This is a genomic window from Geodermatophilus amargosae, from assembly GCF_900116515.1.
Taxonomy (GTDB): domain Bacteria; phylum Actinomycetota; class Actinomycetes; order Mycobacteriales; family Geodermatophilaceae; genus Geodermatophilus; species Geodermatophilus amargosae.
Window position 1 is genome coordinate 113653 of sequence record NZ_FPBA01000008.1, and the last position, 56821, is coordinate 170473.

The window sequence follows — 56821 nt, forward strand, 5'->3', positions numbered from 1 at the left end:
CCGCCTGGCCGCTCATCTGCTCCCGCAGGACGTAGACGCCGGGCTGGATGCCGGTGGCGGCGGGTTCGGCCTCGGCGGCGTCGACGAACGGCTCGGAGGAGGCGATGACGCCGGAGTCGACGAGGGTGCCGGCGATGTCGCTGAGGGTGTCGCCCTCGCCGACGCGCACCTCCACGGTGCCGGTGCCCGCCCCGGCGTAGTCCTGGGCCTCGGGGTTGACCAGGCCGATGAGCGCGCGCCCGCCGAAGACGATGCCGGCGATCACCGCGGCGAGGACGAGCAGCGCGAGCACGTTGGTCAGCGGGCTGCGGCGACGGCGGCCGCTGCCCGTGCGGTGCGACCCGTGGTGGACGTCGTCGTGGTGCTCGTCGTAGTGCTCGTCGTCGTGCTCGTCGGCGAAGAGGCCGGGCGCCTCGAGGGTGGCGGGCTCGTCGGCGGCCCGGCGCCGGGCCCGGCGGCCGCGGCGGCGGCCGGGGTCGGAGCCACCGGCGTCGAGGACCTCGAGGCCACCGGTGGCGTCCTCGTCGTCGTGGTGCTCGTCGTGGTGCTCGTCGTGGAGGTGGACGTCGAGGTGGTGCCCGCCGGCGTGCGGGCCGACGGCGGGCGCGGCCACGGTCGGTGCGTCGTCGGTGTCGCCGGGGGTCGTGGTGGTGCGGCGGGCGAGCTTCGACCACGGGCCGGAGGGCCGCGGCGGGAGGCCGGCGGGCGGCGGGACGGGCTGGCCCTCACCGCGCAGGGGGCCGGTGCGGTCGTCCTGCGGGGCACCGTCCCGGGGTGTACCGCCCCGCGGGACGCCGTCGGGAGCGGCGTGCCGGCCGGCGGACACCGACCGGACCTCCCGGTCGACCAGTTCCGCGCGGGCGTGGCCGGCGAGGTGCCCGGGCACCGGGCCGAAGGGCAGCAGACGCGTCGTCGGCGGGCCGGCCGTCCAGGGAGCCGGGGGGTTCCCGGTGGAGACGGCGGGCATGCCGGTCAGGCCCCGCCCGAACGGCGGGACCGGACCGCTCACGAGCGCCCCCGCTGGGCGTCGAGATAGGTCTGCAGGATGACCACGGCGGCGGCCTGGTCGATCACGGGGCGCTGGGCGCGGCTGTCGAGCCCGTTGGCCCGCAGGGAACTGGCTGCGGTCACGGTGGAGAGCCTCTCGTCGACGAGGTGCACGGGCACGGTGCCGATGCGCCCGGCGAGTGACCTAGAGTAGGCACGCGCTTCCCGCGCGGAGGCGCCCGACGCACCCGACAGGTGCCTCGGCTCCCCCACGATCACCTCTGTCACCTCGTGTTCCTCGACGAGGGCGACGATCCGGTCGAGGTCCCCGCCGTCGCGGCGGCGCTCGACGGTCTCCAGCGGGCTGGCCAGCATGCCGGTCGGGTCCGACAGCGCGACGCCGATCCGGACGGTGCCGACGTCGAGACCGAGCCGCCGGCCCTGGCGGGGACGCCGCGGCGGCAGGGGCAGCCCCTGCGACATGTCGATCTCGGTGGTCTCGTTGCGCACGGGCGGGAAGCCGGCACGCAGGTCGATCTGCTCGGTGCGGTGGTGCACCGGCTGCCTCGCCGCGGGCGGTGGCGGGCTCTGCCGGGGCCGCGACGGCGGCACCGCCGGACGGCCCTGCACCCGCCGCTCCTCCATCGGACCGGTCTCGTCGGGGTGCTGCTCGGGCACTCCGCTCACCTCCCTGCGGCGGTCGAGACCGCCTCTTCGCCGGCCTGCAGGGCGGCGGGGATGCCGCCCGGGTCCGTGCCGCCGCCCTGCGCGACGTCGGGCTTGCCACCGCCCCGGCCACCGACCGGGGCCGCCGCGGCGCGCAGGACGTCGCTGGCGGAGAGCCCGCGCTCCTGGGCGGCGGGGTTGAGGGCGGCGACCAGGGCCACCTTGCCGCCGCTCTCCGACGCCAGCAACACGACGGCCGGGCGCTCCCCGAGCCGCCCGCGGACGTCGAGGGCGAGGGTGCGCAGGTCACCGCCGGAGAGGCCGGCCGGCGACGCGGTGACGACCGCGACCCCGCCAACGTCCTTGGCGCCGGCGGCGAGCGACCCGGCCGCGGCCTGCGTCTGCTGCGCGCGCAGGTCGGCGATCTCCCGCTCGGTCTCCCGCAGCCGGGACAGGATGCCGCCGACCCGGTCGACCAGGCCGTCGGTGGGCGACTTGAGCAGCTCGCCGAGCTGGCGCACCAGGTCCCGCTCGCGCGCCAGGTACCGGAAGCCCTCGATCCCGACGACGGCCTCGACGCGGCGGGAGCCCGAGCCGACCGAGGACTCACCGGTCAGCGCCAGCGTGCCGATCTGGGCCGAGCCCGCGACGTGCGTGCCACCACAGAGCTCGCGCGACCAGGGGCCGCCGATCTCGACGACGCGCACCTGCTCGCTGTAGGTCTCGCCGAACAGCGCGAGCGCGCCGATGGCCTGGGCCTCGGGCAGCGTCATGTAGGTGGCGCTCACCCGGTGGTCGGCGCGCACCGCGGCGTTGGCGACGTCCTCGATGTCGTGCCGCTGCGCGGGCGTGAGCGCGCCCTGCCAGGCGAAGTCCAGCCGCAGGTAGCCGGGGCGGTTGTAGGAACCCGACTGCAGCGCCTGCGGGCCGAGCACCTGGCGCAGCGCGGCGTGCACCACGTGCGTGCCGGAGTGCGCCTGGCAGGCCGACAGCCGCCACTCGCGGTCGACCTCGGCAGTCAGCTCCGCGCCCTCGGCGAGCTCGCCCTCGAGCACCCGCACCTGGTGCACGACCAGGCCCTTGACCGGGCGCTGGACGTCGAGCACCTCGGCGCGGCCGCCGTCCCAGGACAGCGTGCCGGCGTCGGCCACCTGGCCGCCGGACTCGGCGTAGAACGGCGTCCGGTCCAGGACCACCCGGGTGACCTCGCCGGACCGGGCCGGGGTGGCCGCGCCGCCGTCCTCGCCGGTCAGGTCGGAGACCAGGCCGAGGACGCGGGAGTCGGTGCGCAGCGTCCGGTAGGCCTGCCAGTCGGTGGGGCCGTGGTCGGCGAGCAGGCGGCGGTAGGCCAGGACGTCGACCGAGCCGGTGCGCTTGGCGCGGGCGTCGGCGCGGGCACGGTCGCGCTGCTGCTGCATGAGCGCGCGGAAACCGGCCTCGTCGACGGTCACGCCCTGCTCGGCGGCCATCTCGAGGGTGACGTCGATCGGGAAGCCGTAGGTGTCGTGCAACGAGAACGCCTGCTCGCCGCTGAGCGCCGGCGTGCCGGCCGTCTTGGCCTCCCGGACGGCGGTGTCGAACAGCGCGGTACCGGAGGTGAGGGTGCGCCGGAACGCCTCCTCCTCGGCGTAGGCGACGCCGGAGATGCGGTCGAAGTCGGTGGCCAGCTCCGGGTAGCTGGAGCTCATCGCGTCGCGGGACACCGGTAGCAGCGCGGGCAGGGAGGCTGCGTCGACACCGAGCAGCCGCATCGAGCGGACGGCGCGGCGCAGCAGCCGGCGCAGGATGTAGCCGCGGCCCTCGTTGCCGGGCGTGACGCCGTCACCGATGAGCATCAGCCCGCTGCGGACGTGGTCGGCGACCACGCGCAGCCGCACGTCGGCCTCGTGGTCCTTGCCGTAGGTGACCCCGGCGAGCTCGGCGCCGCGGTGCAGCACCGGCGCCACCTCGTCGATCTCGTACATGTTGTCGACGCCCTGCAGCAGGAAGGCCACCCGCTCCAGGCCCATGCCGGTGTCGATGTTCTTCTTCGGCAGCTCGCCGACGATCCGGAAGTCCTCCTTGCTCCGGACGTCGGTGAGCTCGTACTGCATGAAGACGAGGTTCCAGATCTCCAGGAACCGGTCGCCGGCGGTGTCGACCAGCGGGCCGCCGTCGGGGCCGTACTCCGGGCCGCGGTCGAAGTAGATCTCCGAGCAGGGGCCGCCCGGGCCGTCGGCGCCGGTGTGCCAGTAGTTGTCCTTCTTGCCCAGCCGCTGGATCCGCTCGACCGGCAGCCCGGCGATCCGGTGCCAGGCCTCGGCGGCCTCGTCGTCGTCGAGGTAGACGGTCACCCAGATCCGGTCGGGGTCGAAGCCGAGCCCACCGTCGGCCACGGGGCCGGTCACCAGCTCCCAGGCGTGCTGGATGGCCCCCTCCTTGAAGTAGTCGCCGAAGGAGAAGTTGCCGTTCATCTGGAAGAACGTGCCGTGGCGGGTGGTCTTGCCCACCTCCTCGATGTCGAGGGTGCGCACGCACTTCTGCACGCTGGTGGCCCGCGGGAACGGCGCGGGCTCGCGGCCGGTCAGGTACGGGATGAAGGGCACCATGCCGGCGACGGTGAACAGCAGGGAGGGGTCCGGCGACACCAGCGAGGCGCTGGGCACGACGGTGTGGCCGCGCTGCTCGAAGTGCTGCAGGAAGCGGCGGCGGATCTCGGCGGTCTGCATGGGGGTGTCTCGGGTCTCCTGCGACAGGGGTGCGGCGGCGGGCCGCGGAGGTCAGCGGTCGGCGGCGTGCGCGCCCCGACGGCCGGGCAGCTGGAGCTGGGTCTCGTCGCGCTCGGGCAGCGGCGCGTCGAGGCCGGTGCCGGAGCGCAGCTCCTCCTCGCGCAGGGCGGCGGCGGCCCGCACGTCGGCGCCGAAGTCGCCGATCGCGTCGGCGAGGTCGCGCAGCCCCTCCACCAGCGCCCCGGCGATGCCCTGCGGGGTCAGCTTCTCCGCGGCCCGGGAGAGCTTGCGGACGACGAGGGCGCCGATGGTGATGCCCATCGCCAGCCAGAACAGCCGGCGCATCAGGCGGCCCGCCGCGCGGCGCGGCGCGTGCGCCGGTCGGCCTTGTCACGGGCGGCGGCCTCGGCGAGGGCCTGGCCCTCCCGGCGCTTCTTGGTCGCGCTGCGGACGCCGTAGCTGAAGGCGGCGACCTTGATCAGCGGGCTGCCCACGGTGGCGGCGACGACGCTGGTCAGCGCCGCGACGTTGCTCGACACGTTGGCCGCGTTGCCGGTGATGTCGTCGACCCGCTCGAGGTTGCTGTTGACCTGGGCGATCGTCGTCTGGGCCTGACCCAGGATCGGCGCGCTCTGCTCGCGCACCTGGCGGATGGTCAGCGTCGTCTCGTCGAGCGTCCGCCCCAGCTTGAGCAGCGGGACGGCGAGCAGCACCACCAGCAGCACCAGCGCCAGGGCGGCGATCAGTCCGGCCCACTCTCCTGCGGACACGCGGGATCTCCTCTACCTCGTCGGCTCGTTCGTCGGCGGCCGGCGTGGTCGCACGCCCGGCGTGGCAACAGTAGTCGCGGCCCTCAGCGGTCAGCGGGTGCGGCGGAGGATCGCCCGGAGCTTGCCCAGCCGGGCGCCGATGCCCGCCTCGGCGCCGCGCGAGGTGGGGCGGTAGTAGTCGCGGCCGACCAGCGCGTCGGGCGGGTACTGCTGCGGCACGATCCCCTCGGGCGCGTCGTGCGGGTACACGTAGGTCTTCCCGTGTCCCAGCTTCTTCGCGCCCGCGTAGTGCGCGTCGCGCAGGCCGGCCGGGACGGGTCCCCCGAGGCCGGCGCGGACGTCGGCCACCGACTCGCCGATGGCCACGGTGACGGCGTTGGACTTCGGCGCGGTGGCCAGGTGGACGACGGCGTGCGCCAGCGGGAAGTGGCCCTCGGGCATGCCGATGAGGGCGACGGCCTCGGCCGCGGCGACGGCGGTCTGCAGCGCGGTGGGGTCGGCCATGCCGATGTCCTCGCTGGCGGAGATGACCAGCCGCCGGGCGATGAAGCGCGGGTCCTCCCCCGCCACCACCATGCGGGCGAGGTAGTGCAGCGCGGCGTCGACGTCGCTGCCGCGGATCGACTTGATCAGCGCGCTGGCGACGTCGTAGTGCATGTCGCCCTGGCGGTCGTAGCGCACGGCGGCCTGGGCGACGGCGGTCTCGAGGGTGGGCAGGTCGACCTCGGCGGCACCGGCCGTGACGGCCGCGCCCGCACCGGACTCCAGCGCGGTCAGCGCCTTGCGGGCGTCGCCGCCGGCCACCCGGACCAGGTGCTCCTCGGCCTCGGCGCTCAGCGTCACCGCGCCGGCCAGCCCGCGCTCGTCGGTCAGCGCCCGGCGCAGCACGGCGCGGACGTCGTCGTCGCCCAGGGGCTGCAGGGCGAGGACCAGGCTGCGGGACAGCAGCGGGCTGACGACGGAGAAGAACGGGTTCTCGGTGGTGGCGGCGATCAGGCTGACGATGCGGTCCTCGACGGCCGACAGCAGCGAGTCCTGCTGGGTCTTGGAGAACCGGTGGACCTCGTCGATGAACAGCACGGTGCGCCGGCCGGCGTAGGTGAGCTCGCGCTTGGCGCCGGAGATGACCGCGCGGACCTCCTTGACGCCGGCGTCGAGGGCGGAGAGCTGCACGAACTGCCGCCGGGTGGCCAGGGAGATGACGTGCGCCAGCGTCGTCTTGCCGGTGCCCGGCGGGCCGTAGAGGACCAGCGACATCGGCTCGTCGGCCTCGACCAGGCGGCGCAGCGGGGAGCGCGGGCCGAGCAGGTGCGTCTGGCCGACGACCTCGTCCAGCGAGCGCGGGCGCATCCGCACCGCCAGGGGCGCGCCCGGGTCGACGGCCTCGCCGCCGGGCTCCGCCGGCTCGTCGAACAGGGACGTCACGCGTGACGACGCTACCCGCGGGGCACGACAGCCCCGTGCAGCAACGACGCATCGGCGACCGTCCCGTCAGCGCCATCGGGCTCGGGGCGATGCCCCTGTCGACCAAGACCGAGCGCCCCTCCCGCGAGGAGGCGGTCGCCGTCGTCCACGCCGCGCTCGACGCCGGCGTGACGCTGGTCGACACCGCCGACGCCTACGCCCGCGACGAGGCGGAGTTCGGGCACAACGAGTCGCTGGTGGCCGCGGCGCTGGCCTCCTACGGCGCCACCGACGTGCTCGTGGCCACGAAGGGCGGGCACACCCGCCAGGGCAGCGACTGGCTGCTCGACGGGTCGCCGGGGTACCTGCGGCAGGCGTGCGAGGCGTCCCTGCGGCGGCTCGGCGTCGACGCGATCGGGCTGTACCAGTTCCACCGGCCCGACCCGGACACGCCGTGGGAGGACTCGATGGGCGCGCTCCGGCAGCTCGCCGACGACGGCCTGGTGCAGATGGTGGGCATCTCCAACGCCGACGTCGCACAGATCGACGTCGCCCGCTCCATCGTGGGCCCGGCGCTGGTGAGCGTGCAGAACCAGTTCTCTCCGGGCTGGCGGTTCTCCGCCGACGAGGTGGCGCACTGCGCCGCGCACGGGCTGGCCTTCCTGCCGTGGAGCCCCTTCGGCGGCGTGACCGCGGCGGGCTCCCTGTCGGCGACGGCGCCGGCGTTCGCCGAGGTGGCCGGCGAGCTGGGCGTGTCGGTGTACCAGGTGACGCTGGCCTGGCACCTCGCGCAGTCCGACGTCGTGGTGCCCATCCCGGGGGCGTCGCGAGCGGCGACCATCCAGGACTCCGCGGCCGCGGCCGACCTGCAGCTGACGCCGGAGCAGCTGGCCCGCCTGGACGCCTGAGGCGCCGCGCACGCTCGCCGCGTCGATCGTCGTCTCGTTGCCGCTCGCTCCGACGTGTCCGCGCGCGTCGGCGGCGACGTCTCGATGGTCGACCCGCCGGCGCCCACCCCCGGCGGAGCAGCGCCCGCCGCGTCCGCTCGACCACGACGGCGGGACCGGTCCGGTGCCGTCCGGCGAAGCGCAGCACCAGCCATCCGCCGGCGGCCATCGGCGAGTAGCGGTCGACGTCGCGGCCGAACGGCACCGTCTCGGCGTGCTGACGACCCTCGTACTCGATCGCCGGCCGGTGCTCCGCGTACCCCAGGTCCGCGTGCGCCACGACCTGTCCCCGGCGGTCGAGGACGGGGACCTGCACCTGCGGGTCCGGCAGGTCGCTGGTGGTGAGCCAGAACCGCAGCAGGCTCTCCGGCCGGGACATCGCGCCGGGCGAGAGCAGCGCGGCGCAGTGCCGCGCACGCACCACCCCGCGCACCCGTCCGGCGCGATCGAGGCGCCGCGCCAGGGAGGCGGTGTCGAGCCGGCCGGTGCGCAGCAGGGCGTCACCGACGGCGACGAGCTCGGCCGGAGGCAGCCGCCGCGCCCGGTCGAGGAAGGTCTGGGCACCGGAGGTGACGCGCAGTCCCGCCGCCTCGACCACGTCCTCGGAGCGCAGGTCCCGCACGTGCACGGCCAGCCCCCGCCGCTGCGGCAGCACCGGTCGCGGGCGCAGCACCACCTCGACCTCAGGTGGAGGGTCAGCCCGCACGCCGAACAGGGCCGCCGCGGTTCCCAGGCCGAAGGCCGCGTCGGGTGGAAGCAGCCGGGTCCAGGCCCGGCAGCGCGCGGCGAGGCCGTCCTCCGCGGCGGCCGGGACGTACAGGCCGCGCGCGAGGCGGCGCCCGTCCGCCATCACCTGGCGGCGGCGCGCTCCGGCTGTCCGGGCCTCGGTCCAGGTGTGGACCAGCAGCAGTTCGACGTCGTCCATGCGGCGACCGTGCTGGCGCGACGGCTCGACGACGGCGTGCCGCGGGCACCTGTGGACGCCCGCGCGGCTGTGGAGACGACGGCCCTGCGGTCGTGCGGGGCACTCAGCGGCCCAGCACCTCGCGCAGGGCGGCCAGTACCAGAGCCACCTTGTCGGGGGCGGCGTTGGGGCCCATCAGCCCGATCCGCCAGACGGTGGCCGCGTAGGCGCCGACGCCACCGCCGATCTCCAGGTCGTAGCGCTCGAGCAGTTCCTTGCGCACCGCGGCCGAGTCCACGCCCTCGGGCACCCGCACGGTGGTCAGCTCCGGCAGCCGGTGCCCCTCGGCGGCGAACAGCTCCAGGCCCATCGCCTGCAGGCCCTCGTGCAGCAGCCGGCCGGCCTCGGCGTGCCGGGCGTGCACCGCGTCGAGGCCCTCGTCGAGGACCCGGCCGAGCCCGGCGTGCAGCGACACGACCATCCCGGTCGGCGCGGTGTGGTGGTAGGTGCGGCCACCCGACCCGGCCGCCTCCCCGGCGTAGCCGCCGAGCATGCCGAGGTCGAGGTACCAGCTGCGCGGCTTCTCGATCCGCCGCTCCCAGGCGCGGTCGGAGATGGTGAACGGCGCCAGCCCCGGCGCGACGCCCAGGCACTTCTGCGAGCCGGAGTACGCGAGGTCGACGCCCCAGTCGTCCAGCCGCACCGGGATGCCGCCCAGAGAGGTCACGCAGTCGGCCAGCAGCAGCGCGTCGCCCTTCCCGGCCGCCAGGGGCTCGAGGTCCGACAGCACTCCGGTCGAGGTCTCCGCGTGGACGGCGGCGATCAGCTTCGCAGACGGGTGCGCGGCCAGCACGCGCTCGGCGTCCACGGGCGTGCCCCAGTCGTGGTCCACCCGCACCACCTCGGCACCGCAGCGCGACGCGACGTCGACCATCCGCTCGCCGAACAGGCCGTTGACCGCCACGACGACGACGTCGCCCGGGCCCACGGTGTTGACGAACGCCGCCTCCATGCCCGCCGACCCGGTGGCCGACAGCGGCAGCGTGCGCCGGTTGGCGGTGCCGAACACCGTGCGCAGCCGCTCGGAGGTCTCGTCGAGGATGCCGAGGAACACCGGGTCGAGGTGCCCGAGCAGCGGCTGCCCGAGGGCGACCGTGGCCTCCGGATAGGGGTTGGAGGGTCCGGGTCCGAGCAGGGTACGGGCGCGCAGCGGCATGCGCCGCACCCTAGGACCGGCCCCGGCTCACCGCTCCCCCGGCACCCCACGGGTCGGCCTCCGCGCGCGGCACCGGCCCGCCCTCCCGGACCAGCCGTTCCAGGAGGTCGACGGCGGCCGCGGTGCCGCCGTGCCGGGCGAGCGACGCGGCGACGGCGGCCGCCCGCTCGCGGTAGGTGAGGCCGGCGAGCACCTCGGCGACGGCCTCGGCCACCTGGCGCGGCGAGGGCCGCCCGGTCCGCAGGTCGACGCCGGCCCCGGAGCCGGCCACCCGGCGGGCGATCTCGGGCTTGTCCAGCGTGCCGCCGGCCACCACCAGCGGCACGCCCGCCCCCAGCGCGGCCAGCACCCCGCCCCACCCGCCGTTGGTGACCACCACCGAGGTCCGCGGCAGCAGCACGTCGTAGGGCAGGAACTCCGCCTGCCGGGCGTTCGCGGGCACGGCGTCGGCCGGCAGGGGACCGGACCCGGTCGCCGCCGCCACGACGACGTCGGCGTCGGCCAGGCCGCGCAGCGCCGGGAGCAGCAGGTCGCTCGGGTCGACGTCGTAGGTGCCCTGGGTGACGTGCACCAGCGGGCGGCCGGTGCCCACCAGCTCCGGCCACCACGGCGGCGGCTGGCGACCGGCCGGCGGCGGCGCGAGCTGGCCGACGAAGTGCACCTGCGGCGGCAGGTCGCGGCGCGGGTGCTCCAGCTCCGGGACGCCGTGCGCGAGGACCAGCTGCGGTGACGCGAACGCCTCCAGCGCCGAGGACCGCGCGGCCGGCAGGTCGACCTCGGCCCGGACCGAGGTCAGGACGGCGTCCATCCGGCGCACGAGCGTGCGCGCCACCAGGGCGCGCAGCGCGGCGTCGCGCGCCCGCCCCAGCGGGGTCCGCGCCGGCAGCAGCCCCGTCCCGAACGGCGGTAGGTCCTCCGACGGCATCGACAGCGGGACCAGCGACACCGACGCCCACGGGGTCCCCCGCCGCTCGGCGACCAGGCTGCAGCCGATCGCCAGCTGGTCGCTGACCAGCAGGTCCACCGGCCCGGCGGCCTCGATGTCGCGGGCCTGCCCGGCGCCGGTGCGCAGGAACACGTGCTCCAGGTTGGTCGCCACCGCCCGCATGCCCCGGCCGTCCCCCACCTGCGGGAAGGTGGCGCGCAGGTCGGCGTCGTCGAAGTCGGGAGCCCGTTCCCAGGGCTGCCACGACGCACCGACGGCGGTGAACCGGTCGGCGTACCGGCGGCCGGTGTAGGCCACCACCTCGTGGCCGCGGCCGGTCAGCTCGCGGGCCAGCGCGGCCATGGGGGCGGCGTGGCCGGCGAAGGGCATGGCCGCGACCAGGACGCGCATGGCAGACCTCCGTCCGTGCGAGCCGCAGTCTGCCGCCCCGGACGGACCGGTCGCCAGGCCCGGCGAGGACGGGCCGATGAGCACCGGCCCGGGGCCCCGCGCCGCGACGAGGCCGCGGCGATGTGGCGGGAGTACGCCGCCACGCTCCCGCCGGGCAGGCCCGCGACATCGAGGCCGCCGGCTCGCCGACGAGCTGATCGCCCTCGTGCTCGCCGGCACCGAGCGGGCCACCGCCGGCCTGGTCGCCGACTGCGCGGGAGGCCGAGCCGCTCCCCCGCATCGGCGGGCACTGGATCGCCTGCGACGGCGACGGCCGCCCCCGCGCGGTCCTGCGCTCCACCGAGCTGCGGGTGGGCCGCCTCGACAGCGTCGACGGCGCCCTCGCCTGGGACGAGGGCGAGGGCGACCGCACCCGGGCGGACTGGCTCGCCGGCCACCTGCGCTACTCCACCCGCACGCTGGCCGCCCGCGGGGAGCGGTGGGACGACGACCTCGAGGTGGTCTTCGAGCGCTTCCGGGTCGTCCGGCCACGGGAGGTGGCCGACTGGGCTAGGCCGTCGGGTCGGTCGGCCCCGGGGCGCCGGGCGGGCCAGGCAGCGCCGGCTCCTCGGCGACGACGTCGATGCCGGCCTCCTTGCGCTGCGCGTCGCTGATCGGCGTCGGTGCGCCGGTCAGCGGGTCGTAGCCGGCACCGGTCTTCGGGAAGGCGATGACCTCGCGGATCGAGTCGACGCCGGCCAGCAGCGCGGTCAGCCGGTCCCAGCCCAGCGCCGCGCCGGCGTGCGGCGGCGGGCCGTAGGCGAAGGCCTCGAGGAAGAACCCGAACCGCTCGCGGGCCTCCTCGCGCGACATCCCGAGGGTCTCGAACACCCGCTCCTGCAGGTCCGGGTCGGCGATCCGGACCGAGCCGCTGGCCAGCTCGTTGCCGTTGACGACCAGGTCGTAGGCGTCGGAGAGCGCGTTGGCCTTGTCGTCGGCGAACCCCTCCCGCCACTCCGGTGTGGGCGAGGTGAACGGGTGGTGCATGAAGGTCCAGTCGCCGTCCTCGGTCTCCTCGAACATCGGGAAGTCGACGACGAACAGGAACGACCAGCTGCCCGGCTCGATGAGCTCCAGCCGCTTGGCGATCTCGTTGCGGGCGGCACCGAGCAGCTCCTGCGAGGAGCGGCGCGGGCCGGCGGCGAAGAAGACGCAGTCCCCCGGCGCGGCGCCGACGGCCTCCACCAGCCCGGCGCGCTCGGCGTCGGAGACGTTCTTGGCCACCGGGCCGCCGAGCGTGCCGTCCTCGGCGATCGTCACGTAGGCCAGGCCGCGGTATCCCCGGGAGCGGGCCCAGTCCTGCCAGGCGTCGAACGCCCGCCGCGGCTGCGACCCGCCGCCGGGCATGACCACCGCGCCCACGTAGGGCGCCTGGAACACCCGGAACGGGGTGTCGGCGAAGAAGGAGGTCAGCTCGGTGAGCTCGATGCCGAATCGCAGGTCGGGCTTGTCCGACCCGAACCGGTCCATGGCCTCGCGGTAGGTCATCCGCGGGACCTCGCCCACCTCGTGCGCGGCCAGCTCCGCCCACAGCGCACGGACGACGTCCTCGACCACGGCCAGCACGTCGTCGCGCCCGACGAAGCTCATCTCGAAGTCCAGCTGGGTGAACTCCGGCTGCCGGTCGGCGCGGAAGTCCTCGTCCCGGAAGCAGCGGGCGATCTGGTAGTAGCGCTCCAGCCCGCCGATCATCAGCAGCTGCTTGAACAGCTGCGGGGACTGCGGCAGCGCGTACCACTTGCCCGGCTGCAGCCGCACCGGCACCACGAAGTCACGCGCGCCCTCGGGGGTCGAGCGGGTGAGGTCGGGCGTCTCCACCTCGGTGAAGCCGTTCCGGGCCATCACGCCGCGGGCGATCCGGTTGACCTCGCTGCGCAGCCGCAGGATCCGGGCCGGGCCCTGCCGCCGCAGGTCGAGGTAGCGGTACTTGTAGCGGACGTCGTCGGAGGCGGCCTGGTCGGTCTCGATCGGGAACGGCAGCGGCGCCGACGACGACAGCACCCGCAGCTCGGCGGCGGCCACCTCGATCGCGCCGGTGGGCAGCTCCGGGTTCTCGTTGCCGGCCGGGCGCTGCCGCACCTCGCCGGTGACCAGCACGCAGAACTCGTTGCGGAGGGCGTGCGCCTCCTCCTCGCGGACGACGACCTGGACGTAGCCCGAGGCGTCGCGCAGGTCGACGAAGACGACGCCGCCGTGGTCGCGCCGGCGGGCCACCCAGCCGGCGAGGGTGACGGTCGAGCCGGCGTCGGAGGCGCGCAGCGTCCCGGCGTCGTGGGTGCGGAGCACAGGGGTCTCTCTCTCGGGATGGGGCCTGCGGGGGTGGGCGGTCAGCTCACCAGCGGTCGTGCACGTGCTGCCGGATGCGCTCGTCGTAGAGCCGCTCGAGGTCGGCGAGCTCGGCGTCGGTCAGCGGCGGCAGGTCGGCCGCCGCGGCGTTGGACCGCGCCTGCTCCACCGACCGCGCGCCGGGGATGACGCAGGTGACGCCGGGCTGCTCCACCACCCAGCGCAGCGCGACCTGGGCCGGCACCCGGTCGCCGCAGATCGCGGTGAACTCGCGGGCCGCCGCGACGCCGACGTCGTAGGGCACGCCGGCGAAGGTCTCGCCGACGTCGAAGGCCTCGCCGTTGCGGTTGAAGTTCCGGTGGTCGTCGGCGCGGAACGTCGTCGACTCGGTGTACCGCCCGGACAGCAGGCCGCTCGCCAGGGGCACCCGCGCCAGGATCCCGACGCCGCGTGCGGCCGCGGCGGGCAGCAGCTCCTCCAGCGGCTTGCGCCGGAAGACGTTGAGGATGACCTGGACGGTCTGCACGCCCGGGTGCTCCAGCGCGGTCAGGCCCTCGGCGACGGTCTCCACCGAGACGCCGTAGGCCGCGATCGCGCCGTCGGCGACGAAGGAGTCCAGCGCGTCGTACACCCGCTGGTCGGAGTAGACGGCGGTCGGCGGGCAGTGCAGCTGCACCAGGTCGAGGGTCTCGACGCCGAGGTTGCGCCGCGACCGGTCGATCCACGCCCGCAGGTTCTCGGCCCTGTACTGCCCGGCCTCGAACGGGTCGGCGCGCCGGCCGGCCTTGGTGGCCACGAACGGCCGGTCCGGCCGGGCGGCCAGCGCCTTGCGGATGCGCTCCTCGCTGCGCCCGTCGCCGTAGACGTCGGCGGTGTCGAGCAGCGTCACGCCGGCGTCGAGGGCGGCGTCGAGCACGTCGCCGGCGGTCTGCTCGCCGACGTCGCCCCAGTCACCGCCCAGCTGCCAGGTGCCCAGGCCGACGACGCTCACGTCCGCGCCGGTCCGTCCGAGGGGTCGGGTCTCCATCAGATGCTCACCGCAGCCTTCAGCGCCTCGAACAGGTCACCCACGGGGACGGCGCGTTGCTCCCCCGTGCGCAGGTCCTTCAGCTGGCCGACGCCGTCGACCAGGTCCCGCTCGCCGACGACGACGGCGTGCGTCGCCCCCGACCGGTCGGCGGCCTTCATGGCGCCCTTGAGGCCGCGGTCGCCGTAGACGGTGTCCGCGGACACGCCGGCCGACCGCAGCTGCCCGACCAGCCGGACCGCCAGCCGCTTGGCCTCGGCCCCCAGCGGGACGACGAACGCCCGCACCCCGGCGGCCGCCGCGACGTCGAGCCCCTCGGCCTGCACCGCCAGCAGCGTCCGGTCGACGCCGACGGCGTAGCCGATGCCCGACACGTCCGGCCCGCCCAGCGCCGCCGACAGCCCGTCGTAGCGCCCGCCGCCGCCGATCGCCGACTGCGCGCCGAGGCCGTGGTGCACGAACTCGAACGTCGTCTTCGTGTAGTAGTCCAGGCCGCGCACCAGCCTGGGCGCCTCGGTCCAGGTCACGCCGAGGTCGGTGAGGTGCTGGCGGACGGCGTCGTAGTGCGCCCTGGTGGAGTCCGACAGGTGGTCGACCATCAGCGGCGCGTCGTCGAGCTGGGCCTGCACCTCGGGCCGCTTGTCGTCGAGGACCCGCAGCGGGTTGATCGCCGCCCGGCGCCGGGTCTCCTCGTCCAGGTCGATCTTCTCGAGGTGGGCGACCAGCAGCTCGCGGTACTGCGGCCGGCAGGTGGCGTCGCCGAGCGAGGTCAGCAGCAGCTCGAAGTCGCTGAGCCCGAGGTCGCGGAAGCCCTGCACGCCCAGCGCCACGACCTCGGCGTCCAGCGCGGGGTCGTCGACCCCGAGCGCCTCCATGTCGACCTGCGTGAAGTGCCGGTACCGGCCGGCCTGCGGGCGCTCGTAGCGGAACGCCGAGCCGACCGTCCACAGCTTGACCGGCAGCGCCCCGGAGAACAGGCGGTGCTCGATGAAGGCCCGCATGAGCCCGGCGGTGAGCTCCGGGCGCAGGGTGAGCGAGCGGCCGCCGCGGTCGTCGAAGGTGTACATCTCCTTGGTCACGACGTCGGTGGACTCCCCGACGCCGCGGGAGAAGACCGCGGTCTCCTCGAAGACCGGCGTCTCGACGTAGCCGTAGCCGGCCCGCCGCAGCGGCGCGGTCAGGGTGTCGCGGACGGCGAGGAAGCGGGCCGAGTCCGGGGGCAGGACGTCGAACGTCCCCTTTGGTGCGCTCAGGCCGGTCACAGGCCGCGGCCCTTCGGGGCCGCTGCCCCGGCCTCGGCCAGGTAGGGGTTGGTCGCCCGCTCGCGGCCGATCGTCGTCGCCGGGCCGTGGCCGGGCAGCACGACGGTGGCGTCGTCGAGGGGCAGGACGACGTCGCGCAGCGAGGTGAGCATCGCCTCCCACGAGCCGCCGGGCAGGTCCACCCGGCCGACCGACCCGGCGAAGAGCACGTCGCCGGCGAGCAGTCCGGGCGCACCGTCGAACTCGCTGCCGAGGTCGAGGGAGAACACCACCGAGCCCTGCGTGTGCCCGGGCGCGTGGCGGACGGTCAGCTCCACGCCGGCCAGCGGGAGCACCGCGCCGTCGTCGAGCCGGCGGACCTCCGAGGGGTCGGGCAGGCGCACGCCGGTGATCAGCGGCGCGAGCGCCGGGCCGTGCCAGCGGGCGGGGTCGGAGAGCATCCCGTTGTCGCTCGGGTGCAGGTAGGCCGGGATGTCGTAGCCCTCGCAGACGGGCAGCACGGAGAAGGTGTGGTCGAGGTGGCCGTGGGTGAGCACGACGGCGACCGGCTTGAGGCCGTCCTCGGCGAGCATCCGGGCCAGCGGCTCCACCGCGTCCATGCCCGGGTCGACGACGACGCACTCCTGGCCACGCCCGGGAGCGACGGCGTAGCAGTTGGTGCCGAAGGCGCCGGCCGGGAACGAGCGGATGAGCACCCGTGCAGGTTACGCGGGTGATCAGGGGCCCTCCGGTCCGGCAACCGGGCGTCCACAGGAGCGCCACCTACACTCGCGCATCGACCAGCGGGCTGACCGCGGGACGCGGCCGGAGCCGCGACCCGGCCCCGCGGAACACGTCGTCCGTCCGAGGAGTGCCCGACCCCGTGCCGACCAACAAGCAGCAGCGTCTCGCCGCCCAGCGCCGCCTGCAGCGACAGCTCGAGAAGCGCGCCGAGATGGCCCGCAAGCGCCGCCGCAACCTGCTCGTCGTCGTGACCGTCGTCGCCGTCGTCCTCGTCGCCGGGGCGGTGGCCCTCGTGGCCGGGCTCAACGGGGGCGACGACGACGCCCAGGCCGCCGCCAGCAGCAGCTCGGCCGCCGCCACCGAGGACACCGAGGCCACCGCGGCTCCCGCGGTCACCAACGCCGACGGCACGGTCACCTGCACCTACGCCCCCGACACGTCCGGCAACCCGAGCCTGACCGACGTCGGCACACCGCCCGACCCGGCCTCGACGCCGGCCAGCGGCACCGTGGGGCTGCTGATGTCGACCGACCAGGGCGACATCCCGCTGACCCTGGACCGTGCCGGGGCGCCGTGCGCGGCGGCCAGCTTCGCCTACCTGGCCTCGGTGCAGTTCTTCGACGGCAGCATCTGCCACCGCGAGGTCAACCAGCCCACCTTCGGCGTGCTGCAGTGCGGCGACCCGACCGGCTCGGGCTCCGGCGGCCCCTCGTACACGTTCGCCGAGGAGGTCACGCCGGAGACGACCTACCCGCGCGGGACGATCGCCATGGCCAACAGCGGCCAGCCCGGCTCCACCGGCAGCCAGTTCTTCCTGTGCTTCGTCGACACCCAGCTCCCGCCGGACTACACCGCCGTCGGCACCGTCGACGAGGCCGGCCTGGCCGTGCTCGACACCATCGCGGCGGCCGGCAACGACGGCTCCTTCGAGCCCAGCCCCGGCGGCGGCGCGCCCAACCTCCCGGTGACCATCACCTCGATGACCGTCGTCGCATGAGGCCGGCGCGGGCGGGCGCCGGCCGCGTCCTCGGGACGGCTGCCGGCGCCCTGCTGGCGCTCACCGCCTGCACCGGCACCGTGAGCGGGTCGGCGTCGCCGGTCCCCGGCGGCACCGAGGCCGCTCCGGAGGACACCGACGGCGGCAGCGCGACGGTGTCCTGCGAGTGGGTCGCCGCCCGCTCGGGCAACCCCTACGCCGTGGAGGTCTCCCCGCCCGACGACGAGGTGCCCGCCGAGGGCACCGCGGCGCTGCGGATGACCACCGGCCTGGGCGAGCTGGTGCTCACCCTCGACCGGGCCGGCGCCCCGTGCGCGTCGGCGAGCCTGGTCCACCTGGCCGGGCTCGGCTACTTCGACGGCTCGCCCTGCCACCGCGAGGTCGACACCGCGGGCCTGCAGGTGCTGCAGTGCGGCGACCCCACCGGCACCGGCGCCGGCGGGCCCACCTACGCCTTCCCCACCGAGGTCGACGGCACCGAGACCTACCCCCGCGGCACGATCGCGATGGCCAACAGCGGGCAGGGCCTCGACGGCAGCCAGTTCTTCCTCGTGTGGGGCGACAGCGAGCTGCCGCCGGACTACACCGTCGTCGGGACCGTCGACGACGCCGGCCTGGCGGTGCTCGACGTCGTCGCCGCCAACGGCAACGACGGCTCGCTGGACCCCTCCCCCGGCGGCGGCGCCCCCACGGTCCCGGTGACCGTGACCGCGATGACCCCGCTGCAGTGACCGACCCCTACCGGGGCTTCCCGCCCGGCTTCTTCGCCCGCGACGACGAGGGGCCCGACACGCTGTTCTACGGCCCGCCGCGGCTGGTCACCCACATCGACGACGCCGCGATCGCCGCGGTCGGCGACCTCTACGCCGAGCTCGGCATCGACGGGTCCTCGCCGGTCCCCCGCCGGGTGCTCGACCTCATGTCGTCGTGGATCTCGCACTTCCGCACGCCGCCGGCCGAGCTGGTGGTGCTCGGCATGAACGCCGCGGAGCTCGCTGCCAACACCGCGGCCACCGAACGGATCGTGCGCGACCTGAACACCGACCCCACGCTGCCGCTGCCCGACGGCGACGTCGACGCCGCGGTGTGCTGCGTGTCGATCGACTACCTGACCCGGCCCATCGAGGTGCTCGCCGAGGCCGGGCGCGTGCTCCGGCCGGGCGGACCGCTGGCGATCACGTTCTCCAACCGGTGCTTCCCGACCAAGGCCGTGCACGGCTGGCTGGCCACCACCGACGAGCAGCACGGCGCACTCGTGGCCGAGCTCGTGCGGCGCACCGGGCTGTTCGGCGAGCCGGAGGTCTCACTGCGCACCCGCCCCGGCCGCGGCGACCCGCTCTACGCGGTGGTGGCGCTCAGGCGGTGACGCGCTCGACGTCGAAGACGCCCTCGACGTTGCGGACCGTCTGCAGCACCGCACCGAGGTGCGCCGGGTCGGCCAGCTCGAAGGTGAACCGGCTGACCGCCACCCGGTCGCGGCTGGTCTGCACCGACGCCGAGAGGATGTTGACCCGCTCGTCGGCCAGTGCCTTGGTGACGTCGGAGAGCAGCCGGTGCCGGTCGAGCGCCTCGACCTGGATGGACACGAGGAACACCGAGCCGGGTTGGCTGGCCCACTCGACCTCCACCAGGCGCTCGCTCTTGCGGCGCAGGTCGGCGGCGTTGGTGCAGTCGGTGCGGTGCACGCTCACCCCGCCACCGCGGGTGACGAAGCCCAGGACGTCGTCGCCGGGCACCGGGGTGCAGCACTTGGCGAGCTTGGCCCAGACGTCGCTCATCCCGTGCACGACGATGCCGGGGTCGCCGGTGGCCGAGCGCCGGTGCGACGGGCGGCGGGTGGGGATCGCGGTCTCGGCGATGTCCTCGACCGCACCCTCGGCGCCGCCGAGCGCGGTGATCAGCTTCTCGACCACCGACGCCGCGGAGATCTGGTTCTCCCCCACCGCCGCGTAGAGCGCGGTGACGTCGGCGTGGCGGAGGTCCTTGGCCAGCGTGACCAGCGCCTCGCCGCCCAGCAGCCGCTGCAGCGGCAGGCCGGACTTGCGCATGGCCCGGGTCAGGGCCTCCTTGCCGGCCTCGACCGCGTCGTCGCGGCGCTCCTTGGTGAACCACTGGCGGATCTTGGTCCGCGCGCGGGAGGAGCCGACGAAGGTCAGCCAGTCCTTGGAGGGGCCGGCCGTGGGCGAGCGGGAGGTGAAGATCTCGACGACGTCGCCGTTGGACAGCGTGCTGTCCAGGCTGACCAGCGTGCCGTTGACCCGGGCGCCGATGCAGCGGTGGCCGACCTCGGTGTGCACCGCGTAGGCGAAGTCCACCGGCGTCGCCCCGCCGGGCAGGCTCACCACGTCGCCCTTGGGCGTGAAGACGAAGACCTCCTGCGGACCGAGGTCGTAGCGCAGGGTCTCGAGGAACTCGCCGGGCTCCTGGGCCTCGCGCTGCCAGTCCAGCAACTGGCGCAGCCACAGCATGTCGTCGGGCGAGCCGACCTTGGTGGCGCCGAACTCGCCGGGGCCGGGCTTGCCGCCCTGCCGCGCGTTCTCCTTGTACTTCCAGTGCGCGGCGATGCCGTACTCGGCGGTGCGGTGCATGTCGTGCGTGCGGATCTGCAGCTCGACCGGCTTGCCCTGCGGCCCGATCACCGTCGTGTGCAGCGACTGGTACATGTTGAACTTCGGCATCGCGACGAAGTCCTTGAACCGCCCGGGCACCGGCTGCCAGTGCGCGTGCATGATGCCCAGCGCGGCGTAGCAGTCGCGCACGGTGTCGACCAGGATGCGGATGCCGACGAGGTCCCAGATGTCGGTGAAGTCCCGGCCGCGGACGATCATCTTCTGGTAGATCGAGTAGTAGTGCTTGGGCCGGCCGGTGACGACGGCCTCGATCTTGGCGGCCTTGAGCTGCTCGGTGACCGACGTGGTCACCTCGGCGAGGTAGGTGTCCCGCGACGGCGCCCGCTCGGCCACCAGGCGCACGATCTCGTCGTAGCGCTTGGGGTACAGCGTGGCGAAGGCGAGGTCCTCGAGCTCCCACTTGATCGTGTTCATGCCCAGGCGGTGGGCCAGCGGGGCGAGGATCTCCAGCGTCTCGCGCGCCTTCTTCTCCTGCTTCTCCGGCGGGAGGAAGCGCAGCGTGCGCATGTTGTGCAGCCGGTCGGCGAGCTTGATGACCAGCACCCGCGGGTCGCGGGCCATCGCGACGATCATCTTGCGGATCGTCTCGGCCTGGGCGGCGTCCCCCAGCTTGACCCGGTCGATCTTCGTGACGCCGTCGACGAGGTGGGCGACCTCGGGGCCGAAGTCGGAGCTGATCGCCTCGAGCGTCTTGCCGGTGTCCTCGACGGTGTCGTGCAGCAGCGCGGCGACCAGCGTGGTCGTGTCCATCCCGAGCCCGGCCAGGACCGTGGCCACGGCGAGCGGGTGGGTGATGTAGGGATCGCCGCTCTTGCGCTTCTGGGCGGCGTGCGCGGCCTCGGCGACGTCGTAGGCCCGCTGCAGCAGCGCCAGGTCGGCCTTGGGGTGGCTCTGCCGGTGCAGCGCCGCCAGGGGCTCGAGCACCGGCCGGACCTCGCTGCGCTGCCCGGCGACGATGCGGCGGGCCAGCCGGTCGCGGACGCGGCGGGGGCGGGGAGCGCCGGACGCACCCTCCTCCGGCGGCTCGCTGCCGACGTCGTCAGGACGGCGGACCAGCGGGCGGGACGGCAGCGGGACGCGCTGCTCCTGCGACAGGCCGGTACCGTCCGGGGCGGTGCTCTCCGGGACGGTGTCGCCCTCGGGCCGCGCGGCAGCCACGCGGGCGGCGGGCGCGTCGGGGGCCACGGCGACTCCTGCGTGGGCGGCGGAGGACGGACCCTGACCATGTTAGCCGCGCCGGGTCGGCGCGAGCCCACGCCGGGCGGGAGAGCTCCCCCTCAGGTGGTCCAGAGGGTGTGCACGGCGTGCGGGGCGACCCGCTGGCGCCCGCCGAGGGCAGCCAGCTCGATCACCACCGACACGGCCGTCACCACCCCGCCGAGCTGCTCGACCAGGGCCACCGCGGCCGCCAGCGTCCCGCCGGTGGCGAGGACGTCGTCGACCAGGAGCACCCGCTGACCGGGGCGCAGCGAGTCGGTGTGCATCTCGATGGTGGCGGTGCCGTACTCCAGCGCGTAGTCCGCCGCGATCCGCGCGCGCGGCAGCTTGCCGGCCTTGCGGACCGGGACGACGCCCACGCCGGTGTGCAGCGCGACCGCGGCGGCCAGCAGGAAGCCGCGGGCCTCCACGCCGACGACGACGTCGAAGCCGGGGTCGCCGGACGGGCCGTCGTCGGTGTGCGCGACCGCCGCCGCCCGCGGGTCGACGAAGGACGGCGCGGCCAGCCCCTCCACCATCCGGCGGAAGGCCGGGCCGTCGGCGAACACCGGCGTCAGGTCGCGGAAGACGACGCCGGGCTCCGGGAAGTCCGGGACGTCGACGGCCAGGCCGGCGATGACCTCGTCGAGGGGTGGCAGCGCCTCGGCCGTGCTCACCGGCGCCTCTTCCCCCCACCGGGCCGCTGCGGGCGGACGCCCGGGCGCGGGGCGGCCGTGGCGCCGTGCGGGCGGCCCGCGTCGGGGCCGACCGTGGCCGGTGACTCCACGACGACGTCGGCGCGCGCGGGACCGAGCGACCCGGCGTCCCGCTCGGCGAGGGCCACCCCGCCGCGGGCGGCGCCGCGGGCGCGGCGGGCGCTGGCGACCGGGCCGGCCGCGGCGCGGGTGCCCTGGCGGGCGGCGGCCGACCGCCGGGCGAGCACCCGGCGGCGCAGTGCCTGCTGCTCGGGCTCGCGCTCCTTGAGGTCGGCGACGATCGGGGTGGCCAGGAAGATCGACGAGTACGCGCCCGCCGCCAGCCCGACGAACAGCACCAGCGCGAGGTCCTTGAGCGTGCCCACGCCGAGCAGGCCGGCACCGACGAACAGCAGCCCGGCCACCGGCAGCAGCGCGATGACCGAGGTGTTGATCGAGCGCATGAGGGTCTGGTTGACCGCCAGGTTGGCCGCCTCGCCCCAGGTCATCCGGGCGCCCGAGGACAGGCCGCGGGTGTTCTCGTCGACCTTGTCGAAGACGACGACGGTGTCGTACAGCGAGAAGCCGAGGATGGTCAGCAGGCCGATGACCGTTGACGGCGTGACCTCGAAGCCGATCAGCGAGTAGACGCCGGCGGTGACCACGAGGTCGTGGATCAGCGCCGCGATGGCCCCGATGGCCATCTTCGGCTGGAACCGGATGGCGAGGAACAGCACGACGGCGACCAGGAAGACCACCAGCGCGATCAGCGCCTGGTCGGTGATGTCCTGGCCCCACTCGGCGCTCACCGACTCGGGGCTGACCTGGTCGGTGTCGACGCCGGCGGCCGTGGCGACCGCGTCGACGACGGCCCGCTCGCCGTCGTTGTCCAGCCCGCCGGTGCGCAGCAGGATCTCGCCCCCGCCGACCACCTGGGCGGAGGCGACGTCCGCGCCGGCGTCGGTGGCGGCCTGGCGCACCTGCTCGAGCTGCTCGGTGGTGCCCGGCAGCCGGAAGCTGTTGCCGCCGGCGAAGTCGATGCCGAAGTTAAAGCCGCGGAAGACCATCGAGGCGATGCAGAGCAGCACGACCACCGCGGTGACCTTGTAGATGAGCCTGCTCCGGCCGACGACGTCGAGCCCGGCCTCGCCGTTGTAGAGGCGGTGCGCCAGCGAGGCCCGCTTCGGCCGGCCGCGGGAGCCGCCCTCGGCCGGCAGGCCCGCGTCGGCGAGCGCGGCGTCGTCGGCGGCCTCGGCCGCGTCGTCGGCAGCGTCGGCGTCGGCGTCGATGGCGCGCGCCTCGTCGGCCTCGGTGCCCACCGGCACCGGGGTCTCGGTCTCGTGCTCGGTGTCGTTGCGGCGGTCGCTCATGCCTGGCTCCTGTCCTGCGACGCGCGGGCGCCCGACCCGGCGCCGACCAGCTCGCGCTCGGCGCGCACGGACGGCGCGGCCGAGCGCCGGGAGCGGTCGACCTGGCCCAGGCCGGAGAACCGGCTGGTGCCGAAGGTGCGGAACCGGGCGAGCACGGCCATCAGCGGGTGGGTGAAGAGGAAGACGACGACCAGGTCGAGGACCGTGGACAGGCCGAGGGTGAACGCGAAGCCCTTCACGTCACCGATGGCCAGCCAGTACAGGATCGCCGCGGCGAGAAAGCTGACCGCATCGGCCGACAGGATCGTGCGGCGGGCGCGGACCCAGGCGCGCGGCACCGCCGAGCGCAGGGTCCGGCCCTCGCGGATCTCGTCCTTGAGCCGTTCGAAGTAGACGACGAACGAGTCCGCCGTGATGCCGATGGACACGATGAACCCGGCGATGCCGGCGAGGCTCAGCGTGAAGCCGATCTCCCGGCCCAGCAGCACCAGGCTGGCGTAGACCACGACCGCCGACAGCAGCAGGCTGACGATCATCACCAGGCCGAGCAGCCGGTAGTAGACCAGCGCGTACACGAACACCAGCGCGATGCCGATGGCGCCGGCGATGAGGCCGGCCTCCAGCTGCTCGGCGCCGAGCTCGGTGGAGATCGACTGCGCGGTCGCCTGCTGGAAGGTCAGCGGCAGGGCGCCGTAGCGCAGCTGGTTGGCCAGCTCCTCGGCGCTGGCCTGGTCGAACGAGCCGGTGATGGTCGTCTGGCCGTTGATGGCGCCCTGGATGGTGGGCGCGGAGACCACCCGGCCGTCGAGGGTGAAGGCGACGTTGCTGCCGACGTTGGCGGCGGTGTACTGCGCCCAGGTGTTGCGGCCCTCGGAGTTGAAGTCCAGCAGCACGACCCACTCGCCGGTGGTCTGCTGCGTGCCGGCGCTGGCGTCGGCGATGTCGGTGCCCTCGATGATCGTCGGGCCGAGCAGGTACTTGGACAAGCCGTCCTCGCTGCAGGCGGCGACGAAGTCGTCGGGACGGGCGACCTCGCTCGTGGTGTCCGTGGCGTCGCAGGTCAGCGTCGCGTACTGCGCGGCGGCCTCCTCCTGCGTCACCGCCGGGCGGTCGGTGTCCAGCGCCGGGTCGCTCACCGCGCCGTCGCTGGGGGTCGCGGCGTCGGTGGCCGTCGCGGCGTCGGTGGGGGTCGCGGCGTCGGTGGGGGTCGCGCCGTCGGTGGGGGTCGCCGCGTCCGTGGGGGCGGCGGGGTCGGTGGGGGCGGCGGGGTCGGTGGGGGTCGCGCCGTCGGTGGCCGTCGCGGGGTCGCTCGGCGACGCGCTGTCGGTGGACTCCGCGGGCGCGGCGGCCTCGGGACCGGTCACCACGGGACGGAACCGCAGCTGCGCGGTCTGGCCCAGCTCGCGGGCCTGCTCGCCGTCGTCGCCGGGCACCGAGATGACGATGTTGGCGTCGCCCTCGGTGACCACCTCGGCCTCGGCGACGCCCAGGCCGTTGACCCGCTGCTCGATGATCTGGCGGGCCAGCTCGAGGTCCTCGGGCGCCGGCGCCTGCCCGTCGGGGGTGCGGGCGGTGAGCGTGACCGTCGTCCCGCCGCGCAGGTCCAGGCCGAGCTGGGGGGTGCGGTCGGAGCCGGTGGAGAAGATCAGGCCGTACAGGGCGGCGATGATCAGGACCAGCGCGCCGAAGTAACGGCGGGCGGGCAGGGCGCGGTTGGCCACGGGTCCTCCGTCAGAGGGTCTTGCCGGACGGGCCGTCACCGGGACGGTCGTCCCGGGCGGAGGGCTCGTCCACGGTGGGGTCGACCACGGTCTCCCCGTTCACGAGCGGGCCGGGCACCTCGCCGGCTGCCGGGCGCACCTGGATCACCGCCTGCCGCGCGTAGGTCACGACGACGCCGGGCGCGATCTCGACCTGGATGGTGGCCGGGTCGGCGAGGCCGGCCACGGTGCCGTACACGCCGCCGGCCATGGTGACCGGCACGCCGATCGCCAGCGCCGACTGCGTCTGGGTCTGCTGGCGCTTGCGCGCCCGCGCCGGCAGCACGATGAGTGCCACGAACGCCAGCGCGAGCAGGAGCAGGGGGAACAGTTCCACGACGGGAGTGCCTCTCTACCGCGCAGGCTGCACGCGGTCGGTGCGGCCCGGGTCGGGACCGCTCGGGTACGTCGGTCGTGGCGCGCGGGCACCGGCCCACGCCGACACGGGATCGCGCGGCCGGGACCGGTCGGCCCTGGGATGGGCCGAGTTGCGCGCCAGCGGCGATGAGTCTAGGCGTCGAAGAGCGGTTCCGACGACGCCCCCGGGTCACGCGGGACGGCTGTGACACCACCGAGGGGGATCCCGCCGCGCGGCACCGGGTGGCCGAGGTGCAGCCAGGCCGCCTCGGTGGCCACCCGCCCGCGCGGGGTGCGGGCGAGCAGCCCGGCGCGCACGAGGAACGGCTCGCACACCTCCTCGACGGTGGTCGACTCCTCCCCCACCGCCACCGCCAGCGTGGAGACGCCGACCGGCCCGCCGGAGAAGCGCATGACCAGCGCCTCGAGCACCGCGCGGTCCAGGCGGTCCAGGCCCAGGTCGTCGACGTCGTAGAGGGCCAGCGCGGCCTGGGCGACGGCGCGGGTCACCCGACCGTCGGCCTCGACCTCGGCGTAGTCGCGGACCCGGCGCAGCAGCCGGTTGGCGATGCGCGGCGTCCCCCGCGAGCGGCCGGCGATCTCCGCCGAGCCGTCGTCGGTGAGCTCGACCCCGAGCAGCGCGGCGCTGCGCGCGAGCACCTGCTGCAGCTCGGCGGGCTCGTAGAACTCCATCTGCCCGACGAAGCCGAACCGGTCGCGCAGCGGCCCGGTGAGCAGCCCGGCCCGGGTGGTCGCCCCGACGAGGGTGAACGGGTTGATCTCCAGCGGGATGGCCGTGGCGCCGGGCCCCTTGCCGACGACGACGTCGACGCGGAAGTCCTCCATCGCCATGTACAGCAGTTCCTCGGCCGGCCGGGCGATGCGGTGGATCTCGTCGATGAACAGCACGTCGCCGGGGCCGAGGTTGGACAGCATCGCCGCGAGGTCGCCGGAGCGCTCGATGGCCGGGCCGCTGGTGATCTTCACCGCGGTGCCGAGCTCGGACCCGATGATGAGCGCGAGGCTGGTCTTGCCCAGCCCGGGCGGGCCGGACAGGAGCACGTGGTCCGGCGGCCGGCCCCGGCGCTTGGCGCCCTCGAGCACCAGCGCGAGCTGGCGGGCCACCTTGGGCTGGCCGATGAAGTCGTGCAGCGAGTGCGGCCGCAGCGCCGACTCGACGACCCGCTCCTCGTCGCCGGCCTGCGGCGAGACGGCGAAGTCGCGGCTGATCCCGGACTCCAGCTCGCCGGTCAGCGACCGGTCGAACGGCGCGCTCACGACCGGCCCAGCAGCTGGAGGGCCTGCCGCAGCAGCGACGCGACGTCGACCCGGCCGGTGCCTGCGAGCTGCTCGTCGGCGACCGGTGCCAGCGCGGTGAGCGCGGTGTCGGCCTCGCGGGTGGACCAGCCGAGCCCGACCAGTGCCGAGGACAGCTGGTCGCGCCAGGGCGCCACGGCGGTGATCGGCGCGGCGCCGGCGACCGGCGGGCCGTCGAGCTGCGTGTCGGTGGTGGTGGCGCCCAGCCGGTCGCGCAGCTCGAGGATCAGCCGCTCGGCGCCCTTCTTGCCGATGCCCGGGACCTGCATCAGCGCCTTGACGTCGGCCATCGAGACCGCGCGCCGGACCTCCCGCGGCGGGTGGATGGCCAGCACCGCCTGCGCCAGCCGGGGGCCGACGCCGTTGGCGGTCTGCAGCAGCTCGAACAGCTGCCGCTCGTCGTCGTCGGCGAAGCCGTAGAGGGTGAGGGAGTCCTCGCGCACGACCAGGCTGGTGGCCAGGCGGGCGTCGTCCCCCACGGTGAGCCGGGCGATGGTGCCCGGGGTGCACTGCACCGCCAGGCCGATCCCGCCGACCTCGACCACCGCGCCGTCGGGAGAGACGGCGGCGACCCGGCCGCTGACCGAGGCGATCACCGGGACACCCCCTGCCAGCGCGGCAGGGTGCGCTGCACGACCGGTGCGCCGATGCCGCCGGCGATCGCGGCGACCTCCAGCCGCTGCTGCGCCGGGCCGCGCCACACGTGGCAGACCGCCAGCGCCAGGGCGTCGGCGGCGTCGGCCGGCTTGGGGGCCGACGCCAGGCCCAGCACCCGGGTGACCATGAGGGTGACCTGCTCCTTGTCCGCCCGGCCGTTGCCGGAGATGGCCGCCTTGACCTCGCTGGGCGTGTGCCAGGCGACCGGGCGGTCGGCCTGCGCCGCCGCCAGCGCGGCGACCCCGGCGGCCTGCGCGGTGCCGGTGGCGGTGCCCTTGTTGTTCTGGGTGAACACCCGCTCGATGGCCACGACGTCGGGCCGGTGCTCACGCAGCAGCGCGGTGACCTGGGTGTGCAGCTCCAGCAGCCGCAGCTCGAGGTCCAGCTCCGCGGAGCTGCGGATCACGCCGACGCCCACGGCGGCCGGGCGCGCGCCGGGACGGCCGTCGACCACACCCCAGCCGCACCGGGTCAGCCCCGGGTCGATGCCGAGCACCCGCATGCCCGCTCCCCCTCTCACCGAACGCGTGTTCGACGGTCACCGTAACCGTCCCCGACGACGGCACCGGGACGCAACACGCGGCAGCACGCGGGCTGCGACCGGAGTCCGGGGCGCCGTCGGGAGCGTTCGGGAGGACCCGGGGCGTCCGGCCGGACGCCCCGGGGGAAGGCTCGGCGGCCACCTACCCGACGTTGGCCATGACCTCGTCGGGGACGTCGTAGTTGGCGTAGACGTTCTGCACGTCGTCGCAGTCCTCGAGGGCGTCGATGAGGCGGAACACCTTGCCGGCGCCCTCCTCGTCGAGCTCGACGGTGACGCTGGGCACGAAGCCGGCCTCGGCCGAGTCGTAGTCGATGCCGGCGTCCTGCAGCGCGGTGCGGACGGCGACCAGGTCACCGGGCTCGCAGACGACCTCGAAGGTGTCGCCGAGGTCGCGGACCTCCTCGGCGCCGGCGTCGAGGACCGCCATCAGCACGGTGTCCTCGTCGACGCCGCCGGCCTGCGGCACGACGATGACGCCCTTGCGGGTGAACAGGTAGGACACCGAGCCCGGGTCGGCCATCGAGCCGCCGTTACGGGTCATCGCGGTGCGCACCTCGGAGGCCGACCGGTTCTTGTTGTCGGTCAGGCACTCGATGAGCACCGCGACGCCACCGGCCGCGTAGCCCTCGTACGTGATGTTCAGGTACTCGACGCCGCCGGCCTCGGCGCCGGAGCCGCGCTTGACCGCGCGGTCGATGTTGTCGTTGGGGACCGAGGACTTCTTCGCCTTCTGGATGGCGTCGTAGAGCGTCGGGTTGCCCGCCGGGTCAGCGCCGCCGGTGCGCGCCGCGACCTCGATGTTCTTGATCAGCTTGGCGAACAGCTTGCCGCGCTTGGCGTCGATCGCGGCCTTCTTGTGCTTGGTGGTCGCCCACTTGGAATGGCCGCTCACGGCTGTCCTCCCTCGTCCCGGCGCCCGGCACCGGCACCCGGACGCACCGGTCGATCCTACCGGCGGGGGCGAGGGCCCCGTCCGAGCGGCGGGGGACGCCGACCCGCTCAGCCGCGGGCGCCGGCGCCGGTGGTGATCGCGTCCAGGCCGTCCTCGACGTCGAAGAAGCGCGGCAGCGGGCGGTCGGCGTGCAGCCGCAGCAGCCGGGGCAGCCGCCGCGTGCGCAGCAGCGCGGTGTCGCGGACGGCGTCGTTGTAGAAGCGGCGCGCCAGTCCGATGCGGGCCTCGGCCTCGGCCAGGTCGGCCAGCAGCGCCCGCGGGATCCCGTGCACCTCGGGCGGCAGCGCGCGCAGTTCCCGGCCGAGGGCGTTCTCCGCCAGTTCCCGGTCACCGGCCGGCGTCTCGCGGGCCTCGTACGCGGCGGTCTTCAGCCGGCTCGCACGGTCCTCACCGAGGGCGGCGCTGTAGCCCGACGCGAGGTCCTCGGCCAGTGCGGCGCGCTGCAGGAGCCGGTCGTCGAGCACCGCCCGCGCCCGGGCCACGCGGGCCTCGAGGCGGCGGAGCCGGGTGAGCGTCCAGGCCGTCCAGACGGCCAGCAGGAGCACGACCACGCCCACGGCGAGCAGCCAGGCGTCGGGCGTCACGACCGGTCACGCTAGCGCCGGACCCGCCTCAGCAGGGAGGGCAACACCCCGCCAGTAGGAGCGGTCACCTCGGCCACCCGTGTCCACGCCTCGTCGTCGGTGGCGGTCACCGCGCCGGCGCCGGGCAGCACGACGGTCTCGTAGACGGCGAGGACCCGGCGGGCGACCACCTGCCAGTCGTAGGCGGCCGCCGCCTCCCGGCCCGCTGCCGACAGCGCCTCCCGGCGGGCGGGGTCGGCGAGCAGGTCCGACAGCGCGCGAGCGAGCGCCGCGCTGTCGCCGCGGCGGACGAGCACCCCCGCCGCGCCGTCGGCGAGGACCCGGGCGAAGGCGTCGAGGTCGCTGGCCACGATCGGCGCACCGGCGGCCATCGCCTCGATGAGGACCACCCCGAAGGACTCACCGAGCAGGTTGGGCGCGCAGTAGACGTCCACCGAGCGCAGGAAGGCGGCCTTGTCGGCCTCGGAGACCTCCCCGAGGAGCGCCACGTGCGCGCGCACGTCCTCCCCCACCGCCTCGCGCAGCGCGTCGGCGTCGCCGCGGCCGGCCACCAGCAGCCGGGCGCCGGGGTGCTCGCGCACGACGGTGCGCATCGCCGCCAGCAGCACCGGCAGGCCCTTGCGCGGCTCGTCGTAGCGGCCGAGGAACCCGATGGTCGGCCCGTCGACGCCACGCGCGGCACCCGGCAGGGCCGGCCCGTCGGCGAAGACGCCCACGTGCACGCCGTTGGGGATGATCACGGCGTCGCCGCCGAGGTGCTCGACCTGCAGGCGGCGGGCGAAGTCGGAGACGGCGATCCGGCCGGAGATCTTCTCCAGCCACGGCCGCACGACCGGACCCCAGGCGGCCAGCCACTTCGACCGCACGCTGGCGGCGTGGAAGGTGGCCACGATCGGCCCGGTGGCGATCATGCAGACCAGCAGGCCGATGGACGGCGGCGCCGGGTCGTGCACGTGGACGACGTCGAAGTGCCCCTCCCGCAGCCAGCGGCGCACCCGGGCGGCGGAGACCGGCCCGAACTGCACGCTGGCCATCGAGCCGTTGTAGGGGATCGGCACGGTCCGCCCGGCGAAGGTGATCCAGGGGTCGGTGAGCGACTCCTCGTGCTCGGCGGGGGTGAGCACCTCGACGTGGTGGCCCAGCCCGCGCAGCGTCTCGGCGAGGTCGCGCACGTGGTACTGGACGCCCCCGGGGACGTCCCACTGGTAGGGACACACCAGCCCGATGCGCATCAGCGGCGCTCCCCCGCCGGCGGGTCCGGCGGCACGTCCGCCCAGATCCGGCCGAGCACGTGCCAGTCCTCGGGGCGGACGGCGAGGTCGGCGGTGAACGAGTCGGCGACGCCCTGCATGCCCGCGGCGACCCGGTCGCGCAGCCGGCCGGGGCCGTCGACCCGCACCTCGGGCCGGATGGCGAACTCCCAGCCGCGGTCGGTGAAGCGGCAGATCGCCGGGTGCAGGGCGGCGCCGGTCTGGGCGGCCAGCAGCGCGGGGCCGGCGGGCATCGTCGTCGGCCGGCCGAAGAGGTCGACGGGGACCCCGCCGGGCCCGAGGTCGCGGTCGACGACCAGGCAGCTGAAGCCCCCGCCGGTCAGCCACTCGCGCAGCACGGCGGAGCTGGGCCGCTCTCCCCCGGTCAGCGGGAGCACCCGGATGCCGAGGGACTCCCGGTACTCCAGGAACCGCCGGAAGAGCGACTCGGGCTCCAGGCGCTCGGCGACGGTCGTGAACGGCCCGCCGAGCCAGTCGACGAGCCACACGCCCGCGGCGTCCCAGTTGCCGCTGTGCGGCAGGGCGGCGATGAGGCCGCGGCCGGAGTCCCGGGCCCGCTCGAAGTGCTCGACCCCGGAGTGGACCGTGTCGGCCACGATCCGCTCGCGGGGCAGCCGCGGCAGCCGGAAGGCCTCCTGCCAGTACCGGGCGTAGGAGCGCAGCGCCCGGGTGGTGAGCTCGTCGAGCTCGTCCTCGGCCAGCTTCCCACCGGTGGCCACCCGCAGGTTGGCCTTCAGCTGCCGGGCGCCGCGGCCCGCGCGGCCGGCGGCGTACCGGCCGGCGGCGTCGAACGCGCCGCGGGCCACCGGCTCGGGCAGCCGCTGGACCGCCTGCCAGCCCGCTGCGTAGCCGAGGTCGGTGAGCCGGGCGGCCGCCCGGGCACGGAGACCGCTCACGAGGCGGGGGCCGACGGCGTCAGCGACTTGCCCTGGGCGCCGCGGCGCACGGCGACCACGCGCTGGGCGACGGTCACCGCACCGCCCACCACCAGCAGCCACAGCCCCACGTCGACGGCGTGGGGCAGGCCGAGGCCGGTGAGGCCGGTCCCGGTGAGCACCAGGATCAGCCGCTCGGTGCGCTCGACCAGCCCGACGTCGCAGGGGATCCCGACGCCCTCGGCGCGGGCCTTGATGTAGCTGGTCAGCACGCCGAGGACCAGGCCGACGAGGGCCAGCAGCGCGAGCAGCCGGTCGCCGCCGGCGCCGGTGTACCACCAGATCAGGGCCCCGAAGACGGCGGCGTCGACGGCGCGGTCACACGTCGAGTCGAGCACCGCGCCGAACGCCGAGCCGCCGCCGCGGGCCCGCGCCAGGGCGCCGTCGAGCATGTCGAGCAGCACGAAGACCGTGACGGCGAACGCGCCCCAGAAGAGGACGCCGTGGGCGATGAGCACCACGGACGCGGTGATCGCGCCGACCGTCCCGGTGACGGTGATCGCGTCCGGCGTCACCCCGGCGCGGGCCAGCCGGGACACCACCGGCGCCCAGAACCGGCCGACGGCCGCCCGGGCGCCCGACCCCAGCACGGTCAGTCCCCCGCCGGTCGCGGCCGGACGGCGTCCGGCCAGGCCGCGGACAGCAGCGCGCGGGTCTCGGCGAGCACCTGCGGCAGCACCCGGGTCAGGCCGATGACCGGCATGAAGTTGGTGTCGCCGCCCCAGCGCGGCACCGCGTGCTGGTGGAGGTGGTCGGCGATGCCGGCACCGGCCACCGAGCCCTGGTTCATGCCGATGTTGAAGCCGTGCGCTCCGGTCACCTGCCGCACCACCCGCATCGCCGTCTGCGTGAACGCGCCCAACTCGGCGACCTCGTCGTCGGTCAGGTCGGTGTAGTCGGGCACGTGCCGGTACGGGACCACCATGAGGTGCCCGGCGTTGTAGGGGTAGAGGTTCAGCACCGCGAAGACGTCCTCCCCTCGCGCCACCACCAGCCCGTCCTCGTCCGGCATCGCCGGGATGAGGCAGAACGGGCAGTCGTGCTCGCCGGTCGGCTTGCCCGAGCCGCGGATGTAGGCCATCCGGTAGGGCGTCCACAGGTGCTCGAAGACAGTGGCCGGGCCGCCGTCGTCGCTGGAGACGGGGACGGTGAACCCGTCCGGGCCGACGGTCACGGCCGCTCCAGCGGGGTCTCCGCGGTGGGGTCGGCGTTGTGCCGCGCCGCCACCCAGGCGACGACGGCGTCGACGGCCTCGGCGACGGGCACGCCGTTGCGCTGGCTGCCGTCGCGGTAGCGGAAGGAGACCGCACGGGCCTCGGCATCGGTGGCCCCGGCGATGAGCACGAAGGGCACCTTCTGCTTGCTGGCGTTGCGGATCTTCTTCTGCATGCGGTCGTCGGAGTCGTCGACCTCGACCCGGATGCCGCGGGCCCGAAGCTGCAGGGCGACGTCGGTGAGGTAGCCGACCTGGTCGTCGGTGACCGGGATGCCGACCACCTGCACCGGGGCCAGCCACGCGGGGAACGCGCCGGCGTAGTGCTCGGTGAGGACGGCGAAGAAGCGCTCGATCGAGCCGAACAGCGCGCGGTGCAGCATGACCGGCTGCTGCCGGGAGCCGTCGGCGGCGGTGTACTCCAGGCCGAAGCGCTCGGGCAGGTTGAAGTCGACCTGGATGGTCGACATCTGCCAGCTGCGGCCGATCGCGTCGCGGGCCTGCACCGAGACCTTCGGGCCGTAGAACGCCGCGCCGCCCGGGTCGGGCACGAGCTCGAGGCCGGAGTCGAGCGCGGCCCGGCGCAGCGCCTCGGTGGCCACCTCCCAGCTCTCGTCGGAGCCCACGGACTTCTCCGGGTTGCGGGTCGAGAGCTCCAGGTGGAAGTCGCTCAGGCCGTAGTCGGCGAGCAGGCCGAGCACGAAGTCGAGCAGGCCGCGCAGCTCCCCGGCCATCTGGTCCGGGGTGCAGTAGATGTGCGCGTCGTCCTGGGTGAAGCCGCGCGCGCGGGTCAGCCCGTGGACCACGCCGGACTTCTCGTACCGGTAGACCGTGCCGAACTCGAACAGCCGCAGGGGCAGCTCCCGGTAGGACCGGCCGCGGGACCCGAACACCAGGTTGTGCATCGGGCAGTTCATCGGCTTGAGGTAGTAGTCCTGCCCCTGCCGGCGCACGGTCCCGTCGGCGTCGCGCTCCTCGTCGAGCTGCATGGGCGGGTACATGCCCTCGGCGTACCAGTCGAGGTGCCCGGAGATCTCGAAGAGGCGGCCCTTGGTGATGTGTGGGGTGTTGACGAAGGAGTACCCGCCCTCCTCGTGCCGCTGCCGGCTGTAGGCCTCCAGCTCCCGCCGGACGACGCCGCCCTTCGGGTGGAACACCGCCAGCCCCGAGCCGATCTCGTCGGGGAAGCTGAACAGGTCCAGCTCCGCGCCCAGCCGGCGGTGGTCGCGCCGCTCGGCCTCGGCCACCTGCTCCAGGTGGCCCTTGTGCGCCTCGCGGCTCTCCCACGCGGTGCCGTACACCCGCTGCAGCTGCGGGTTCTTCTCGCTGCCCCGCCAGTAGGCCGCCGCCGAGCGGGTCAGGCTGAACGCCGGGATGCCGCTGGTGCGCGGCAGGTGCGGTCCGCGGCACAGGTCGGTCCACACGCGCTCGCCGGTGCGCGGGTCGAGGTTGTCGTACATGGTCAGCTGCGCGCCGCCCACCTCGACGTCGGCACCCTCGGTGTCGTCCGCGCCGCCCTTGAGACCGATCAGTTCGAGCTTGTACGGCTCGTGCGCCAGCTCGGCGCGGGCGTCGTCGTCGCTGATCTCCCGGCGGGAGAAGCGCTGGCCGGCCTTGACGATCTGCTGCATGCGCTTCTCCAGCGCCTGCAGGTCCTCCGGGGTGAACGGCTTCTCGGGGTCGAAGTCGTAGTAGAAGCCGTTCTCGACCGGCGGGCCGATGCCCAGGCGGGTGCCCGGGAACAGGTCCTGCACGGCCTGGGCGAGCACGTGCGCGGTCGAGTGGCGGATGACCGCGCGGCCCTCGGGGCTGGCGGCCGGCACGGGCTCGACCTCGACGTCGGCGCCGGGGGTCCAGGCCAGGTCGCGCAGTTCGCCGGTGGCCGCGTCCCGGACGACGACCGCACCGTCGGGGCCCTTGAGCGCGACCCCGGCGTCCTTGAGCGCCTGCTCGGCCGTCGTCCCGGCCGGCACCCGGACGAGGGTGGTTGCGGCGGGACGGGGCGCGGCGGACACGGGGTCTCCTGGGGGTCGCGAGGTGCTCGGGACGGCGTCCGGCGGGGCGGACGCGCACCGCTCAGCCTAACGAGCGCCCTCCTCCCGTCCGGGCACCCGACTCCACGGGACGACCTCGTCCCCGACGGCGACCGTCCCGGGCTCGACCACCTCGGCGTAGACGCCCAGGCAGTGCTTCGGCAGCCGGGTGACCTCGAGCACCGCCGAGCCCACGCGCAGCCGCCGGCCGACCCACGAGCGCTCGTCGTCGGCGAGCAGGTCGAGGAGGAGGTTGGCTCGCGGGTCCTCGGCGCCGCAGCCGGCCGGGACGATCCCCGCGGCCGCCCGGTCCAGCGCCTGGCGGGAGACCAGGTGCACAGCGGCAGCGCCGTCGGGACGCCCGGCCAGCGGCTCGAGCCGCACCGGCTCCCCCAGCACGGCGGCGACCGCGGCGGCGTCGGCGGCCGGGTCGCCGGTCACCGCGACGCCGGCCAGCGCGGGCGCGTGCTTCCCGCGCACGACCTCGCCCGAGGCCTCCGCGACGACGGCCCACGCCCGGTCCCCGGCCAGCCCGGCCGGGCCGACGTCGGCCCGGGGCAGGACCGTCCCCGCGCAGCCGCGCACGGGGTAGACCGAGATGCCGACGACGGTGCCCACGCCGTCACGCTACGGCCGGCCGGGCGGCAGGGTCAGGCAGCCAGATCAGGCAACGAGGTCAGGCGACGGGATCAGGCGGCGGGATCAGGCGGCGGGATCAGGCGGCGAGGGCGCCGCGCCTGCGCAGCCGGCGGAGCTGGGACTCCAGGTAGGGCCGGGCCTTGCGCTGCCCGCCACGGACGGCGATCGCCGCGGCCAGGTCGGCGAGGACCCGTGCCAGCCGCGCCTCGTCGGCCGGCCAGCCGCGGCGCAGGCACTCCTCCAGCCACTCGACCGGCGCGGTGTGCCCCCGCTCGCCGTTGCACCGACCGCAGGCGGCCACCTCGTTCTCCAACCACGACGGGCCGCCCTTGACCCGCGGCACGACGTGCTCGGTGGTGGCGGGGACCTGCTCGGTGAGGGCGCGGCCGCACCAGATGCAGGTGGGGCCGTCGCGTTCCACGGCCGCGTCCAGGCGGGCGGCCCTGTCCAGTGCCATCCCCTCCATGGTGCGCCGGGCCGGGCCGCGGCGCCTGAGGGATCGGCCACTCACCCGCGGCGGCGCCGCCCGGCCACCCGACGCCGACGCGGCAGCACCGCGGCCGTCCGCGCGCTCTCCCGCCGCCGGCGGACCGCCCGGCGCCACTGCACGCGCCCGGCGCTGACACCCGGCGGGTACGCGTACCAGCCGTACTCCTCCGACGGCGGGTCCGGCGTCTCGTCGTCCTCGCGCATCCGGTCGCGCAGCCGCGCCAGGACCGCCTCGGCGACGGAGTCGTGGGCGAGCACCCGGCGCAGGTCGGTGACCCCCTCGGCCTCCAGCGCCTCGCCGTACCACCGCTGCCAGCCGTGCCCGAACGCCCGGTCGGCGAGGTCGGTGACGACGGCGTGCGCGGCGTCGACCACCACGTCCGTGTCGAGGGCGAGGTCGAGCTCGACGACCGCCCTCAGCGTGTGCAGGTCGGGCCCGGGCCACCGCGCGCCGTCGGGGAGGTCGGTCGGCTCCTGGGTCACCGGCGCATCGTCGCAGTCCGGCGAGTCCGCCACCGATGAGTAACGAGATCGGCCAGTGTCTAACCCCACGAGACCGACCGACCGGCCGACCGCGGCCGACCGACCTCGCGAGGAGAACAGACATGGGCGTCATCCGGGTGCACGAGTTCACCACCGTCGACGGCGTCGTCGACGCCCCGATGTGGACGATGGACTACGGCTTCCCCGACGACCTGGCCACGTCCATCGGCGCCCTGACCGCGCCGGCCACGGGCATCCTGCTCGGGCGCACCACCTTCGAGATGTTCGCCCCCGCCTGGTCGACGCGGACCGCCGAGGAGGACCCGGGCGCGCCGTTCTTCAACGACACGACCAAGTACGTCGTCTCCTCGACGCTGACCGACGCCGAGGGGGTGTGGCGGAACTCGACGGCCCTCGGCGGCTACGACGCCGACAGGATCCGCGCACTCAAGGCCGACCACGACCTCTACGTCAGCGGCAGCGCCACCCTGGTCCGCGGTCTGGTCGATGACGGCCTGGTCGACGAGCTGCACCTCTACGTCTACCCGGTCGCCGTCGGCTCGGGCATCCGGTTGTTCCCCGAGGGCCGGCCGCAGACGAAGCTGGCCCTGCTCGGCGTCGAGTCGCTGAGCAACGGCGTGGCCCACCTGACCTACGGCCCCGCGGCCTGAGACGGCGGGAGGCCCGGGCGCCCCAGGGAGCCCGGGCCTCCCGTGTGCGTGGGCGGTGAGGCGACCGGCCGGCCGGGCGGCCGCTGAGTTCCGGGTCCTGCGCAGGTCACAGCCTCCAGGACCACCGAGGGACCGACGCCCTCGTACCCGGAGGAGACGCATGGCCGAGCTCATCTACTCGATGGTCACCTCGCTCGACGGCTACGCCGAGGCAGCGGAGGGCGGCCTCGGCACCGGGGCCGACGACCCGGAGGTGCACACCTTCGTCAACGACCTCTTCCACTCCGTCGGCACGTACCTCTACGGCCGACGCATGTACGAGACGATGGTGTACTGGGAGAGGGCGCACACCGAGCCCGACCCGCCGCCGCACGTCCTGCAGTACGCGCGCGACCGGCAGGCCGCCGAGAAGATCGTCTACTCCACGACGCTGGAGTCGGTGTCGAGCGCAAAGACCAGGATCGAGCGGACCTTCGACCCGGACGCGGTCCGCGAGCTCAAGGCCGCAGCCGACCACGACCTCACCGTCGACGGCCCGGACCTCGCCGCGCAGGCGATCGCGGCCGGCCTGGTGGACGAGTACCACCTCTTCATCACCACGAGCGTGGTCGGCGGCGGCAAGCGGTTCTTCCCCGACGGCGTGCGCCTCGATCTCGCGCTGGTCGAGGAGCGTGCCTTCGACTCGATCTCGCGCTGGTCGAGGAGCGTGCCTTCGACAGCGGACCGATCCACGCGCGCTACCGGACCCGCTGAGCCGCTCTCCTCCGGAGGTGGGAGCCGACACGACGAAGGGCCAGGCTCCCCCGTCTCCGGGTGCACCTGGCCCTACGCGCGAGTGGGCGATACTGGGTTCGAACCAGTGACCTCTTCGGTGTGAACGAAGCGCTCTACCACTGAGCCAATCGCCCGCTGCGCCTTCCATGATGCCAGACGGTCACCGCCAGAGCGGCACCCACCCCGGCACCCAGTCCGGCACGCCCATCACGTGCAGCACGACCACCACGACGCCGTAGACGAAGGCCGCCGTCAGCGCGGCGATGCCCAGCCGCACCCACACCGGCTGGCGGCCCAGCCACTCCGTCCAGGCCCTCACGTTGCGCTTGGTGTACTCCAGCAGCCGCTCGGCCCAGGTGAACTCGGTGGCGAGCACGAACAGGCCGGCGATGACGGTGAGCCAGCCGGGGCCGGGCAGCGGGATGGTGACCAGGCCGAAGGCGACGATCAGCCCGCCGACGATGCCCACGCAGACGCGGTAAGCGTGGTCGAGCGAGCGGCGGGCGCCCAGCCACCGGCGCCAGCCGGTGTCGGCGACCCGCTCCCGCAGGCTGTGGTGGCCGTCGACCGCGTACTGCTCCCGCCGCTCCTCCGCGGTCGGTCGTGCCCGCCGCGCCTGCGCGGGCGGTGGCACCGTGTCCTGTTCGCTCAGCTGGTCACCTGCCCGCTCGCCACCACGTCCGTCGGACCCGACGGAGCCTGACGACCGGACTCGATGCTGATCGCGTACCCCACGTAACCGTCCAGCCCGGTCGAGGCGGAGCCTACGGTCCGGAGGTCCGTTTGTGGGGACACGACGTCGAAGGTGCCGAGCGCCACGGGCGCCTCGCCGACCATCCCCCACACCACGTACACGCTGTCGCTGCTGTCGTTGACCTGCAGCCCGTGGGTGACGACCTCCAGCTGCGCCTCCCGGGCGACGACGGTGGCCACCTGCTCGCCGTCGCCGTCGCGGTAGACGGGCGCGATGGTCGCGCGGCCCGGCTGCAGCAGGGACTCGACGACCCGCTGCTGCTCGATCGCGGCCGCCTGCGCCTCGTCGCGGGCGGAGCTGAGCACGACGTTCCAGGTGCCCAGCGCCAGGATCGCGGCCACGGCGGCGGCGACCAGCGCGTTGGGGAGCACCCGGCGCCACGCGGTGCGCGTCTCCGGGACGGGCGCCCCGGCCTGCGGCGGGGCGTAGCCAGGGAAGCCGGTGGCCGCGGGGACGTCGCTGCGGCGCCGTCCGCCGGGGGCCGCGGTGGCCCCGGGCGGCGGCGGGGCGGCGGTCGTGTCGGCGGGCAGCTCGACGCCGGCCGGGGGCGGCAGCTGCTCGGTCCGCTCGACGGCGGCACGCAGCCCGTCGCGCAGCCCCTCGCTCGGCTCGGCCTGCGGGAGGTCGCCGGCCAGTGCCGACATCACCTCGGAGGTCTCGGCGACGGTCCGGGTGCAGCGGGGGCAGCTGGACAGGTGCGCGCCGAACAGCGCCTCGTCCTCCGGCTCGAGCGCGTGCAGCGCCCAGCCGACGGCGAGCTCGTCGTAGGGCCCGTGGTCGTCCTGGCGCGGGTTCACCGGGCACCTCCGTCGACCGCGGCGGGACCGCTGAGCGCGCCGCCGGCGGTGGCTCCGCCGACCGCGCCGAGCTCCTCCTTGAGCCGGCGCATCCCGGCGAGCATGCGGGTCTTGACCGTGCCCAGCGGCGCGCGGGTCAGGGCGGCGACCTCCCGCTGGGTGTAGCCGCCGTAGTAGGCGAGGGTCAGCGCCTCCCGCTGGGCGTCCGGCAGCGTCCCCAGCGCGGAGCGCACCCGCTCGGCGACGAGGCGGGCCCAGGCGTCGTCCTCGACGTCGCGGGCGCTCGTGGGCGCGCTGAGCACGAGGTCGTCCTCCGCGCGGGCCTGGCGGCGGCGGTGGGACTCCTCACGGCGGACGGCGTCGACGGCCTTGTGGTGCACCATCGCCATCAGCCACGAGGAGAAGCTGCCGCGGGCGCCGTCGTAGGCGTGCGGGTCGCGCCACACGGTGAGGAAGACGTCCTGCACGACGTCCTCGGCGAGGGTGTCGTCGGCCAGGATCCGGCGGGCCAGCGCGAAGGCGGGCCGGCGGAACCGGTCGTAGAGGTCGTCGACGGCACCCCGGTCCCCGGCGCGCACGCGCACGATCAGGTCCGCGTCGCCGGAGTCGCCCTCCGGACGTCGTGCCGGACGCGTCACGGCTCCCATCGTCACATGTCGCGTTCGTGGCGGGGAGGCATCATGGTTCACCACGCCGGGTAGTGCCCCTCAGCGGAGGTCCCTGCCCCGACCCGGCGAGGCCTCCGGACCGGTCCAGAAGGTGACCTCCGGCGGCCCCTGCCCGCACGGGCGACACGCCCGGAGACCGGTCGGCGCAACATCCGGCCGTTCCGGTCGTTCTACGGAACATGGATCGAGGCGACATGGCACACCGCTCCTCCCCCGGGTACTCCGTCCCGACGACGCTGTACCTGGTCGGCCCCACCTCCTGGACCGAGGTGCCCGCCGTCCTCACCTACGCAGCGTCCGACCCCTTCGCGGTGCGGATCGGCTTCGGCGACGTCGGGGAGCCGGTCGACGACGGCATCACCTGGCTCCTGGGCCGGGAGCTGCTGACCGCCGGTCTGGAGCAGCCGGCCGGCGACGGCGACGTGCGGGTCTGGCCGGCCCGCACCAGCGGCGACGTGCTGTACCTGCACCTGCGCGCGCCCTCCGGCGAGGCGCTGTTCGAGCTGTCCCGCGCCACGGTGGCCGCCTTCCTCCAGCGCACCGAGGAGCTCGTGTCCTCGGGGCAGGAGACCGCGGCGCTCGACGTCGACGACGAGCTGGCCGCACTCCTCTCGGGCGGCACCGACCCCGGAGCGCGCTGACCCCGCAGGAGGACCCCCAGTGAAACCCCTCCCGGGGGTCGGGTATCGTCTCCCCTGCACGACAGCGACACGGAGAGACAGCAACACAGCAACGCGGACGTGGCTCAGTTGGTAGAGCATCACCTTGCCAAGGTGAGGGTCGCGGGTTCGAATCCCGTCGTCCGCTCGGGACCTCGGGCGCTGGTCGCGAGACCGGCGCCCGTGTGTGCGGTGGAGTGGCCGAGAGGCGAGGCAACGGCCTGCAAAGCCGTCTACACGGGTTCAAATCCCGTCTCCACCTCGCCTCCTCGCACCAGCGCGGTGGAGCGGGCCGGTCTGCTGACCGGACTCGGGCGATTGGCTCAGTGGTAGAGCGCTACCTTGACACGGTAGAGGTCACTGGTTCGAACCCAGTATCGCCCACCAGCAAGCAGAGCCCCGGACCCTCGCGGTCCGGGGCTCTCGTCATCCCGGGGCTCTCGTCCCCGGCCACGGGCTCACCGCTGCTCCCCCAAGGCCGGCGCCACGCGCTCGTCCCAGAACCGCTCCACCTGCGCAGCCAGGTCCTCAGGGGCGCCGCTGTTGTCGAGGACGACGTCGGCCACGGCCCGCCGCTGCGCGTCGGTGGCCTGCGCGGCGATGCGGGCGCGGGCGTCCTGCTCGGAGAGGCCGCGCAGGCCCAGCCGGGCCACCCGCGTCTCCAGGTCCGCCTCGACGACGAGCACGAGGTCGTGGGCGCCCGCCTGGCCGGTCTCCACCAGCAGCGGCACGTCCTGGACGACGACGGCGTCGGCCGGGGCGGCGCCGATCAGCTCCTGCGCCCGCGCCCGCACCAGCGGGTGGACGATGCCGTCCAGCCGCGCCCGTGCCTCGGGATCGGCGAAGACGATCGAGGCCAGGGCCGGACGGTCCAGCGCCCCCTCGGCGGTCAGCACGCCGGGGCCGAAGGCCGCCACGACGGCGGCCAGTCCCGGCGTGCCGGGTCCGACGACCTCACGGGCGATCCGGTCGGCGTCCACCACGAGCGCCCCACGGGCGGCCAGCAGCGCCGCCACCGTGCTCTTCCCCGACCCGATCCCGCCGGTCAACCCGATGCGCAGCACGTACGGACGGTAACGAGCACGCGGGCGGCGGTCACGGACGGGTAACACCTGCCCGCCCGGCGCGGCGCGTCGCTCCAGTCACACCAGTCACTCCTCTTAACGTCCGCCACGTCGGTTCCCCATGGAGGGGGACGCAGCCGAGAGAGGCAGGCACTCCGATGTCGCAGTCCCGTACCGCCGTCGCGACGGTCCCCGCCGGTCCCCGCACCCCGGGACGGCACCGGGCGGAGCGCGCCGGGGGCATCCGGGTGGCCGACCTGCCTGCCGTTCGGGAGCGTCTCGCGGTGCGGCCCGCCACGCCGTCGCGCCGCACCACCTTCCTGCGCTGGCTGCTCGACGCCGCACCGGCCGGCCGGCACACCTGGCAGGCGCTCGCCGCCGCCGGCGGCCGCCCGCGCTCGGCGTTCGCGATCATCCTCAGCCTCTAGCAGCCCGGGCCCCGCACGACGGGGCCCGCGAGACCGGGTGCCCGCCCGGACGGGGACGGCGGGCGGGCACCCCCCTCCCCTGCGCCTCCTGGCGAGGTACGCGCACGACAGAGGCCCAGGACCTCGCGGGTCCTGGGCCTCTGTCGTCGATCTGACCGTCAGCCGACGGTCAGCGGGTCACTCCCCGCCGGCGAGCTTGGCCCGCAGCGCGGCGAGCGCCTCGTCGCTGGCCAGCGTGCCGCCCGTGGCGGCCTCCGGGCCGGCCTCGGCACCGGAGGTGTAGTTGCCCCCGGCAGCAGCCTCGGCATCGGCCTCGCGGGCCGCGGCGATCTGCTTGCGGTGCGCCTCGAAGCGGGCCTGGGCCTCGGCGTACTGCCGCTCCCAGGTCTCGCGGGCCTCGTCGTAGCCCTCGAGCCACTCCCCGGTCTCGGGGTCGAAGCCCTCGGGGTAGATGTAGTTGCCCTGGTCGTCGTAGGACGCGGACATTCCGTAGGCGGCGGGGTCGAACTGCTCCTCGTCGCCGACGACGCCCTCGTTGGCCTGCTTGAGCGACAGCGAGATGCGGCGCCGGTCGAGGTCGATGTCGATGACCTTGACGAGGATCTCGTCGCCGACCTGCACGACCTGCTCGGGGATCTCCACGTGGCGCTCGGCCAGCTCGGAGATGTGGACCAGGCCCTCGATGCCCTCGTCGACCCGGACGAACGCACCGAAGGGCACCAGCTTGGTGACCTTGCCCGGCACGACCTGGCCGATCTGGTGGGTGCGGGCGAACTGGCGCCACGGGTCCTCCTGCGTCGCCTTCAGCGACAGGGAGACCCGCTCGCGGTCGAGGTCGACGTCGAGGACCTCGACGGTGACCTCCTGGCCCACCTCGACGACCTCGGACGGGTGGTCGATGTGCTTCCAGGACAGCTCGGAGACGTGCACGAGGCCGTCCACGCCACCCAGGTCGACGAACGCGCCGAAGTTGACGATCGAGGAGACGACGCCGGTGCGCACCTGGCCACGGGCGAGCTTGTTGAGGAACTCGCTGCGGACCTCGGACTGCGTCTGCTCCAGCCACTGCCGGCGGGAGAGGACGACGTTGTTGCGGTTCTTGTCGAGCTCGATGATCTTCGCCTCGAGCTCGCGGCCCACGTAGGGCTGCAGGTCTCGGACGCGGCGCATCTCGACCAGCGAGGCGGGGAGGAACCCGCGCAGGCCGATGTCGAGGATGAGGCCGCCCTTGACGACCTCGATGACGGTGCCGGTGACGACCTCGTCGGCTTCCTTCTTGGCCTCGATCGTGCCCCAGGCGCGCTCGTACTGGGCGCGCTTCTTGGACAGGATCAGCCGGCCCTCCTTGTCCTCCTTCTGGAGGACGAGGGCTTCCACCTCGTCGCCGACCTTGACGACCTCGTTGGGGTCGACGTCGTGCTTGATGGACAGCTCACGCGAGGGGATGACGCCCTCGGTCTTGTAGCCGATGTCCAGCAGCACCTCGTCCCGGTCGACCTTGACGATGACGCCTTCGACGATGTCGCCGTCGTTGAAGTACTTGATCGTCTGGTCGATCGCGGCGAGGAAGTCCTCGGCGGTGCCGATGTCGTTCACCGCGATCTGGGGGGTGCTGTCGGGACGGACCTGAGTGGAGGTCATGTGGTCGAGTGCTCCGGACGGGGGGTGCGTAGGGACGGGGGTACCGCGGCCGGGTGACCGCGGGAGCGGGGAGAGCCGGCGCGGGCCGATCCCTGGCGGGACAGCACTGACAGACCTCTGGCGCACCCTCATGGTACGGACGCGGGCGCACGCGGGTCCACCTGGGTGGGCGGTCTCTGCAGGGCCCCTGCGGCGTGTCACGATCGGCGTGTCATGGTCCCGCCGCCCGCGCTCCCCCTTGGTCCCGACGGCTATCCCGCCGCCGGCGGGGTCGAGCGCCGGCCGGCCGGATCCGCGGAGTCGGTCCGCGCCAACCGGGGCTGGTGGGACGCCGCCGCGCCGGCCTACCTCACCGAGCACGGCGAGGACCTGGGCGACGTCGACTTCCTCTGGTGCCCCGAGGGTCTGCGCGAGGCCGACGCCCACCTGCTGGGCGACGTCGCCGGGCGGCGGGTGCTCGAGGTCGGCTGCGGGTCGGCGCCGTGCTCGCGGTGGCTGCGCCGGGCCGGTGCCGACGTCGTGGCGCTGGACCTCTCCGGCGGGATGCTCGCCCGCGCCGCGGAGCTCAACCGGTCCACCGGTGTCGGGGTGCCGATGCTGCAGGCCGACGTCGGCGCACTCCCGCTGGCCGGGGCGTCCGTCGACGTCGTCTGCTCGGCGTTCGGCGGGCTGCCGTTCGTGGCCGACGTCGAGGGGGCGCTGGCCGAGGTGGCGCGGGTGCTGCGCCCCGGCGGGCGGTTCGCCGCGTCGGTCAACCACCCGTTCCGCTGGCCGCTGCCGGACTCCCCCGATCCCGACGACCTGCGCGTCGTCTCGTCCTACTTCGACCGGCGGCCGTACGTGGAGACCGACGGCGGGGGGCGGACGGTCTACGTCGAGCACCACCGCACGGTCGGCGACTGGGTGCGCGCCGTCGTCGGCGCGGGCCTGGTCCTCGACGACCTGGTCGAGCCGGAGTGGACGCCGGGCCGGACGCAGGAGTGGGGCCAGTGGTCGCCGGCCCGCGGTGCCCTGGTCCCCGGGACGATGATCCTGGTCGCCCACCGACCCTGACCCTCGCGGCTGCGGCGACCACGCCTGCTGCGGCACGGTGGCGGCAGGACGACGGGAGAGCAGTCCGTCGATGCCACGTTCGTGAGGCACGGGAGCGCGGGGTACCCACTGGGTGCGCCCGAGGTCCGCCTGTTCGACGTGGTCGGAGCAGCCGTGAGGCTCACGGCGGACACCTCCGCACCGACTCCGACGAGGTCGGCAGACGGAAGAGCCCGCGCTCGCGGTCCTACCTGGCTCGCCCCCGGTGGCGGGTGCCCTCCTCCCGGTGGCGATGCCCGGCGACCCTGACGGCCGCGGGGAGTCGCCGTTCAGCGGCCTGGCCGAGCAGCGACGCCCCCCCAGTCGAGGTCAGTGGGTGCCCGAGAACCCTCGACCTGGAGTCGACGTCCAGGTCGGCCTCGGATCCGCCGCTCAGTGGGCCGCGGCGTCCCAGCTGGCGCCCAGACCGACCGAGACCTCGAGCGGCACCGACAGCTGGGCGGCGCCGGCCATCTCGCGGCGGACGACGGTCTCCAGCGCCTCCCGCTCCCCCGGCGCCACCTCGAGCACGAGCTCGTCGTGCACCTGCAGCAGCATGCGGGAACGCAGCCCCTCGGCCGTGATGGCCCGCTCGACGCCGAGCATGGCGACCTTGATGACGTCGGCCGCGGAGCCCTGGATCGGGGCGTTGAGCGCCATCCGCTCCGCCATCTGCCGCCGCTGCCCGTTGTCGCTGGTCAGGTCGGGCAGGTAGCGGCGGCGGCCCAGCGTCGTCTCGGTGTAGCCGGTCTGGCGCGCGTCCTCGACGACGCCGTCGAGGTACTCACGGATCCCGCCGAAGCGCTCGAAGTAGGCGTGCATCTGCTCGCGCGCCTCCTCGGTGGAGATGCGCAGCTGCGCCGCGAGGCCGTACGCGGACAGGCCGTAGGCCAGGCCGTAGCTCATCGCCTTGATCCGGCGGCGCATCTCCGGGTCGACCTGCTCGATGGGGATGTCGTAGGCCCGCGAGGCGACGAAGGAGTGCAGGTCCTCGCCGGAGGTGAAGGCCTCGATGAGTCCGGCGTCCTCGGACAGGTGCGCCATGATCCGCATCTCGATCTGGCTGTAGTCCGCCGTCATCAGCGACTCGAAGCCCGGCCCGACGACGAACGCCTGCCGGATGCGGCGGCCCTCGGCGCTGCGGATCGGGATGTTCTGTAGGTTCGGGTCGATCGAGGACAGCCGGCCGGTCGCGGCGATCGTCTGCTGGAACGTCGTGTGGATGCGCCCGGCGTCGTCGACCATGGGGATCAGCCCGTCGATGACCGTGCGCAGCCGGGTGACGTCGCGGTGGCGCAGAAGGTGCTCGAGGAACGGGTGCCCGGTCGAGGCCAGCAGGCCGGTGAGCGCGTCGGCGTCGGTGGTGTACCCGCTCTTGATCTTCTTGGTCTTCGGCAGGCCGAGCTCGTCGAACAGGACCGCCTGCAGCTGCTTGGGCGAGCCGAGGTTGATCTCCTTGCCGATCACGGCGAAGGCCTCGGCGGCCGCGGCGGCCACCCCCTCGGCGAACTCGCGCTGCAGCTCGTGCAGGAGGTCGGTGTCGACGGCGATGCCGGTCCGTTCCATGCCGGCGAGCACGCGCGTCAGCGGCAGCTCGATCTCGCCGAGCAGGTGGTCGCCGCCGCGCTGGCCGAGCACCTGCTCGAGGGCGTCGGAGAGGTCGTTGACCGCGACGGCCTTGAGGACGTCGGCGTGGGCGGCCTCGGCGACCAGATCGGCCTCGCTCGGTCCCAGCCCGTCGAGGGTCATCTGGCCCTCGGGCTCGGCGGTGTCCTTGAGCTCGCGCTTGAGGTAGCGCACCGAGAGGTCGCCGAGGTCGAAGGAGCGCTGCCCCGGCGTCGCCAGGTAGGCCGCCAGCGCGGTGTCGCTGACCAGCCCCTGCAGGTCCCAGCCGCGCGCCCAGACCGCCAGCAGCGGGCCCTTGACGTCGTGGGCGACCTTGTCGGTACCCGGGTCGGCGAGCCAGGCGGCCAGTGCCTGCTCGTCGGCGACGTCGAGGTCGGGGCCGAGGTCGACGAAGACGGAGTGGTCGTCGGCGGCGGCCAGCGCCAGGCCGGTCAGCTCACCGGCGCCCCGCCCCCAGGTGCCGCGGAAGACCACGCCGGTCCGCCCGGTGCGGGCGTGCTCCTCGAGCCATGCCGACAGCCCGCCGGCGGGGACGTCGTCGGCGGTGACGTCGAAGCCGCCCTCGACCTCGGGCTCGGCGCTGGTCAGCGTGGCGAACAACCGGTCGCGCAGCACGCGGAACTGCAGGTTGTCGAAGAGGGTGTGCACCTCGTTGCGGTCCCACGCGCGGACGGCGAGGTCCTGGGGGCCCAGCTCGAGCGCCACGGACCGGTCGAGCTCGGTGAGCCGCCGGTTCTGCAGCACCGAGGACAGGTGCTCGCGCAGCTTCTCCCCCACCTTGCCCTTGACCGTGTCCACCCGGTCGACCAGCTCGTCGAGGGAGCCGTACTCGCGGACCCACTTGGCCGCGGTCTTCTCCCCCACGCTCGGGATGCTCGGCAGGTTGTCGCTCGGGTCCCCCCGCAGGGCGGCGAAGTCGGGGTACTGCCGCGGCGTGAGGCCGTACTTGGCCTCGACCTCCTCCGGCGTGAACCGGGTCAGGTCGGAGACGCCCTTGCGCGGGTAGAGCACGGTCACGTGCTCGCCGACCAGCTGCAGCGCGTCGCGGTCGCCGGTGCAGATCAGCACGTCCATGTCCTGCTCGACGGCCTGCACGGTGAGCGTGGCGATGACGTCGTCGGCCTCGAAGCCCGGCGCGGTGATCACCGGGATGTGCAGGGCGGCGAGCACCTCCTGGATGAGGCTGACCTGCCCGCGGAAGTCGGTCGGGCTCTCGCTGCGGTTGGCCTTGTACTCGGCGTAGATCTCGCTGCGGAAGGTCTGCCGGCCGACGTCGAAGGCCACCGCGAGGTGGGTGGGCTGCTCGTCGCGCAGCACGTTGATCAGCATCGACGTGAAGCCGTAGACGGCGTTCGTCGGCTGGCCCGTCGTGGTGGAGAAGCTCTCCACCGGCAGCGCGAAGAAGGCCCGGTAGGCCAGGGAGTGCCCGTCGAGCAACAGCAGCCGTGGCCGCGTCCCCGGGGTCGTGGGGGCGGCGGACGCTGGGGTGGTGACCGGAGCGGACATCGCCGCCGATCCTAGAAGGACCCCGGTGCCCCCCGGCCCTCGCGAGCTCGGGCCGGGACCCTGCACCGGGGCCGACTACCGTGCCGGGCGTGACCTCCGCTCCCCCGGACTGGCTGCCCCCGAGCGCGAGCAGCCCGCTCGACGACAAGCTCGGCATCACGATCGTCGACTACGACCCGGCGCGGATGGTGGCGACCATGCCGGTGGAGGGCAACCAGCAGCCCTTCGGGCTCCTGCACGGCGGCGCCACGTGCTCGCTGGTCGAGACGATCGGCTCCTGGGCGGCGATGCTCAACGCCGGGCCGGGCAGGAAGGCCGTGGGCGTGGAGCTCAACGCCAGCTACCTGCGGGCGGCCACGAAGGGCACGGTCACCGCCGTCTGCACGCCGGCGCGCACCGGCCGCACGCTGTCGACGTTCCTCATCGAGGTCACCGACGACCGGGGCCGGACGACGGCCACCGCGCGGCTGACCTGCGCGATCCTCCCGGCCTGAGTCTCCCCTGCGCCTCCCCTAGGCCTCCGCGACCACGGGCAGCACCCGCGGCACCGGGCGCCGCCTCGGGAGTGCCCGGCGGGGCACCGGGACGCCGCCGCGCTGCCAGGCGGCCAGCGACCGGGCCAGCGTCTCGCGCGGCACGATCCGGCGGGTGGTGAGCGGCGCGAACCCCATCCGCGCGAAGAAGCGCTGCCGCTCGGCCTCGTGCCCGCCGACCGCGGCGACGACGTGCTCGGCGCCGACCTCCGCCGCGTGGGCGGCCGAGGCCGCGAGCAGCGCGGCGCCGGCGCCGCGACGGCGGTGCTCGCGGTGCACGACGAGGTTGTCGACGGTGACCTGCGGGACGCCGAGCACCGCCGAGAGCGGGTCCAGCCCCAGGACCGCGAGGCCGACGACGACCTCCCCCGCACTGGACGCCGTCGCCGCGTTGGCCCCGGGCAGCACGGCGAGCACGACCCGGTGCGCGGGATCGGCCAGCAGCCGGCGGAACCCGGCGGCCGCGGCCGCCCCCGGTGTCTGACCCGTGAGGACGCCCTCCGCGTGGGCCTCGGCGCGGTGCTGGCGCACCAGCGCGAGGACGGCGGGCAGGTCGTCTGGCCGCGCCGTGCGCGTGACGACGCGGGACCGCTGGCCGGTACCTGACACGGGAACCCTCCCTGGACGGTGCCGCCGAGCGTGCACCCCCGCACCCCCGGCCGCCACGCCGACGCGCCGGTCCTGGGACGGGAGTGATCACCGCGACAGGGACGTCGGCGCGTCGCTCTTCGGTCACAGTGAGGCGACGAGGGAGCGGGGACGCAACACGCCTGGGTTACCGTCACGCCCCACTGCCCGCGCGACGCCGATCTGGACGAGCCTGACGATCGGCACCGCCAGTCCCAGCACCGCCACGACCAGGGAGGTTGTGTGAGGCACCCGTCAGCCACAACGGGGCGACCCGGGCCACACCGGAGCGCGATCCGCCCCGGCCCCGGTGGAGTCGTCCGCGGGGTGCTGCTGCGGCTCCTGCTGCTGCTCGTGGCCGCCACCGGTCTGGCCCTGCTCGTCCCCGGCATCGCGAGTGCCGAGGGAGAGACGATCGTCGGCACGCTGCAGACCAGCCGCAGCGGCCCGATCGAGGGCATCGAGGTGACGGTCGCCACCGCCGACGGCGACGAGGTCGACAGCGTGGAGACCGACGAGGAGGGCAAGTTCGCCGTCGAGGTCCCCGGCGCCGGCCAGTACACCGTCAGCATCGACGCCGACTCCCTCCCCGAGGGAGTCGTCATCACCGGCGAGGACAGCCGGACGGTCACGGTCGACGCCGGACGGCGCCAGCCGGTGCAGTTCGGCCTCAACGACGGCAGCCAGGGCTCGGGCAGCGGCAACATCCAGGCCATCCAGCTGCTGGTCGACGGGCTGCGCTTCGGCCTGCTCATCGCGATCTCCGCGGTCGGCCTGTCGCTGATCTTCGGCACCACCGGCCTGACCAACTTCGCCCACGGCGAGCTGGTCACCATCGGCGCCCTGTTCGCCTGGTGGGTCAACACCGGGCTGGGCGTCCCGCTCCTGCCCGCGGCGATCATCGCGATGATCGGGGGCGCGGCCTTCGGCGCGCTCAACGAACTCGGCCTGTGGCGGCCGCTGCGCCGCCGGGGCACCGGGCTGGTCGCCGCGCTCGTCGTCTCGATCGGCCTGTCGCTGCTGCTGCGCTACCTGATCCAGATCCTCTACGGCGGTGGCTCCAACCCCTACCAGGGGCTGGGCACCTCGCGGGCGGTCGACTACGGCCTGTTCCGGCTGACCAACCAGTCGCTGGTCTCGATCGTCATCTCGGTCGTCGTGCTGGTGCTCGTCGCGGTGATGCTCCAGCGCACCAAGATCGGCAAGGCGATGCGGGCGGTGGCGGACAACCGCGACCTGGCCGCGTCGTCGGGCATCAACGTCAACCGGGTCATCCTCGTCGTCTGGATGATGGGCGGTGCCCTCGCGGCGCTCGGCGGGGTCCTGCTGGGGCTGTCGGACCAGGTCCGCTGGGACATGGGCTTCCAGCTGCTGCTGCTCATGTTCGCCGGCGTCACGCTCGGCGGGCTCGGCACGGCCTACGGCGCCCTGGTGGGCAGCGTCATCGTCGGTGTCTTCGTCCAGATGTCGACGCTGGTGATCCCCAACGACGTCAAGTACGTCGGCGGGCTGCTGCTCCTCATCGTCATCCTCGTCATCCGGCCCCAGGGGATCCTGGGCAGCCGCGCACGGATCGGCTGACCCATGGGCGACCTCCTCAACGCCTTCGCCGTCGCCGGCAAGTCGGCGCTCGGCTTCCAGGCCGTCTTCTTCGCGCTGCTGGCCATCGGCCTCAACGTGCACTTCGGTTACACCGGCCTGCTCAACTTCGGCCAGATCGCCTTCGCCATGCTCGGCGGGTTCGGCATCGCCATCTCCGTGTCCCAGTGGGGGCTCAACTTCTGGGTCGGCGTCCTCGTCGGCATCGTGGCGACCGTCGTCCTCGCGCTGCTGCTCGGTCTTCCGACCCTGCGGCTGCGCGCGGACTACCTGGCGATCGCGACCATCGCCACGGCCGAGGGACTACGGCTGCTGTTCCGGTCGGTCTCGGCGAGCGAGGTCACCGGCGGCACGCGTGGCCTCTCGGCGTTCAACGGCGACTTCGTCTCCCTGGCGCCGTGGGACACCGGTCAGCGCTACTCCGTCCTCGGCACCCGCTGGAGCGGCGGTGAGCTCTGGGTGGCCCTGGTCGGCTGGCTGCTCGTCGCCCTGCTCTGCCTGCTCGTGTGGCTGCTCATGCGCAGCCCGTGGGGCCGCGTGCTCAAGGCGATCCGCGAGGACGAGGACGCCGTGCGCGCGCTGGGCAAGAACGTCTACCTCTACAAGATGCAGTCGCTCGTGCTCGGAGGCGTGATCGGCGGTCTCGGTGGCATGGTGTACGTCATCGGTACCGGCGCCGCGAACCCCGACCAGTTCCAGAACGCGAACACCTTCCTGGCCTACGCCGTGCTCATCCTGGGCGGCGCCGCGCGGGTGCTCGGGCCGGTGGTGGGCGCGATCATCCTGCTGTTCGTGATCCAGTTCGCCGACACCGGCCTGCGGGCACTGATCAACAACGGCGTCATCCCGGAGGGACTGCTGTCGGCCACCGACGTGGCACAGATCCGGTTCGTGCTCGTGGGCCTGGGCCTGATGCTGCTGCTGGTCTTCCGTCCGCAGGGCATCTTCGGTGACCGACGAGAGGTGATGCTCGATGCCCGCTGAGAACACGCCCACCGGCGCGACGGCGGCCTCGCTGCACAAGGGCGCCGCCCCCGCCGGCCGCGCCCCCCAGCGGCTGGCCCAGGCCGCGCTGCGCGACATCCCGTGGGAGGTCGGCGTCGCCAAGCCCGACCCGGCGATCGTCGTCGAGAACGTCACGCGCACCTTCGGCGGCCTGACCGCGGTGTCGGTCGACCACCTGGAGGTCCAGCGCGGCGGCATCACCGGCCTGATCGGTCCCAACGGTGCCGGCAAGACGACGCTGTTCAACCTGCTCACCGGCTTCGACCAGCCCAACACCGGCACGTGGGCCTTCGACGGCAAGTCGCTGGGCAAGCTCGCGCCGCACCGGGTGGCCCGGCTCGGCGTCGTCCGCACCTTCCAGCTGACCAAGGCGCTGTCGCGGCTGACCGTGCTGGAGAACATGCTGCTGGGCGCCCAGGGCCAGCGTGGGGAGAGCTTCCTGCGCGCCCTGGTCCCCGGCATCTGGCGGTCGCAGGAGAAGGCCAACACCGCCAAGGCGATGGACCTGTTGCGGCGGTTCAAGCTCGACGCCAAGAAGGACGAGTTCGCCGGCACCCTGTCGGGCGGTCAGCGCAAACTGCTCGAGATGGCCCGTGCGCTGATGAGCGACCCGAAGGTCGTCATGCTCGACGAGCCGATGGCCGGGGTGAACCCCGCGCTGACGCAGAGCCTGCTCGGCCACGTCAAGGACCTCCGCGAGGAGGGCATGACGGTGATCTTCGTCGAGCACGACATGGACGTCGTCCGGGACATCAGCGACTGGGTCGTCGTCATGGCCGCCGGCCGCGTGATCGCGGAGGGCCCGCCGGAGTCGATCAGCCAGAACCAGGCCGTCGTCGACGCCTATCTCGGGGCGCACCACGACGCGCCGCTCACCGTCGAGGAGGAGGACCGGGTCCTCGCCCAGGCGGAGGCCGCGATCGCGCAGGAGGAGCACGGCGGCGGCGAGGTGCTGGGGACCGACGGCACGACCGGGAGGACCGAGCGATGAGCGACCCGCTGTTCGAGGTCGACGAGTCCGGCGAGGACGTCACCCGCGCCGACGAGGCCGCGGCCGGGAGCACCGAGCTCTCCCCCGCGGAGAAGGCCGCCACCCGCGAGGAGCACCTCCGCCTCGCGGAGGGCGCCCTGGTGCGCGCCGACGACCTCGTCGCCGGCTACGTGCCCGGCGTCAACATCCTGCGCGGCTGCGACTTCTACCTGCAGGAGGGCGAGCTCGTCGGCATCATCGGCCCGAACGGGGCCGGCAAGTCGACGCTGCTGAAGACCCTCTTCGGGCTGATCCCGGTCCGCTCGGGACGGGTGTCGCTGCGTGGCGAGGAGATCACCTCGGCGCCGGCACACCGTCTGGTGTCGCTCGGCGTCGGGTACGTCCCGCAGAACAACAACGTGTTCCCCTCGCTGACCATCGAGGAGAACATGCAGATGGGCGTCTACCTGCGGTCGAAGACCTTCAAGGAGCGCTTCGACTACGTCATCGACCTGTTCCCCCTGCTCGGGGAGCGGCGCAAGGGCAAGGCCGGGTCGCTCTCGGGCGGCGAGCGGCAGATGGTCGCCATGGGCCGCGCGCTGATGATGGACCCGTCGGTGCTGCTGCTGGACGAGCCGTCGGCGGGCCTGTCCCCCGCGTACCAGGACGAGGTGTTCATCCGCTGCCGGCGGATCAACGCCACCGGCGTCTCGATCATCATGGTCGAGCAGAACGCGCGGCGCTGCCTGCAGATCTGCGACCGCGGCTACGTGCTCGACCAGGGCCGCAACGCCTACACCGACACCGGCCGGTCGCTCATGACCGACCCGAAGGTCATCGAGCTGTACCTGGGGACCCTCGCCAAGGCCCAGTGATCACCTGAGCGCGACCGGCGGAGGCCGGCGTCCCCACGGGGGCGCCGGCCTCAGTCGTTCCGGGGGCGTCCCCTCACGGCGTAGCAGCGCTCCCGGTCCCCGCGTCACCCGTCCCCCGTGGGCAGGCGGCCCGGCTCCTGCGGTCTGGCAGGTGCTCGTGCGGCGTTGCGGCACCGCAGGAGCGACCCGGACGCCGCAGGAGCGGCCGGTGCCCTCGGGCGTCGGCAGACGACAGCGGCCCGGCACCCCGGGTGGGGTGCCGGGCCGCTGCCCGGGACGAGCCGGATCAGCGCTGCGGGCCGATGCCGTTCTCGTTGAGACCCTCGATGATCCGGGAGGACTCGTTGAACCCGATGACGACGATGCCGTCGGGGTTGAGCTCCACCATCTGCTGGACCTCGGCGTCGAAGTTCGCCGCGTTGGGGTCGTAGATGACGTTCACGACCTGGTCCTCGCTCAGACCGCCGGCGAGGAGGTTCTCGCGGGTGTTCTCCGCGAGGCCGTTCCCGTAGGAGTCGTTGCGGGCCAGGATTCCGATCGTGTTGTTGCCGTCCTCGGCGAGCAGGTCGGCCAGGGCGCGGGCCTGCAGGACGTCCGGCGGCGCGGTGCGGAAGTACAGACCGTTGTCGTTGTACGTCGTGAACTGGTCCGACGTGTTGGCCGGGCTGATCTGCATGACTCCGGCCGCGGTGATCCGGTCGATCACGTTGAGGCTGACGGTCGAGGACGCCGCACCGACGATCGCGTTCACGCCGGCCTGCAGGAGGCGGTCGACGGTCTGCGTGGCGGTGTCGGTCGTGGCATCGCCCGAGTCACCCTCCTCGAGGCGGACGTCCTGGCCCAGGACACCACCGGCGGCATTGATCTCCTGGACGGCCAGCTTGGCGCCGGCGACCTCCGGAGGGCCGAGGAAGGCGAGGTCACCGGTCAGCGGCAGCAGGGTGCCCATGACCAGCTGCTCACCGGTGGTGCCGGGGGGCGCGGGGGGCGGGCCCTCGTCGGTGGTGGCGTTGGCCTCGTCGCCGGCGAGGACGAACTCGGTTTGCGAGTCGTCGATGGTGTTGTCGTCGCCGAACGTCTGGATGCCGAAGCTCGCCGCCGCCGGCTCACCGGCGTCGACGAAGGCCAGCGGGCCGCTGATGCCGTCGTAGTCGGGGTTGCCCCCGGCGTTGACGATCTCGATGCAGGCCTGGTAGGTGTCGCACTTCTCGCCACCGGTGGTGGTGCCGTTGACGTAGGCCTTGAATACGTTGGCGTCGTTGGTGCCGGCCAGCTGCGCCGCCAGCGCCGTGATGACGATGGCGTCGTAGGTCTCGCCGGCGTAGTTGAAGGTGTTGCCCAGGTCGGGGTCGACCTGCAGGAGCCGGTCGGTGAAGTCACCGGACAGCTCGGTCAGGGGCAGCGTGCCGCTCATCCCGGCGAGGGCACCCTCCTCCTCGAAGTCCTCCCCGAGGGTGGACCCCATGTTGCCGTCGGTGCCGTAGATGTTGACCTGCTTCTCACCGCTGCCCTCGGCGGCCTCGCCGCCCGAGCCGCCGCCGCCGTCGTCCCCGCCACCGCAGGCGGAGAGGGCGACGAGGGCGGCGGACGTGACGGCGATGCTGCGGGCGTAGGTACGCGTGCGCATCCAGCAACTCCCAGTTGTCGTACGTCGGTCCGGCGGGCCCCGGGCGTGCCGGGGCCCCGTCAGTCCGCAGAACCTAACTGCTGTACTGGGGAGTGGAAGCGGGTGCGGAGAGACCGTGACGAGGTCGTGACCTGCTCTGTTACGGGCCTGTCACGGCTCACTCAGGAGGGTGCACCCTCCGCCGTGGTCGGGTCCGTGGTCAGGATCCGCTCGGCCAGGGACCTCATCGACGTCCGCTCGTTCATGGCCGTGCGCTGGATCCACCGGAACGCCTCGGCCTCGGTCATCCCCTGCTCGGCCATGAGCCGGCCCTTGGCCTTCTCCACGACCTTGCGGGCCTCGAGGCGCTCCTCGAGCGTGCGGACCTCGCCGTCGAGCGCGGTCATCTCGCTGAAGCGGGCGCGGGCGACCTCGATGGCCGGCACGAGGTCGTTCTTGGAGAACGGCTTGACCAGGTAGGCCATGGCGCCGGCGTCGCGGGCCCGCTCGACCAGCTCGCGCTGGCTGAAGGCGGTGAGCACGATGACCGGGGCGATCCGGGCTGAGGCGATCTGCTCGGCGGCCGCGAGCCCGTCGAGGACCGGCATCTGGATGTCGAGGATGACCAGGTCGGGGGTCAGCTCGCGCGCACGGTCGACGGCGGTCTGCCCGTCGCCCGCCTCGGCGACGACGACGTACCCCTCCTCCTCGAGCATCTCCTTGAGGTCGAGGCGGATGAGTGCCTCGTCCTCGGCGATGAGGACCCGGGTCGGCTCGCTGCTCACGCGCAGGAGCCTAGCGACGACGGGCGGCAGCGGCTGCCCGGTTACGCTGACCGGGCCGTGACCTCGGTCGCGGTGCCGGCCCCCGTACCCCAATCGGCAGAGGGAGCGGATTCAAAACCCGCGCAGTGTGCGTTCGAGTCGCACCGGGGGCACCCTCACATCGTCGGCCTACCGGCCGACACCGCGGCCACGTGCCGTCCCGGCCTGCGCTGAGCCCGCCCCGGTCCTCGTCGCGGAGGCCTCCCGCCCCCACTCCTCGATCCGCCTCGCGGGGCGGCCCGGCCGACACCGCGGCCACGTGCCGTCCCGCCTGCGCTGAGCCCGCCCCGGTCCTCGTCGCGGAGGCCTCCGGCCCCCACTCCTCGATCCGCCTCGCGGAGCGGGCCTGGTCCCGGCGTCCTCGTCCTGCCCACCGTCGGGCACCGCATACGGTGTCGGGGTGAGCGAGCCCGTGCCCCACATGACGCCCGAGCAGTTCCGGCAGCACGGTCACGAGGTGGTCGACTGGATCGCCGACTACTGGTCGCGCATCGAGTCCTTCCCCGTCCGCTCACGGGTCTCCCCCGGTGACGTCCGCGCCGCGCTGCCGCCGTCGGCGCCCGAGCAGGGTGAGCCCTTCTCCGCCGTCCTCGCCGACCTCGACCGGGTCGTGCTGCCGGGCGTCACGCACTGGCAGCACCCGGGCTTCCTCGCCTACTTCCCCGCCAACACCTCCGGGCCGTCGGTGCTCGGCGACCTGCTCTCGGCCGGTCTCGGCGTCCAGG

The 56821-nt window shown here is 74.3% G+C and carries 54 protein-coding genes, 5 tRNA genes and 1 pseudogene (2 of these 60 running past the window's edge); 20 read left to right on the plus strand and 40 right to left on the minus strand.

The genetic code is table 11. The features are described from left to right. The 6 genes from mltG to BM414_RS13010 form a co-directional block, all read right to left on the minus strand. Positions 1 to 1009: the 5' portion of an endolytic transglycosylase MltG gene (gene mltG, locus BM414_RS12985; RefSeq protein ID WP_093579857.1), read on the minus strand. The gene continues 734 nt to the left of window position 1, outside the view; 1009 of the gene's 1743 nt are visible here — the first part of the coding sequence; the start codon lies at positions 1007 to 1009; the stop codon falls past the left edge of the window. Then, a complete protein-coding gene (gene ruvX / locus BM414_RS12990) occupies positions 1006 to 1665 on the minus strand; it encodes a Holliday junction resolvase RuvX (RefSeq protein ID WP_093579858.1) in 660 nt (219 codons plus the stop codon). The genes mltG and ruvX overlap by 4 nt, the downstream gene beginning before the upstream one ends. Before the next feature lie 5 nt (positions 1666 to 1670). After that, positions 1671 to 4361, minus strand: coding sequence for an alanine--tRNA ligase (alaS, locus tag BM414_RS12995; RefSeq protein ID WP_093579859.1), 2691 nt, complete (start codon positions 4359 to 4361; stop codon positions 1671 to 1673). Positions 4362 to 4412: 51 nt separating this feature from the next. Beyond that, positions 4413 to 4706, minus strand: a complete 294-nt coding sequence (locus tag BM414_RS13000; RefSeq protein WP_093579860.1) for a hypothetical protein — start codon at positions 4704 to 4706, stop codon at positions 4413 to 4415. Next, positions 4706 to 5131 carry a DUF948 domain-containing protein gene (locus BM414_RS13005; protein WP_093579861.1) on the minus strand — a complete coding sequence of 142 codons (426 nt, stop codon included), beginning with the start codon at positions 5129 to 5131 and terminating at the stop codon, positions 4706 to 4708. Before BM414_RS13005 ends, BM414_RS13000 begins: the two co-directional genes overlap by 1 nt. 90 nt (positions 5132 to 5221) lie before the next feature. Then, the gene (locus tag BM414_RS13010; RefSeq protein ID WP_093579862.1) at positions 5222 to 6556 is read right to left on the minus strand and encodes a replication-associated recombination protein A; all 1335 of its coding nucleotides are present in this window, start codon (positions 6554 to 6556) and stop codon (positions 5222 to 5224) included. Positions 6557 to 6558: 2 nt separating this feature from the next. Between BM414_RS13010 and BM414_RS13015 the strand changes: the two genes are divergently transcribed. After that, positions 6559 to 7443, plus strand: coding sequence for an aldo/keto reductase (locus tag BM414_RS13015; RefSeq protein ID WP_245784692.1), 885 nt, complete (start codon positions 6559 to 6561; stop codon positions 7441 to 7443). A gap of 1067 nt (positions 7444 to 8510) precedes the next feature. Here the strand turns inward: BM414_RS13015 and BM414_RS13025 are convergent. Both BM414_RS13025 and BM414_RS13030 read right to left on the minus strand, forming a co-directional pair. Beyond that, positions 8511 to 9602: a pyridoxal-phosphate-dependent aminotransferase family protein gene (locus BM414_RS13025; protein WP_093579939.1), complete on the minus strand. Its 1092-nt coding sequence runs from the start codon at positions 9600 to 9602 to the stop codon at positions 8511 to 8513. Positions 9603 to 9612: 10 nt separating this feature from the next. Further along, positions 9613 to 10938, minus strand: a complete 1326-nt coding sequence (locus BM414_RS13030) for a glycosyltransferase (protein ID WP_093579864.1) — start codon at positions 10936 to 10938, stop codon at positions 9613 to 9615. Between the two features lie 266 nt (positions 10939 to 11204). Between BM414_RS13030 and BM414_RS31820 the strand changes: the two are divergent. After that, a pseudogene (locus BM414_RS31820) lies at positions 11205 to 11591 on the plus strand (ASCH domain-containing protein); the annotation flags it as partial. Here BM414_RS31820 and aspS read toward each other — a convergent pair. Genes aspS through BM414_RS13055 form a run of 4 tightly spaced genes read right to left on the minus strand, consistent with a single transcriptional unit; the run spans position 11488 to position 16247 of the window. Next, a complete protein-coding gene (gene aspS, locus BM414_RS13040) occupies positions 11488 to 13263 on the minus strand; it encodes an aspartate--tRNA ligase (protein ID WP_093579865.1) in 1776 nt (591 codons plus the stop codon). The pseudogene BM414_RS31820 and the gene aspS sit on opposite strands and share 104 nt — an antisense overlap. A 46-nt stretch (positions 13264 to 13309) precedes the next feature. After that, a complete protein-coding gene (locus tag BM414_RS13045) occupies positions 13310 to 14290 on the minus strand; it encodes an aldo/keto reductase (RefSeq protein WP_093579866.1) in 981 nt (326 codons plus the stop codon). Next, positions 14290 to 15552: a histidine--tRNA ligase gene (gene hisS / locus BM414_RS13050; protein ID WP_093579867.1), complete on the minus strand. Its 1263-nt coding sequence runs from the start codon at positions 15550 to 15552 to the stop codon at positions 14290 to 14292. Before hisS ends, BM414_RS13045 begins: the two co-directional genes overlap by 1 nt. Next, positions 15549 to 16247 (minus strand): MBL fold metallo-hydrolase, encoded by a 699-nt coding sequence (locus tag BM414_RS13055; RefSeq protein WP_093579868.1) that lies wholly within the window; start codon positions 16245 to 16247, stop codon positions 15549 to 15551. The genes hisS and BM414_RS13055 overlap by 4 nt, the downstream gene beginning before the upstream one ends. 167 nt (positions 16248 to 16414) lie before the next feature. Between BM414_RS13055 and BM414_RS13060 the strand changes: the two genes are divergently transcribed. Genes BM414_RS13060 through BM414_RS13070 form a run of 3 tightly spaced genes read left to right on the plus strand, consistent with a single transcriptional unit; the run spans position 16415 to position 18638 of the window. Beyond that, on the plus strand, positions 16415 to 17272 hold the full coding sequence (locus BM414_RS13060) for a peptidylprolyl isomerase (RefSeq protein ID WP_093579869.1): 858 nt from the start codon (positions 16415 to 16417) through the stop codon (positions 17270 to 17272). After that, on the plus strand, positions 17269 to 18003 hold the full coding sequence (locus BM414_RS13065; protein ID WP_093579870.1) for a peptidylprolyl isomerase: 735 nt from the start codon (positions 17269 to 17271) through the stop codon (positions 18001 to 18003). The genes BM414_RS13060 and BM414_RS13065 overlap by 4 nt, the downstream gene beginning before the upstream one ends. Further along, positions 18000 to 18638: a class I SAM-dependent methyltransferase gene (locus BM414_RS13070; RefSeq protein WP_093579871.1), complete on the plus strand. Its 639-nt coding sequence runs from the start codon at positions 18000 to 18002 to the stop codon at positions 18636 to 18638. The genes BM414_RS13065 and BM414_RS13070 overlap by 4 nt, the downstream gene beginning before the upstream one ends. Here the strand turns inward: BM414_RS13070 and BM414_RS13075 are convergent. The 18 genes from BM414_RS13075 to BM414_RS13160 all read right to left on the minus strand — a co-directional run bounded on the left by BM414_RS13075 (position 18628) and on the right by BM414_RS13160 (position 36398). Beyond that, positions 18628 to 21087 (minus strand): RelA/SpoT family protein, encoded by a 2460-nt coding sequence (locus BM414_RS13075; protein ID WP_093579872.1) that lies wholly within the window; start codon positions 21085 to 21087, stop codon positions 18628 to 18630. The genes BM414_RS13070 and BM414_RS13075 overlap by 11 nt on opposite strands. A gap of 92 nt (positions 21088 to 21179) precedes the next feature. Further along, positions 21180 to 21776: an adenine phosphoribosyltransferase gene (locus tag BM414_RS13080; RefSeq protein ID WP_093579873.1), complete on the minus strand. Its 597-nt coding sequence runs from the start codon at positions 21774 to 21776 to the stop codon at positions 21180 to 21182. After that, entirely contained in the window at positions 21773 to 23164 is a 1392-nt protein-coding gene (secF, locus tag BM414_RS13085) for a protein translocase subunit SecF (protein WP_245784693.1), read from the minus strand. Before secF ends, BM414_RS13080 begins: the two co-directional genes overlap by 4 nt. Continuing rightward, positions 23161 to 24885 carry a protein translocase subunit SecD gene (secD, locus tag BM414_RS13090; RefSeq protein WP_093579874.1) on the minus strand — a complete coding sequence of 575 codons (1725 nt, stop codon included), beginning with the start codon at positions 24883 to 24885 and terminating at the stop codon, positions 23161 to 23163. Before secD ends, secF begins: the two co-directional genes overlap by 4 nt. A gap of 10 nt (positions 24886 to 24895) precedes the next feature. Then, the gene (locus BM414_RS13095) at positions 24896 to 25261 is read right to left on the minus strand and encodes a preprotein translocase subunit YajC (RefSeq protein WP_093579875.1); all 366 of its coding nucleotides are present in this window, start codon (positions 25259 to 25261) and stop codon (positions 24896 to 24898) included. A 173-nt stretch (positions 25262 to 25434) separates the two neighbouring features. Further along, the gene (gene ruvB / locus BM414_RS13100; RefSeq protein WP_093579876.1) at positions 25435 to 26559 is read right to left on the minus strand and encodes a Holliday junction branch migration DNA helicase RuvB; all 1125 of its coding nucleotides are present in this window, start codon (positions 26557 to 26559) and stop codon (positions 25435 to 25437) included. Further along, positions 26556 to 27194 (minus strand): Holliday junction branch migration protein RuvA, encoded by a 639-nt coding sequence (ruvA, locus tag BM414_RS13105; RefSeq protein ID WP_093579877.1) that lies wholly within the window; start codon positions 27192 to 27194, stop codon positions 26556 to 26558. The genes ruvB and ruvA overlap by 4 nt, the downstream gene beginning before the upstream one ends. Further along, complete coding sequence (gene ruvC / locus BM414_RS13110) at positions 27191 to 27757, minus strand: crossover junction endodeoxyribonuclease RuvC (protein WP_093579878.1); 567 nt, start codon at positions 27755 to 27757, stop codon at positions 27191 to 27193. The genes ruvA and ruvC overlap by 4 nt, the downstream gene beginning before the upstream one ends. A 181-nt stretch (positions 27758 to 27938) precedes the next feature. Then, a complete protein-coding gene (locus BM414_RS13115; RefSeq protein WP_093579879.1) occupies positions 27939 to 28691 on the minus strand; it encodes a YebC/PmpR family DNA-binding transcriptional regulator in 753 nt (250 codons plus the stop codon). 107 nt (positions 28692 to 28798) lie between these two features. Beyond that, on the minus strand, positions 28799 to 29335 hold the full coding sequence (locus BM414_RS13120) for a LemA family protein (RefSeq protein WP_093579880.1): 537 nt from the start codon (positions 29333 to 29335) through the stop codon (positions 28799 to 28801). Positions 29336 to 29346: 11 nt separating this feature from the next. Beyond that, a complete protein-coding gene (locus tag BM414_RS13125) occupies positions 29347 to 30567 on the minus strand; it encodes a glycosyltransferase family 4 protein (RefSeq protein WP_093579881.1) in 1221 nt (406 codons plus the stop codon). Next, complete coding sequence (locus BM414_RS13130) at positions 30567 to 31502, minus strand: phosphatidylinositol mannoside acyltransferase (protein ID WP_093579882.1); 936 nt, start codon at positions 31500 to 31502, stop codon at positions 30567 to 30569. The genes BM414_RS13125 and BM414_RS13130 overlap by 1 nt, the downstream gene beginning before the upstream one ends. Continuing rightward, complete coding sequence (gene pgsA / locus BM414_RS13135) at positions 31499 to 32131, minus strand: phosphatidylinositol phosphate synthase (protein WP_093579883.1); 633 nt, start codon at positions 32129 to 32131, stop codon at positions 31499 to 31501. Before pgsA ends, BM414_RS13130 begins: the two co-directional genes overlap by 4 nt. 2 nt (positions 32132 to 32133) lie before the next feature. Continuing rightward, entirely contained in the window at positions 32134 to 32715 is a 582-nt protein-coding gene (locus BM414_RS13140; RefSeq protein ID WP_175551577.1) for an HIT family protein, read from the minus strand. Beyond that, the gene (gene thrS / locus BM414_RS13145; protein ID WP_093579884.1) at positions 32712 to 34769 is read right to left on the minus strand and encodes a threonine--tRNA ligase; all 2058 of its coding nucleotides are present in this window, start codon (positions 34767 to 34769) and stop codon (positions 32712 to 32714) included. Before thrS ends, BM414_RS13140 begins: the two co-directional genes overlap by 4 nt. A 66-nt stretch (positions 34770 to 34835) precedes the next feature. Further along, positions 34836 to 35405, minus strand: a complete 570-nt coding sequence (locus tag BM414_RS13150; protein ID WP_093579885.1) for an MOSC N-terminal beta barrel domain-containing protein — start codon at positions 35403 to 35405, stop codon at positions 34836 to 34838. A gap of 97 nt (positions 35406 to 35502) precedes the next feature. After that, a complete protein-coding gene (locus BM414_RS13155; protein WP_175551578.1) occupies positions 35503 to 35883 on the minus strand; it encodes an HNH endonuclease in 381 nt (126 codons plus the stop codon). Between the two features lie 50 nt (positions 35884 to 35933). After that, complete coding sequence (locus BM414_RS13160; RefSeq protein WP_093579886.1) at positions 35934 to 36398, minus strand: hypothetical protein; 465 nt, start codon at positions 36396 to 36398, stop codon at positions 35934 to 35936. A 122-nt stretch (positions 36399 to 36520) separates the two neighbouring features. On the opposite strand from BM414_RS13160, the gene BM414_RS13165 reads away from it, so the two are divergent. Further along, a complete protein-coding gene (locus BM414_RS13165) occupies positions 36521 to 37069 on the plus strand; it encodes a dihydrofolate reductase family protein (protein ID WP_093579887.1) in 549 nt (182 codons plus the stop codon). 181 nt (positions 37070 to 37250) lie between these two features. Continuing rightward, a complete protein-coding gene (locus BM414_RS13170) occupies positions 37251 to 37946 on the plus strand; it encodes a dihydrofolate reductase family protein (protein ID WP_245784700.1) in 696 nt (231 codons plus the stop codon). On the opposite strand, the gene BM414_RS13175 is transcribed toward BM414_RS13170, so the two are convergent. The 4 genes from BM414_RS13175 to BM414_RS13190 all read right to left on the minus strand — a co-directional run bounded on the left by BM414_RS13175 (position 37906) and on the right by BM414_RS13190 (position 40041). Further along, a tRNA-Val gene (locus tag BM414_RS13175) sits at positions 37906 to 37977 on the minus strand. The genes BM414_RS13170 and BM414_RS13175 overlap by 41 nt on opposite strands. Positions 37978 to 38003: 26 nt before the next feature. Further along, positions 38004 to 38477, minus strand: a complete 474-nt coding sequence (locus BM414_RS13180) for a TIGR02611 family protein (protein WP_245784694.1) — start codon at positions 38475 to 38477, stop codon at positions 38004 to 38006. Positions 38478 to 38491: 14 nt separating this feature from the next. Further along, entirely contained in the window at positions 38492 to 39394 is a 903-nt protein-coding gene (locus BM414_RS13185; protein WP_093579888.1) for an anti-sigma factor, read from the minus strand. Then, positions 39391 to 40041: a sigma-70 family RNA polymerase sigma factor gene (locus BM414_RS13190; RefSeq protein ID WP_245784695.1), complete on the minus strand. Its 651-nt coding sequence runs from the start codon at positions 40039 to 40041 to the stop codon at positions 39391 to 39393. Before BM414_RS13190 ends, BM414_RS13185 begins: the two co-directional genes overlap by 4 nt. A gap of 215 nt (positions 40042 to 40256) precedes the next feature. On the opposite strand from BM414_RS13190, the gene BM414_RS13195 reads away from it, so the two are divergent. The 4 genes from BM414_RS13195 to BM414_RS13210 all read left to right on the plus strand — a co-directional run bounded on the left by BM414_RS13195 (position 40257) and on the right by BM414_RS13210 (position 41108). Continuing rightward, positions 40257 to 40703 (plus strand): SsgA family sporulation/cell division regulator, encoded by a 447-nt coding sequence (locus BM414_RS13195; protein ID WP_093579890.1) that lies wholly within the window; start codon positions 40257 to 40259, stop codon positions 40701 to 40703. 93 nt (positions 40704 to 40796) lie between these two features. Further along, a tRNA-Gly gene (locus tag BM414_RS13200) sits at positions 40797 to 40869 on the plus strand. A 43-nt stretch (positions 40870 to 40912) separates the two neighbouring features. After that, a tRNA-Cys gene (locus BM414_RS13205) sits at positions 40913 to 40983 on the plus strand. A 50-nt stretch (positions 40984 to 41033) separates the two neighbouring features. Then, positions 41034 to 41108, plus strand: a tRNA-Val gene (locus BM414_RS13210). A 71-nt stretch (positions 41109 to 41179) separates the two neighbouring features. Here the strand turns inward: BM414_RS13210 and coaE are convergent. Further along, complete coding sequence (gene coaE / locus BM414_RS13215; RefSeq protein ID WP_093579891.1) at positions 41180 to 41785, minus strand: dephospho-CoA kinase; 606 nt, start codon at positions 41783 to 41785, stop codon at positions 41180 to 41182. Positions 41786 to 41943: 158 nt separating this feature from the next. Here coaE and BM414_RS13220 point away from each other — a divergent pair, with 158 nt between their 5' ends. Continuing rightward, complete coding sequence (locus BM414_RS13220) at positions 41944 to 42213, plus strand: hypothetical protein (RefSeq protein WP_093579892.1); 270 nt, start codon at positions 41944 to 41946, stop codon at positions 42211 to 42213. 177 nt (positions 42214 to 42390) lie between these two features. Here the strand turns inward: BM414_RS13220 and rpsA are convergent, their stop codons facing one another. Further along, complete coding sequence (gene rpsA / locus BM414_RS13225) at positions 42391 to 43854, minus strand: 30S ribosomal protein S1 (RefSeq protein ID WP_093579893.1); 1464 nt, start codon at positions 43852 to 43854, stop codon at positions 42391 to 42393. 213 nt (positions 43855 to 44067) lie between these two features. Here rpsA and BM414_RS13230 point away from each other — a divergent pair, with 213 nt between their 5' ends. Continuing rightward, complete coding sequence (locus BM414_RS13230) at positions 44068 to 44907, plus strand: class I SAM-dependent methyltransferase (protein WP_093579894.1); 840 nt, start codon at positions 44068 to 44070, stop codon at positions 44905 to 44907. A 411-nt stretch (positions 44908 to 45318) separates the two neighbouring features. Here BM414_RS13230 and polA read toward each other — a convergent pair whose 3' ends face one another. Further along, entirely contained in the window at positions 45319 to 48057 is a 2739-nt protein-coding gene (gene polA, locus BM414_RS13235; RefSeq protein ID WP_093579895.1) for a DNA polymerase I, read from the minus strand. 89 nt (positions 48058 to 48146) lie between these two features. Here polA and BM414_RS13240 point away from each other — a divergent pair, with 89 nt between their 5' ends. Further along, on the plus strand, positions 48147 to 48551 hold the full coding sequence (locus BM414_RS13240; RefSeq protein ID WP_093579896.1) for a PaaI family thioesterase: 405 nt from the start codon (positions 48147 to 48149) through the stop codon (positions 48549 to 48551). An 18-nt stretch (positions 48552 to 48569) separates the two neighbouring features. On the opposite strand, the gene BM414_RS13245 is transcribed toward BM414_RS13240, so the two are convergent. Next, the gene (locus BM414_RS13245; RefSeq protein ID WP_175551579.1) at positions 48570 to 49199 is read right to left on the minus strand and encodes a GNAT family N-acetyltransferase; all 630 of its coding nucleotides are present in this window, start codon (positions 49197 to 49199) and stop codon (positions 48570 to 48572) included. Positions 49200 to 49544: 345 nt separating this feature from the next. Here BM414_RS13245 and BM414_RS13250 point away from each other — a divergent pair, with 345 nt between their 5' ends. From BM414_RS13250 to BM414_RS13265, 4 genes are read left to right on the plus strand one after another with little or no spacing between them, the layout of a single operon-like run. Next, positions 49545 to 50798, plus strand: coding sequence for a branched-chain amino acid ABC transporter permease (locus BM414_RS13250; protein WP_217644704.1), 1254 nt, complete (start codon positions 49545 to 49547; stop codon positions 50796 to 50798). Between the two features lie 3 nt (positions 50799 to 50801). Beyond that, positions 50802 to 51800, plus strand: coding sequence for a branched-chain amino acid ABC transporter permease (locus BM414_RS13255; protein ID WP_093579898.1), 999 nt, complete (start codon positions 50802 to 50804; stop codon positions 51798 to 51800). Then, positions 51790 to 52812, plus strand: coding sequence for an ABC transporter ATP-binding protein (locus tag BM414_RS13260; RefSeq protein ID WP_093579899.1), 1023 nt, complete (start codon positions 51790 to 51792; stop codon positions 52810 to 52812). Before BM414_RS13255 ends, BM414_RS13260 begins: the two co-directional genes overlap by 11 nt. Beyond that, complete coding sequence (locus BM414_RS13265; RefSeq protein ID WP_093579900.1) at positions 52809 to 53666, plus strand: ABC transporter ATP-binding protein; 858 nt, start codon at positions 52809 to 52811, stop codon at positions 53664 to 53666. Before BM414_RS13260 ends, BM414_RS13265 begins: the two co-directional genes overlap by 4 nt. Before the next feature lie 286 nt (positions 53667 to 53952). Here BM414_RS13265 and BM414_RS13270 read toward each other — a convergent pair whose 3' ends face one another. Together BM414_RS13270 and BM414_RS13275 are read right to left on the minus strand one after the other, a co-directional pair. Further along, on the minus strand, positions 53953 to 55293 hold the full coding sequence (locus tag BM414_RS13270) for an ABC transporter substrate-binding protein (protein ID WP_093579901.1): 1341 nt from the start codon (positions 55291 to 55293) through the stop codon (positions 53953 to 53955). A 161-nt stretch (positions 55294 to 55454) separates the two neighbouring features. Then, entirely contained in the window at positions 55455 to 56057 is a 603-nt protein-coding gene (locus BM414_RS13275; protein WP_093579902.1) for an ANTAR domain-containing response regulator, read from the minus strand. Positions 56058 to 56135: 78 nt separating this feature from the next. Between BM414_RS13275 and BM414_RS13280 the strand changes: the two genes are divergently transcribed. Both BM414_RS13280 and BM414_RS13285 read left to right on the plus strand, forming a co-directional pair. Beyond that, positions 56136 to 56209, plus strand: a tRNA-Leu gene (locus tag BM414_RS13280). Positions 56210 to 56496: 287 nt separating this feature from the next. Beyond that, positions 56497 to 56821, plus strand: the 5' end (the start) of a protein-coding gene (locus tag BM414_RS13285; protein WP_245784696.1) for an aminotransferase class V-fold PLP-dependent enzyme. The gene runs 1349 nt beyond the window's last position; only the first 325 of its 1674 coding nucleotides appear in the window; its start codon is at positions 56497 to 56499; its stop codon lies off the right edge, out of view.

Bases quoted from the DNA above. Each gene is read 5' to 3' on its own strand.
- alaS (WP_093579859.1), bottom strand. From the start codon at position 4,361: ATGCAGACCGCCGAGATCCGCCGCCGCTTCCTGCAGCACTTCGAGCAG.
- BM414_RS13000 (WP_093579860.1), bottom strand. From the start codon at position 4,706: ATGCGCCGGCTGTTCTGGCTGGCGATGGGCATCACCATCGGCGCCCTC.
- BM414_RS13025 (WP_093579939.1), bottom strand. From the start codon at position 9,602: ATGCCGCTGCGCGCCCGTACCCTGCTCGGACCCGGACCCTCCAACCCC.
- BM414_RS13030 (WP_093579864.1), bottom strand. From the start codon at position 10,938: ATGCGCGTCCTGGTCGCGGCCATGCCCTTCGCCGGCCACGCCGCCCCC.
- BM414_RS13045 (WP_093579866.1), bottom strand. From the start codon at position 14,290: ATGGAGACCCGACCCCTCGGACGGACCGGCGCGGACGTGAGCGTCGTC.
- BM414_RS13065 (WP_093579870.1), top strand. From the start codon at position 17,269: ATGAGGCCGGCGCGGGCGGGCGCCGGCCGCGTCCTCGGGACGGCTGCC.
- secF (WP_245784693.1), bottom strand. From the start codon at position 23,164: ATGAGCGACCGCCGCAACGACACCGAGCACGAGACCGAGACCCCGGTG.
- ruvC (WP_093579878.1), bottom strand. From the start codon at position 27,757: ATGCGGGTGCTCGGCATCGACCCGGGGCTGACCCGGTGCGGCTGGGGT.
- BM414_RS13125 (WP_093579881.1), bottom strand. From the start codon at position 30,567: ATGCGCATCGGGCTGGTGTGTCCCTACCAGTGGGACGTCCCCGGGGGC.
- BM414_RS13155 (WP_175551578.1), bottom strand. From the start codon at position 35,883: ATGGCACTGGACAGGGCCGCCCGCCTGGACGCGGCCGTGGAACGCGAC.
- BM414_RS13165 (WP_093579887.1), top strand. From the start codon at position 36,521: ATGGGCGTCATCCGGGTGCACGAGTTCACCACCGTCGACGGCGTCGTC.
- BM414_RS13170 (WP_245784700.1), top strand. From the start codon at position 37,251: ATGGTCACCTCGCTCGACGGCTACGCCGAGGCAGCGGAGGGCGGCCTC.
- BM414_RS13190 (WP_245784695.1), bottom strand. From the start codon at position 40,041: ATGGGAGCCGTGACGCGTCCGGCACGACGTCCGGAGGGCGACTCCGGC.
- BM414_RS13195 (WP_093579890.1), top strand. From the start codon at position 40,257: ATGGCACACCGCTCCTCCCCCGGGTACTCCGTCCCGACGACGCTGTAC.
- BM414_RS13220 (WP_093579892.1), top strand. From the start codon at position 41,944: ATGTCGCAGTCCCGTACCGCCGTCGCGACGGTCCCCGCCGGTCCCCGC.
- rpsA (WP_093579893.1), bottom strand. From the start codon at position 43,854: ATGACCTCCACTCAGGTCCGTCCCGACAGCACCCCCCAGATCGCGGTG.
- BM414_RS13230 (WP_093579894.1), top strand. From the start codon at position 44,068: ATGGTCCCGCCGCCCGCGCTCCCCCTTGGTCCCGACGGCTATCCCGCC.
- polA (WP_093579895.1), bottom strand. From the start codon at position 48,057: ATGTCCGCTCCGGTCACCACCCCAGCGTCCGCCGCCCCCACGACCCCG.
- BM414_RS13255 (WP_093579898.1), top strand. From the start codon at position 50,802: ATGGGCGACCTCCTCAACGCCTTCGCCGTCGCCGGCAAGTCGGCGCTC.
- BM414_RS13260 (WP_093579899.1), top strand. From the start codon at position 51,790: ATGCCCGCTGAGAACACGCCCACCGGCGCGACGGCGGCCTCGCTGCAC.
- BM414_RS13265 (WP_093579900.1), top strand. From the start codon at position 52,809: ATGAGCGACCCGCTGTTCGAGGTCGACGAGTCCGGCGAGGACGTCACC.
- BM414_RS13270 (WP_093579901.1), bottom strand. From the start codon at position 55,293: ATGCGCACGCGTACCTACGCCCGCAGCATCGCCGTCACGTCCGCCGCC.